Source organism: Pseudoalteromonas sp. SG43-8, assembly GCF_014164245.1.
Taxonomy (GTDB): domain Bacteria; phylum Pseudomonadota; class Gammaproteobacteria; order Enterobacterales; family Alteromonadaceae; genus Pseudoalteromonas; species Pseudoalteromonas distincta.
Genome location: NZ_JACJEX010000003.1, coordinates 352,625 through 410,295 on the forward strand (window position 1 = coordinate 352,625; position 57,671 = coordinate 410,295).

A 57,671-nucleotide genomic window follows, 5' to 3' on the forward strand; every position below is an offset into this window, starting at 1 on the left:
ACCGATGGTTGTGATTTTAACTACGACATAAGCTCAACAGGTGATGCGCGCACTAATGCGTTTTATGTCACCGGTGAATACAAATTTGCTGATGCGTTTACACTTGATGTTGGCGTACGTCAAGAAAACCACGAAGTAGAATACAGTGTAGATGAGGGCCTTGACGGTATTATTACTAAAACCGTTAGCTATGATGAAAGTAAAACATCGTGGACTACAGGGTTAAACTATTCAATTAATGATGATATGGGTGTGTTTGCCCGTGTTAACCGTGGTTATAAAATGCCTTACTTTGATGACTTTAGAGATAACTTTGATGCTTACGAAGGCGGCGAAAAGCTTATTAAAGAAATTACCCAAGGTGAACTAGGTTATAAATTAATTACTGAATCAACCGACTTTTATGCAACCGTATTTGTAAATGAAGTTAAAGGCGACACATTTGTAAGAAGACCTGGCGTACCAGCAGAAATTTTAACAAACGAAGCATACGGTATAGAGCTTGATTACAACTTTAATCATGATTCTGGTTTTTCTGTTAATTTAAATACGACATTACAAGATGCTGAAATTACAGAGAGCCCAACAAACGATGGTAACCAGTCGCAGCGCCAACCAAAATGGCAAGTACGTATAACGCCAAGTTACGATTTTGAGCTACAAGGTATGTATGCAACTTTATACGGTACGCTTTCAGCGGTTGATGATCGCTTTGGCAATAACGAAAACACTGTAACACTCGATGGCTACGAAAAAGTTGATTTAGGTTTAATATTAGAACCAATGGAAGGCATCAAGCTTCAAGTAGCAATAGATAACTTAACGGATGAGCAAGGCATTACAGAAGGTGATCCACGTAATGCTGATGCACCAAATGGTCGTTACATTATGCCTCGTACAACGCGCTTTAGTGTAAGTTACGCGTTTTAAATAAAATACAATATAAAGGGAGCATTCGCTCCCTTTCACTTTAATTAACCTAAACAAATGAATTTAAAGGCTAAAGTGAATTACTCAATACTCGCTTTTAATTTATTAAGTGCATCAACCGAAAAACCTCGATCATAAAAATATAAAACTTCGCCGCTGCTATTTATAAGTACCACACGAGAGTTATTTGGGCTTTGATTACCTGTAAACTTTTGAACTGTCTCGCCATCTTTATAAATAGTGATTACCCCACCCCATAATTCTTTAGGGATGCCTTTGCGCATACCGCTGTCTATAAATGTGCTAAACATACGTGGTGCCATGCCGGCAATGGTTGGTAGTTCGTAGGTAGGGAGCGTTACGCCCGCCATATCTAAACCAATTAACCAACGGTCTATATCAAACTGGCTGTCTTGCTTGTACCCAATGAGCAGTAGTGTTTTATCTGCTTTAAAATCACTAGGTATAGTCACCATACTTTGCTCTAAGCTTTCGCCACTAATGCTTGGGAACTGCTTACCTGTTAATTGCTGGTTTGGGTACTGTGTTGTACATGCGCTAAGTAGTAAAAGTGCAAAAGCACTTAATGTTAATTTGATCATAATAAACCTAATATTTATAAATTTCATACCGATACGTTTAGTATGGCAGCTGAGATCTAAAAATGCTGACTAGTTATATAATTTTTAAATTTAGACGCAGTCATGGGCTTACCGTACTTCCAGCCTTGTCCGTAATGCACACCCGCTGTTTTTAAAATAGCTTCTTGCTCAGTGGTTTCAATTCCTTCTGCTACACAGGTATAATTAAACTTATGCACAAGTTCCATAATATTCGGGATCATAGAGGCTTTTAAGCCCTCAGTTGTTATATCTTGAACAAACGTACGATCAATTTTAAGTTGATGAAAGCTCAAATTTTGTAAGTTTCTTAAATTTGAATAACCCGTACCAAAGTCATCTAATGATAAGTTAAACCCAGACTCAACCAAGGTTCTAAAATGAGCATGCGCGATGCTTGTATCAAGGTATTCGTCTTCAGTTATCTCTAAACAAATAATAAAGCGTGAATTGGTAAGCTCTGTAATTTGTGGCAGCAACGACACGTTACCCAGCTCTACATCACACGGAAATATATTAAGCGACACTTTGAAGCCTTCAGGCAATACCTCTATAGAGGTTAGCTCTTTGATTGTAGTGGCAATCATGGCCTCAGTAAAAGTCCAGGTTAAATTGTTTTTTCTAATAACCGGAATAAACTCATCTGGAAATAAAACACCGTACTTATCTTCAAAACGTGCAAGTACCTCGCAACCAATCAGCTTGCCACTTTGCAAACAAATAATAGGCTGGTAAGTCCAATAAAATGATCCCTTTTTGAGTCCTTTACGAATACGCTGATTAATAGAGCGACGTGCAGCAATTCTTGCATCAACTATTAACGCACTCGATATTCCCGCTAAACAGGTTAAAATTAACGAAATTATTAGTAATAAGTGGTTATTAGAAAAAAACAGACTCCAAGGTAAGTGCACTACCACACAATATTGGCTACTTGCAGAACTGCAAACTAAATTAGTTTCGTAAGGAAAGAAAACATTGTTTTTTACTTGAAGGTAGAGATCCTCTTTACCTGCTAAATGATGCAAAGTATTTGGTGTTTTATAAACAACTTCCCAATCAGGCGCAGTAACTCCAATATTAGTAAAGGGAGTACTCTGCATAATTAAATTATAGTCCCCTTGCCTGACTATAATTACCTCCATAGGGCGCTCACTAAATAATAATAAATAAAGCTTTGGCTCAAAACGAACCCTCACTTGTTCATCATCTCGAATAAAGTCAGGCTGTTTATCGTTAATTGGTTTACTTAATAAGCCTGCCCCCGTAGTACAAACTAACTGGTTACCTTTAAAAAAACCTATATCAATTACATATTTTGCGTCAAATAAAGCGCGGCGCATCTCAAGAAGAGTTGTGTTGTCACACTGTTTAAACGCAAGCTTATTTAATGGGGTAAGTATTCGACGCCTCTCTGCAATTGCACCTTCTACATGAGTGAGAATATACTCAGCATCTGACTTTGTTTGTGCTGTTAATTGCTGCGCTGCAAAATTGAGTAAAATCATACAGCCAGTTATAAAAACTAACACTCCGGTTAGAACGGCTATAATAGATTTTTGTTGGTACTTTTTCATAGCATCTCGAAGTTGTTAATTTATATCACTACTTTATTAGATGATTGCATAAGTCGCATTAAATTCACACAGATAGATTTAACAATTATTGAGTGAGTTTTGAACCAATTGCGCTATTTTAAAGCCTATTGCCAAATGTTGGATATCATCAAAATGAATCCCATCACCACCTGGCATGTTAATAAACGAGTTAAGATCAATAAAAGCGCACTTATTATTGGCTGCAACGCTTTTAAATGTACTAGAGAGCTCTATTGCTTTTGTATCAGCCTCTTCATAAATACGTGAATACTGCCCGGTAATTCTTATTTTAGGTGGGCTAGCAATAATAATCTTAGGGGATTTTAAAGTACTACCTTGCTGATAATAAAAGTGTATTGAGTTAATTAAATCATTCAAGCCATCTGCTATTAAACTAGGTGTTAAATTAAAACGTTTTTTAAGATCGTTTGTACCAAGAGCTATAATAATAAAGTCGAGATCATGCTTATCCAAATAAGGTTTTAAATAGCTAACACCATTGAGCACACCGTCAAACGGGGGATTATGCACTAACGTGCGATTAGGTTGCCCTGCCTCTATTACGTTAAAGCCACACCCTAAGTGTTTATTTAAAAGTGATGTCCAACGGGTATTTTCATCAAAACGTTTACCCGTTACAGGGTTTAAGCCCCATGTATTTGAATCCCCAAAGCAGAGAATGTTTTTTATTATTTGAGTCATTAAAATGGGTTGAGCGTATAGCCTTGCTGTTGAAGTTGTGCGTGAGCGGTCATAGCTGAAAGCGACATTTTTACACCCTCAATTAAAAGCGCTGGCGTTACTTTAAAGTGAGTAGCAGATTGCCCGCAAACATACACTTTAGTGTTATTTGCTAGTAGCTGCTCAATTAACGCTTGGTTTTTATTGTCAGCGTTAAAGCGTTTTTTATATTCGCTATTAGCTAACACATCAACACTTGCGCTACCGTGCACAACTAATGCAAGTTGTATGTTTTCAGGCTTTACGCCATGCGCCACATGCATGTTAATAAAACGCGCTAGCGAATTTATTGAATTATTTTGCGCGCCTTTTTCAGCGCCATCAGCAACATCAAAGGCTATTTTAAATACCGTAGCGTCATTAATTTCATCATGCTCGGGGACATTGTAATAATTACCATACCCCTTAATTGGTTGCTCTGTTGCATATATTAAAGGGCTAAAAAGCAGCACTAACAATAGTAAATATTTCATAAAACAATCCTGTGTTTTTTAAGATTATTACTAAACTACCAGAGACAACCAAAAAAGGCTGCAATTTAAGCAACCTTTTGGGTACTTTTATGGCTGTGGTTAATAAACTGCATACCTAAATAACTAAACGTATTTTTAAACTGCTCTACAAAACAGGCGGGGGCTTCACTTGATGACGCATTAGAAAGCACTGAAAAATGCTTACTGCGTAAACTACGAAGCTTAGGTTTTAATGCTTCATCGTCCATATAATCGGTTATTCTATCGATAAATAATTTCATTTGTACCGTGGTGCTGTACCAATAAACAGGCGACGCGAACACCCAATGTTCATATTTTAAAAGTGCTTCAAACACAGCGTAAAAGTCATCATTTTTATAGTTTTTGTTATAGCAGTACGGCGCAATTTTATAATCATCTAAGCATATTACACGCACAGTATTTTGCTCTGCGAATCCATTAACGTGCGCCTGTGTATTACCATTTTTGCGTGCACTTGAATAAATAATAACAGTGCTACGCTCAAGTTTTTGTTGCATTTAGTTAGCTCCTTTTTTAATGTTGGAAGAAGCTTAAAACCTCAAGTTATATTGAGGTCAAACGGAAATTAAAAATAATGCCAATAGATCAAAAAAAACTAACAGAGGCCAACCTAACCGTGGGTTATGTAGCAAAGCGTAGCGGCGTAAAAGTATCAACCCTACATTTTTACGAAACAAAAGGACTAATACGTAGCTGGCGAAATGGCGGCAATCAACGCCGCTATAAAAAAGATGTACTGCGCCGTATAGCGGTAATAAAAGCCGCACAAGCAATGGGAATAACCCTTGATAAAATTAAACAAACACTGGCCACATTACCTGATCAGCGCACACCCACGCAAAAAGACTGGGCAGCCCTTTCAAAGCAGTGGCAAGCACAGCTGGACGAGCGAATAGCGTATATGCAGCGTTTGCGCAATCGCGTTGATGGATGTATTGGCTGTGGGTGCTTATCTATGAGTAAATGCCCTATTTATAACAAAAATGACCACTTAGGCGAAAACCAAAGTGGTGCTATTTTGTTAGAGCGAGATTGAAGGCTAGATTAAAGTTAATCTAAGCCGCTTAGCCCCTCTCTCGCCGCTCGATATAGAGCGCCTAGGGTTGAGTCGAATACAGATTTTATAAAGCTATATGTAAGCTCCACCGCTTTACTAATTACTTTGCCAGCAAACACTAACATATGCCCTAATAAACCTAAGGTTTGTGTTGCAAACGAGGCTGACGCTTTAGCTATTTTATCTAAAGTACGCGCCAACATATCGTAAAAAGTGAGCCCAGTACCAATAGCAGCTTGGGCAGCAACTGCACTGTAATAGCCGGCATCTTTTAAAAGTGTGACTAACGCAGCCCCTAGTTTATCAGCCCAGTGGGAAGTAAAAGAGGCTTGATTTCTATCTTCAAACTTCAAACTTCAAACGTACAGGGGTACTCAAAAAATGATTAGCTTGAATGGTTAAGTTGTTCCAATTATTACTATTGGCTGTGTTTATATAGCCAGGCGTACCATTGAGGGTATGGGCAGCACCTTTTAAACCTTGCCCATTATCTAAGCGTATTTCTTGACCGCTATAAGGTGCATGCGAGAACGGCCACAAAGGTACCTTAGCAACAGGGTCTGCACCATGAGTACAGCGATAAATTTTATCAATTCTTGATGTCGCAGCCCGAGAGAAGTTTTCAAGCCCAACGCGCGGTGATCCAAACGTATAAAGCTTTACAGGTATTGAATATTCAGCTCTAATCCAATCGGCAGAAAGCGTCGCTAATGCACCACCTAAGCTGTGGCCAACTAAATGAATACAATCGGTTACTTTATCTTTAATATTAGCTTCAACAAACTCCTGTAACGCGGGCTTCATACTGTAAAAGGTCTTATTAAATCCAGCATGCACCATACTGCCATTTGAGCCTCCACTTAAACCAAAATGGCCATCAGTTAAGCCATCTCTTAGCGAGTTAGTACCACGAATTGTTATAACTGAATCCCCCTGATAATCGCCAAGCCCATGCCCTACTAAAGCAAAACCCGTACTTAAATTAAACAAATGGGAGAAAAAACCTCCCGTTACACCTTGTACTGCGCCAGGGTTAACTGAAAAGTTAAAATTGTCGCGCAAAGATGCATGAAGTGAACGATGAAGTAAGTTAGTGGTTTTAATGCTTTTTGCTTTATAAGCAAGGTTAGCTAACTGTACCGCTTGGGTTGGCGTCAAAGTATTCATATAAGTTCCCTTTAAATTAATAGTTAAAGTTTACATGATGTGTAAATCGCAAAAGCGTGGCTGGTATCTTCTTTAATTGGAATATCGTATGTTTGCGGCTCTTTAGAAATATCACACTTCAAGTGTGCAAGAAGCTCTTTAAGTGTGTCACTTTTTTCATGAATTGAAATAAGCGTGTACCATAAAACAATTCCTTCTGGCGTGCCGTTTTCTAAATAAATATGCTGAACCAACGAGTCGTTATCAAACATATTAGAGGGCTTACCTGTTTTTATTGTTTTTTCTGTAAAAGTAAAATAACCGTGTTCGTCTGTTGTGGTTTCGTCAACGTATTCATCGCCATAGGTGAGTGAGCGCATTACTTTAGTGTTTGCAACTGGCTGCCCATTATCTAATAACTGCCCCTTTACTGGAGCCGATAAATAAAATTCTTGTTTATTAAAAAAGCCAAACATATCCGCACAAGCCTGTGATGTAGTAAAAAAAACAACGGCAATAGAGGCTATTACCAACACAAAAATTTTTAAACGCGATAAAAACAAAGCAAACACTCTCCCAAGACCTAGCTATAAGCTACTTAATGTTTATGGCCAATTAATTACACCAACCATATTTATATTAAAAAAAGTAGGGGAACATACTAATTAGGTACAATTATACTGCATGTTTTTTAATCAAAAAACAATCCTAATTTAATTATAAAATAGCGTATATATTAATTTACCAATACTACTAAACGCGATACCGCCCACAAGCAAAAAACCATATATAAAACTAATAGCACCAGCTGAAGGATCGCTCCTTTTATCAATTTCTATACATGCCGTGCACATAACAAAAAATATAAAAAAGTTTGCGATAACGCCTAAAATAAAAGCATGCCCAAATAACGGTGATACACCTGCCAAAACTGCGCCCAATATTAAGAGCGAGCCTGAAAATGAATGTTTATTAAACCGGCTCTCAATTATTTTTATAACTAATGTTGCTAACATAAAGAGTAAAAAGTATAGCGTTGGCCAAAACTGATAATATAAATAGCCCCAGTTTAAAAGCTCACCTGTAGTTGATGAATAAGTTTGCTGGCCTATGTCGGCTGATGAAGCATTCGTGGCATTTTCGCTAAAAAGATACGCTACCCCACCAATAATTAATTTTATAATCCAAAAAAATAAAAAGCTGGCAATAGTAAACCCGATAGCGTCATCTCTTGTTAATCGTTTTTTAGCTTTGCTTTTTACAATAATGGCAAGCATTAAACCTAGTAGGCATACACTTCCTAAATAAAGTAACGCCTGCCAAAAGTTATCAGAATAAAATACGGCTAAACCAGGCGCTATAAATAGATACATAGCATCTTCGTTATCTAATGAACGGCTTGGAGTACTCCGATCTGACTCTTTAAAAAGAGCTAAATATACAAATAAAGGCTGTAAAAACAGCATTAAAATACTCGTGGTAATAAGGCTCATAGATCATCCTTGATGAGAAAAAATTAATGCAGCACTAGTGCTGCATTAATATTAAAAATTGAGTGTGTAATTATGATGGGGGTTATAGGTTTATTTTTTGAAAATACGTTTTAAGTTTTAAAAGCCCCGACTCAAGTTCAAATTTTTGTATTTTAGGATTTTTGAATTTAAACCCATTAGAAATATGAGTATTAATCATCGTCGCCATACCCTCAAACCCAGCTGGCGCAGTGGCAACTAAATCGCTCAACAAAGGGTTTATAAGCACTTGATGCTCTTCCATTAAAGTTGGGTCTTCATATATATCGTAAACAAGGTTAGTTAGTGTTTGTTGGCTTTGTTGTTCCATATCATTTCTATAGCGCCTTAGCTTAGGCGTTTATAGCTCCTTTAAAAGTGTAATAATCTTAATGATTTATACTAATTATAAATCATTTAAGTAAATACTCATTACTTAATTATCTAAAGAAATACCAGATTCCTTGAGTTGCTTTTCAAATATTTCTTTTCTGATTTCGTCATAATTACTTTCATTTAAAAAGCGTTTATGTTCAGCAGCCTTTTCTGAGTTGCCTAGTTCAGTGTAAATTAAATAAAGATCTTTATGAGTCCTTTGCACTCTCATTTTCTCTTTAACTTCATTACTATTATCAGTGAGGTAGCGATTATAAAGTTTTATAGACTGTGTTAGGTCTTTAGTAACAAAACGTCCAGTACTATATACATACGCTAAAGCTAAAATACCATCAGAATCGCCTTCTGCAGCATGCTTTTTTGCCTCAGCAATATAGCGGCTTCCATCACCTGTATGAAGACCTACCAATTCAAGAGCTTGCCAATTTCCCATTTTATAAGCTTTTTCACACCAAGCATCAAGCTCTTGAGGCGCATGCATTAAGCTTTTTTGACATTGGCGCATGACTTTATCTTGGGATAAGTTAGGATCATTAATATCAAGGTTAGGAAAAAGAGTTCCTGCCATCGCACCAAAACATATTACGGTAGTAAAAAGAAAAGTAGCTATTGTTTTCACCATTATAGCCCTTTCATATGAGCTGAATTTTCAGGTAAGTGAACCTGATAAGTTGTCACTGCTGATTTAAACGGGATGCCCTCTCGGTAAAAGTACTTTTGCTTAAGCGCTTCTTTTTCATCAGAGTAACCCTTGCAATCAGTTTGTGAGTAACAAACTGACCCACCAATAAAATCGATAAATTTAATTTTTAAAATACCTTGCGCTTTTATCAGTGTGTCTAGGCCTTCTTGATAATTAGTAGAACTCACAGCATGCCACCTATGCATAAAAGCAATAATTTTATTCTGCTTAGACGTATTTAAAATATTACTAATATTTTGTGTCCAAACCATATTTCTTATTGTATGGCTATTAAAACAATTTCCTGCGACTGAATTATTGTAACTACATGAAGCGTCAATCAAATCCATTTCATCTAAAGTTAAATCCAAAGCAATAATTTTTAATCCTAACTCTCTAGCCGCTTTAACTAGTTCACCATAACTATTTGGTACGCCGTAGCCCCAACGCCAGTTATCATTAAAATATTGCTGAATAACATTAAAGCCTTTACCAGTGCGTTGATAAAAAACTATTTTTTCCTGCATAGATCTTGGTAGCATTTCGATTGCAAAGTGTGTAAACCCAAAAGCTTTCAATTGTCTAAGTGCTTTAATAGCTTCAAATTTATAAATAGCTGGGTTATGGCTTGATTCACCAAGCATCACTAAGCGCGCATTACCGGCCATTGTTTTATAATTTACATCCGTGTTTATTTTACTCACTGTATTTCCTTATGTTAAGTATTCTTAGTGTTATTAAAACCCCAAGCTAGTCACACCAAGCTGCAGGCGTGCTTGCAAGTTTAAGCGAATCTCTATTTTCATTAATCCAAGCATCAATAATAGGTGCAGGTAAACCAATTAAACGCCGAGACAAAAAATCGCTAGTACTTTTATTGGAAGACTATAGTTTTACAGCTTTAACTGTGAGGGTCTAGGCGACATTCTATTATTAATAGCTCGTTTATTCTTAATGCTGGCAACGTAGGCCATTTATTATCTTTATAAAATTTAAAAAGTTAAATCTTAATGGTGGAGCCACCTGCTCAACTTTTTCAAAGTTTGATTACTTGCATACCATCAAAATAACCGTCAGGTGCTTCCTCAAGTTTCAATATTGGCATTACTGTACGGTATTCAAAACGCCCACCATAAGGTAATAACAAACTACAGTTAGTTGATTCAAGTAAAATTGCCTTCTCATTGCTATCTACAAAACTTTTCATACCTTCGGGAGTTTTGCGCGTAAACACTCTAATATTCTTAATCTGTTCGTTAATAAGTCCAGTCCAACGCTCACGATTTCCATATATAGGATGATCATAGGGTATTTTTTCCATGTCTTCATATGCGCCTTGCTGAATACCCTCCTTATAAGCAAACCAAACAAGAATTGAATCTTTAACATCGTTAGTTTTAAATCCAACAATGTCGCCATTCTCTAAATGAATATATAAACGATTCCCAATATACGTAAAAATATCTTTATCCTGAATATCGTTCTTTTCTTTGTATTTTCGGATCCTAAACTCTAAATAAGGTCTAGTTAGATTTATCACCTTATTATTTTTTAGGGAATTTACTATATCTGTTTCAAGAGTTAACCCATTTAAAAAATCACTCATTATAAACCTAATTTTAAGTATGTTATTTAATCAACCAAGATGGAATATAATTATTTCCAATAGTGAGCTGATAACCATATAGTTTTTTTGCTAGTACAGCCATCGCTGTGAGTGGAATTGAAATAGCGCCTCTTCTATCCCCCTTTCTTGCATATGAACTGTAATATTCTTTATGGAGTAATAATGCTTTTTGCATTTCCTCGTTGTACTCTTGCCCACCATTTTCACTAAATATAGCCATCAGTATTGAAGGAATTGGCCACTCTATACGGCTTGCATACAAATAATCCTCATCACTAGGGTAATCATCAGGGTTACTAGCTACTAATGCTTTTTCTAATGCCCCCGCTAAATCCGAACCTGAGGTAAATATTATTTTTAATAACTCCACTAGGGCAAAATTAAAGGGAGTCAAAGACGCTCCCGACTCTGCATTTTCAAAAATAGAGATATCGATAGATTTTAAATATTCGATTCCTTCCCATTCAAAGCTACGTGCCAAAATACTCAAATAAAAAGTTGTAAGCCAAGTTTGATAATTCGTATTAACATAGTCGCGCCGACCCACAACCATTACGTGGTCATCTATAATTCGAAATGGAAAGGCATTGCCAGAGCGTTCATTACTTTCAAATATACCCATGCCTAAAGATTGCGCCCGCAATAAACAGCCCCACGTCCTGTTTTCATTTGGCTCAATCAGTGCAGCTATAGGCAGTAGATCTTCGCAATTACGTTTAAACAGCCTTGGTACTTCTGTATATGGATTCCGTTGAATACTTGGCCAATGGTCTTCATGGCTGTCATTTTCTGCAAGCATGTCTGTATGGTCTAGGTGTTCATGAGTAAAGTGACTCTCAATCATTTTTATGCCTTCGTAATGCTATAAAATGTAAATTTAGCGTTTTCATTAATACAATAAAAATAATTAAAATACTGTATAAGTAATCAATATTAGCAGTTAATTGCTTATAAAAGTTATAACTGCACTTCATATATATTCAAACTGCTTTATTTATATTCAACAGGTTTGCCATCAATAATCCACTGCGGAATATAGCCATTTTCAATGGTTAAATCGTACCCTTTTACATCTTTAGCCAGTACAGCCATTGCTGTTAGAGGGATTGAAATGGCGCCCCGACGATCAGCACGTCTACTGTCTTTTCCTGTATTAAAATATTCTTTATGGAGTAATAGCGCTTTTTTCATTTCCTTATTATAAGCATGCTCACCCTCATCACTAAAAATAGCCATAATAATATCTACTAGGGGCCAATCTAAACGGCTAGCGTATAAATAAGCAAAGTCTTCGTAATCATCGGGGTTACTGGCAACTAATGCTTTTTCGATTGCTGAGGCTAAATTTGCACCTGACGAAAATACCGCTTTGAGTAAATCTACAAATGCATAGTCAAATGGCCGGTTTTGCTCACCTAAACTAGCCTCTGCAAAAACGCTATTATCAATCGTTATTAAAAAATCAATAGCTTGTTTATTACGCAATATAATAGCGCTATATAAAGCAGGCAACCACACTTCAACCTTAGTTGAGAAATCATCAGCCTCACCTATAACCTCTATAAAATCATTATCGTAAGCGACTGTAAATGGTTTACCCACACTTGCGTTACTCTGAAAGGCTGCTAACGCCATTTGCTGTCCGCGTGTTAAATAAAGCCATGCGTTTTTGCTATTTGGATTCTCTACCGCCTCTAAAGGAAAAGCCCTAATGAGGTTTCTCTCAAATTCTTCATGAAAAGACATACCACCGCCTGCTTTTATAAGAAACAGGCTATCCTCGTCATCTTCAATATACTCCTCAACCATATCATCATAAGAAATTTGGCCATAGCTATAGTGACTTTTTATCATTTTTGTACCCTTTAAACTTTTACTTTGAACTTTGTAACTTCAATACTTTTCTTCATTCCACTGTCATTGGCTTTTTGCTTGATCCCAATATACTTAATTACAGGAGCTTTAGGCGGACTTAACTTAGCATTTACTCTAGAATATTTTTGCGCTTTTTGAATCGCTCTCAAGTTCTTTTTACAATCTGTTATTTGCTTAGTTAACTCCTCTTTCCCGACTTGACCATAGGTAGGGTTAATATCAGGGTTTTGGAGGTCTTCTAGTTTTTTGGTGTAATTTTTAATAACAGATTTCATATACTCAGTACTTCCCTGTTGAGCTCTTTTTTTATCTGCCATACGGCTGCCCCAATCAGATGCGCCACCCTTAGCCTCTACAATAATAACCTCTGGTGGCTTTCCATCAATTAAATAAACTTGGTCAAACTGGCCTTGTTTACCATCACCGGGGAGGTTTGATTCTAAGGGAATTGCATTAGGATATTCATGCATTATATACGCTTTAGCCGCTGCTTCCCCTAGCTCCTCACTTGCATTTCGCATATTGCTTCGTGCATTTTTAAGCGCTTGTTCTCGCTCTGAGCCCTCTTCCATATCCAGCGCTTCGTTTCGAGCTTTTACAGCCTTATCACGCTTATCAGCACACTCTTTTAATTTCTCTTTATCTGCAGGAGTTAATTTCTCATGGTCTAAAGTAAGCTTTTCCTCTACATCATGAAAAATATCAATTTTATCATTGGCTTCCACTAATGCGCCATTTTCGTAGCGTAATTTCGCTGATTGTTTTTTATCTTTTCGCGAAACAATTACATTACCTTTGTGATTAGTGTAAACATTGTAATTATCTTTATCTGGAGACTTAAGCTGGCTTACTAGTAATAATGCATCCCGCTCACTATTTGATACAAACTTTTCGAGTAGTTTGTATTCATAAGCTATATCCTCTAGAGAACTATCTACTTTGTCATCAGATGCTCCCACTATGATCTCTTGTGGGTCAGCTATTTTTGGTAAACCGTCAGCCCCATACATAAATTGTAGATCTTTAATGAATATACTTTTCTCTTCGAAAACTTCATATATTCGGGCTAATTCATCTAAAGATTTTTGAGATAAAACAGCTGCAAGATTATCTTTTGTAAACCCTTGTGCTTCATTATCTTGTATAGTTTCTTTGGTAATATCACGCCCATTAAATAACATGCGCTCTTGAATACCACCTTGGATAATACTGCCATCTGGAGTAATCGTACTTCCAAATTCAGGTATTGTTACAACGGGCAACCCTAACGATTTAATCTCTTCTAAAATACTCGCTTCTTGTTTTATGTCCTCAATAGTCGCAGGATTCATATTTGTAGAGTTACGCTTTGGAATAAGCAATACTTCATCATCATCTATAGCTAAGGCCTCTTTATAACCACCCGCCCCTAACTTATTATCTAAAACACTAGGGGGTATCCATCTAATAGGTGTTGAGGGAGTTGTTAATGACCCTAGATGTTCTTTAATATCTTTTGGCGTTAAATTTCCATCGTAAGCGGATTGCAATAATTTATCAGATAATTCACCACTAATAGTTCCTGAAGCAACACTTATTTCAAGCGCTTCTTTTAAGCTCTTCTCACCCTCTTCACACATTAACCCAAACGGGTCCACCCAATTCACCGGATTCGGCGCATATTGATAATGGTTTATTCCACCCACTAATCCAATCGGATCTTGGTTTATAAATCGTTGTTGTTTAGGGCTATAGTAGCGATAACGGTTGTAATGCAGGCCGCTCTCTTCATCTAAATATTGACCTTGAAAACGGATTGGTTGAGTGAAGGTATTTTCTTTATTAAACTCAAACTCGACTTCTGGTTCTTCATAACCATATACATCGGCTTGATTTTCCCATACGACTTCTGCTTTGTTGTTGGTAACAAAACGTGGAATATTAAGTTGGTCTAGGTGATAGTAATACACCTCGCCTTGTTTAATCAGCGCTACTGGGTGAAATTGATTTGGCAGGTTGATATACCAGGTATATTCACCATGCTGGTATTCGCCAATTAACTGGTCGTTATCCCAAATGTAGTCAATTTTACCGTGCTCGGTGTGCTTGGCAATGCGACGCCCGAGTGGGTCGTAATCGTATTGAGTAAGCGTGCCGTTGTTGTTAAAGCAACTTAATTGATTAAATGCATTGTATTCGCGGCGGGTTTTTATGCCTTTGCCGGTTTCGCGTATTTGGTTACCAAACTCATCATAATGAAAGTCGCTGTCGCCGAAATGGGTTAAACGGTCAGCGTCTGTAGTGCCTTGAATAACCCCATCGTCTTTGCTTAGGTCACTGGCTGCGGTTGCTGCACTTAAATCATTATATTCACTATGACTTACATTAATTTTGCTTTCTGACTGGTTGCTTGCAACCTTATTGATGGCGTCACTAGCATCGCTATCATAGCTTGGCTGCGTCGTTTGCTGCTCAGCTAATTCGTCATTTTTAACCGTTGACTGGCTAACTGGGTTACCAAAGCTATCCCACTGGTATTGGGTAGCTTTTGTGTTCTCACCACTGGCTAGATTTTGCTGAATTAACTGGCCAAGGCTGTTGTATTCAAAATTAATGTTATGACTACTAACGCCTTCCTCTTTACGCGCAATCAACTGGTTTACGCTGTCGTAATTGTACGTACAGGTATCAAATAGTGCTTGCGCAGGATGAGTTAACTGCTGCTGTGTTAAGCGGTTAAATACATCAAATTGTTGGGTAAGGGTTACATCATTACCAAATTGTTGAGTTTGAATATTGCCTTGGCTGTCGTAGCTAAGCGCTGCAAGTTCAACAGCATTGCTATTGGCTTGCTGTAAGTGAATAGCACTTAGCTGACCAAATTTATTGTAGCTATATTTAAGCGTGGTTGAATCTGGCAGAGTAAGTGATTGCCGTCTGCCGTATTCGTCGTAACTGTATTTTAAAGTATGCGCTTGTTGCTGGTTATTAACTTGCTCGGCGCACAGTAGCCTGCCGCCTTTATCAAAGTGTTGTTTAAGTGTTGATTGCGCGTTATGCGCACGCGTAATTTTACCTTGCAGGTTATAGCTGTAGTAATTGGCGTTATTAACGATATGTGAGTCGCTTGCAAGGCTTGCATGCTGCGCAGTTACGCGGCCAAGGCTGTCGCGCTCTATTTTTACATGGCGTTTATTACTTTGCGTTACTGAGGCTAAGCGATTACAGGCATCGTATTTATATTGCTGTAGCGTGCCATCAAACCCGGTTATTTGTGTTGGGTTTTCGTTAGCGTCGTAACTTATGCGGTATACGTGGCCGTCGCTTCGCTCGATGGCTGTTAAGTTTCGCTCTTTGTCGTACGTTAAATGCAGTGCGCTGCCATCAGGCTGAATAACACAATGCGGTTGGCTTAGCCCTTCAAAGTGTTGCTCTGTGGTATCGCCTTTGCTGTTTTGTGAGCTAATTAATCGCCCTGCTTCGTCGTAGCTAAAATTTTGATGCTGTTTATTTTCAGGCTCTTTTTCATCAAAGGCAATTGTTTGTGTAAGCTGGCCGTGCTCATTGTATTTATATTGAGTGAGTAAGCCTGCGTTATTAAGTGTGGCATTTACGCGGCCTAAGCTGTCGTAGCTGTAACGTATTAGCTCATCGTTGTGGTGTTTTGCTAATAGCTCGCCTTGCTCGTTCCAAATAAACTTAGTGATTTGGCCGTTTTTATTTATATGCTGAGTTAACTGGCCAAGCTTATCGTAGCTGTATAACGTGGTACGGCCATCGCCAAAGGTTTCGCTTTGTAATAAGCCAGCCACACTGTATTTACGCGTAATGGTTTGGCCATCAGGTAGGGTAGTTAATACACGTTGCCCAAGTTGGTTGTAAGCAAAATGGGTTTGGCTACCATCTGGCTGCGTTATAGTTTCTAATTGGCCGAAAGGTGTGTAGCTATAGCGCGTTGTACTGCTATCGGGCTTAATTTCACTGAGCTTTTGGCCTTGCGCATTGTATGTATATTGCCAAACGTTGCCGTTAGGGTCGGTATGTTTTACCAATTTACCTTGTGCGTTATGTACAAAGTGCTCTTTGTGGCCGCGAGAGTCTATACAGGTTGTTTCACCAGCCTCTGAGTTATATTCAAACTGGTAAGTATAGGTATTATTATCGCCCCATTGTTTTATACATTTAGCGCTAGATGAGTAGCTATCCCACTCAAAATGATGGCTAAAGCCACTGGCTCGGGTACGCTTTGTTAATAAATTAGCGGCGTTGTAGGCGTAACGTTCAGTTTCGTTTTGCTGATTAGTAGACTCAACAAGATTTTTGTTTTCATCGTACTCATAGCTTGCAAGCAATGGCGATAGCAATTGCTGTTTATTGTTTTTATCGGTGCAATACGCTGCTATTTTGCTTAATAAACCTTGCGCGTTGTAGCTAATAATACAGCCACGTACTTTGTTTACTTCTATACGGTGTAGGCGCTCTTTTGCATCGTAATAAAACGCGATGCTTTGGCCTTTTTCGTTAATTATTTTTTCAAGCAACCACGCGCTTTCGCCTGGTTTAAAGGTAAGGTGTTGGTCATCTGGTGTTACAAGTACTTGCTTACCATTTGTTTGGTAATGCAGTGCAAGGTTACTACTCAACTGATAGCTCGATTGGCCAGGCTTTACCTTTTCAAATTTATGTTTAGCGCCATGCTCGTCTTGGTACTCTAACCAGTAAGTCCCTTTTTGCTTAGGGCCCACTTTTGGCGGCGGTAAGTAATGCTCTGTAAGGCTTGCCATAAAGTCATGGCGCCAACCATTACCCATTGTTGTGCACACATCAGCATGAGATGAGCGATACAAACGTCGCCACACTAATTGCCGACTCCCTGCTAGGGTAAAGTCGATGAGCGGGAGAATTTCTTCGCCCGAAAGCATTGATACCGGATCTGAACGGCACTCTTGATTTGTAATGGGCTCTTCGCTTGCGGTGTTATTACTTGCACCGCCAGTGTTTTTAGCGGGTGCTTGCGATGCGCTTTTACCTGATGCTGTTGAGCTTGATTTTTTGCTCGACTTTTTGCCAGCTGCTCCACTATTGGTGTTATCACTAACTTGAATAGATGACTTTGCTTTTTGGTGATAACACGTTATAGCGCCAGCTATTAAAGCTTGGGTAAGTGCACTTGCGGTTTCGCGGGCAGAGGCGCTGCGTGGGCAGCTAACGCCTGCGCTATTTAATAAGTTAATTACGTCGAGGCGTTTGGCAGCATCGCCAGTTAGCGCACCACCAATTTCAGCTATTTGCTGTTTAGCACTTTGTGCCGTGTTTGCTACTGCAGGTGCATAGCCAGAGGGCGTTTGGCCTTTACCAGCAACGAGGCAAATGGGGTAACTTGATCCTTGTAAAACAACTGTATTACTTTGCATTAGTTGTGTACTTCCTCACTTATCCATAAGTATGATGCTGCGGCCTGGTATTTTGATTGTTCTTGAGAAATCACTAACGCATGTTTATAGTGATTTACAATAGCCGGGCTTGAGGTCAATTGATATAAATTGACGAGTCCTTCAAGCGCACCAATTTTACCTAATTTGTAATTAGGTAATTCATAATGTGTATGCTCACTAATTAAATTACTGAGCAATTGTAAATTTGTTAACCACACATCGCTTTCGTGGTTTACGCCATTACCTGGCGCACATATAAAATCTATTTGTTTTTTACTATTAAGCGCAATGTTAGAAAAAATCCCACTTAATTGGTTATGTTTTATAAAATCTACAGATGGAGCCAGTTCGTGGCTTTGTTGCATCCAACCAGTTTTAACCGCTATAACAGTTGCAAGTGCACCACCAACACCTTGATAGGCATATTCACCGTTTATATTTGCTTTGTGTGTAGCGTCTACTGCAAGTACGTTAACCTTTTTCCACTGATTTTTTTGCACAAGTTCGATCATTGCATTAGCGCCTGTAGCACCATAAAACAAAATATGACTTACATGCTGTGGAAATAACTGTTTTAAACTATTTGCCAAAAGTTGCTTAAGCTCGCCTTGGTATTCAAGCGCAGGAAGCAACCAAACTAAAGGCGCTTGTAGGTCTTCAACTTTTGCAAATAATTCTTTTGCTTTTAATATACAATCGTAAATGCATGCATTCCACGATTGCCATTCTTTAAACTCATTTGATGCAGACTCTTCGCCGTATAAAAGCTCATCTATGTCTTGAGAAAATGGCGCTAAAAAACACTCCATATTAATATTAAAAGCACTCACAACACGGCCTCCGCAGCTAACTTTTTAGCAGTAGCGTGTTGGTAGTAGTTATATAAGTTAAATACAGCTTGGCTATAGCTATCCATAGCAGACATTTCTATAGCATTTAACTTAGTATTTAGCGCTTTACCAGCTATTAAGCGCGAAGATGAAAGCTCGCCCTCAAACTTTGGCCAGTTAGTGTGTAACTGACGCTTAAATTCACTACACGATAACTCATCACCTTGCCATGCTTGCAGTTGTGTTTCAAAGCTCACTAATAAATCAAGCTTATCGCCGAGCAAGCGCCTTATTAAAGCAATAATGGTACGTGGTTCTTCAACTTTATTTAAAAAAGTATTAGCTAATGGAATTAATTTTGCAAAGCTACTTTGCAGTAATACCTGCATGGTTTGGTCAACCGTTAAAGTATTGCTTGCATGGTTGCCAACTACATTCACCTGCTCCCAACTGAGTGATAATAAAAAAAGCGACATTAACGGAGAATTAATAAGCCCAGCATTGCATAAGTGTTTAAACGTATTTATTACATCGGTATTTTTGGCTTGGCTACTTATTAATAAATTCTGCTCCAACGCTGGCTGTAAATGCTCAAGTGACTCTTTGTCAGTGGTTAATGCAAAGCACAAAGTTTTTAAGTCAATATAAGCGATTAAATTCAAGCTATGCTGCTGTAACAGAACTTTATAAATAATTAATTTAGTTAGGCTATGTAAGGTAGGCTCGTTCATTAAAGCGTTAATAAACGCTAAGTTAATGTTTTGAGGCAAATTAGCCATTACCTCAACGCATGCTTGTGCAGTGGAATCAATATTGGGGTCACTTTGTAAAAAAGTGATTAATTGCACTAAATCTGGCTGGCTAAATTTTTGTGGGACGTTATTTTTCTTAGCCGTTAACCAACATGCTTCTAATAGCTTTGTTTTAAGCGTTTTAATAAAACCTACGCATGTAAAAGGGCAATATTGTGCTTCACTAATTGCTAGCAGTTGCGCTTTATGATTACTTAGGTATGTAGATAGCAAAGTTAGCCACCTATTAATACTGTAGGGTTGCCAACAACAATTTTACCGCCGTGGGAGCTGTCATCACCCATTCTAGCTGCAGGCTTACCGTTAATTTTAACCGAGCCAGAACCCGATTTAATACTATCTGGTGGGCCAATACACACCATCATGTCGCCTTTACGCGCAGCAGGCATTCCACCAATTAAGACATTAGTTGAACCAATAACTACAGGGCCGCCTACATGCGGCACTGTGCCGGTTGTTTTAGGACACACATGCATGTGACCAATTGTAGCTGCGGGCTTGCCCATAAAGACTCCTTGTCTGTTTATATTTTTAAATAAAACTAATCAAATAAAGGGATAATTAATAACTTGCTGTGCGCCACTAATAGAGATAAACACTCTATTAATTCACTTTGAGAATAATCTGAAAGTGCAACAGGGCTTTGCATAGCATATTGGTATAATCCCGACACAACATCTTCACTATTTAATACTGGGTGTAAATTATTTAAAAACTGGCCAGCGTAATAACCATTCATTGCTTTTAGATGACTTAATGCTGGATTTAGCAATGGATCGTCTGGTCTATTAATTGGCAAACATATTAAATGCGCAAGCCCATAACGGCAATATACAACATATCCGTTATTATTAATGCCGTTTCTAAGTCCTGAATGAAAGCTATTTATTATTTCCATATTTGCACTAATTTAATTTAATCATTCCAGCTGATAAAGTAATAGCACTGCCGTCAACTTTAACATTACTACCTTTAATATTTATATTAGTGCCTTCAATAGTTATATTACCATTACTGCTCATTTTAATTTGTGCAGAGCCTGTTTTAATAACTATTTCATCACCCGCTTCTATATTTAATGTTTTACCTACTTTTAAAGTATCGTTTTCACCCATTTCGGCAATACGATTTTTAGCAACATTAAGGGTGTCGTTGTTAGCAATATCTGTTTTTCTGTCGTTGCCAATTTCAATGTTGTGGTCGTGATCTGTCTTATCGTTTTGATCGTTTTTAACATAGAGCTGCTTGTCTTTTTCTGCTTGAAGATAAACCAGCTCACTGCCTTTTTTATCTTCAAACCTAAGCTCGTTAAAATTATCTGCCCCGCCTTCTTTTGTAGAACGCGTTTTTATGCCGCTTTGCGTTTTTTCTGCCGGTAATGCATACGGAGGCATTAAGTCTGCGTTATATACGGCCCCACTTATAATAGGTTGATCTGGGTCGCCATTTATAAAATCCACAAGTACTTCTTGGCCAACGCGAGGGAAGAAAAAAGCCCCCCACTTTTTACCAGCCCAGTTTTGGGCAACGCGGATCCAACACGAACTTTTAGAATCTTTTTTGCCTTCTCTGTCCCAATCAAATTGCACTTTTACACGACCATATTGGTCAATCATAATTTCATCAGCGCTGTCGCCAGTTACGATTGCCGTTTGGACCCCGTTTATTACAGGCTTTTTCTTATTTATTTGTGCTCTGTAAGGGATTTCTTTTGGGACACATTCAAAGTGATTTGAATAAACTTCTTCTACCGATGACTGCTGCGAACCTGATTGGTTGGGTACTGTAATTGAAGTCATCATAGAGGTAATAACAAATGTTTTACCTTCAAGACGTGGGTCTTCGTGCTTTTTAAAACTAAATAACTTACCTACAGTAAATGAGCGACAATCACTTCGCCCACTAGAAAGCTTCATATCTCTTTGTAATGACTCTAACTGTACAGATGCTAAATTAGCTGCGCGCGGGTGGCACTCTTGCTCGCCCGTGTATTCAAAAATTTCAGAGACCGATTGAGTAGGAAGCTCAGGGTTTGCTTGCTCGCCATCTGGGTATCGTGATGGCTGTTTAAAATCGTAACCAACACGTTTAAAACTACCAGGGGCAATGCTTAAGCCACCTTGCCAGCGCGATACGTGTGATTCGCTTAAATGGCCAGTTGAAAATACAACTTTGCCTTCATTACATACTTCGTAAGCCGTAATATCATCAGCTAATACAAGCGTATGGTTACTGTTTGAGTGTTCAAAAAAGTAAAATATACCTTCTTGTTGGAATAAGCGCTGAATAAAATCAAAATCAGATTCTTGATACTGAACACAATATTCATATTTAGGGTAGGTTTTACTGGTTTTATCGCTAAAGGCAACATTGTGTTGGCCAAATAAATCAGCAAATATTTCTTTAATTGTTTTCTTTTGAAAAATGCGGCTATTTTTACGATTGCGCATTGAAGCTGCGAATGGAACTATCGTCGCTTGATAATCTATATAATTTTTTTGCTCGTCAACATCAGCCGTACGGCTGCCATTTGAAACCAAATGACTAACAATGCCGTGGTAGTAACGCTCACCACCGCCATCTGCATTTTTTACTTTAATAGATACAGGTTTACCCACTAAGTCTTCGTGCGCGATCTGCTTTCCAATAGTGTACATATTGGCAGACATAACAAACAAATCAGACATTGCCTCTTGGGCAACAAAACGAGTTAAATAGAGGGCATCTTTACCAACAGGGGTGCTAATTTGAATTACGTTTTTATCTTGTGTTGCTTTTTGCATTCCTTGCTTTTCCCGTCCTAAAGATCAAAAAAAGCTCTGAGCAATGCCCAGAGCCATTATAAGGTAACAAATATTACATTTGTTGACCTTTAACACCGCTGTAACCGTATACAAGAGGAGCAGTAATGTTATTTTTGTCGTCTGTTGGAGTAACAGTCATCATCATTTCTGTGTAGCTGATAGTGATTGTTTCGATTGGACGATCATTTTGTACTGAAACTGAGTAGCTAGAAATCATTGCATCTGTAAGTTCGATTTTCATGATTTCTTCAACCTTATCACCTTGCTTAGTGATATGGAAAATAGCTGGTAAACCTTTACCGATTGTCGCTTCTTTGAAAAGATCCGGAGATGCTTTATCTTGAAGTTTAGTGATTGTTACGTCACCAAGGCGAGTAGAGCTTGACTCACGGTCCATCGCTGTACCAGTAGCTGAGCTAATTTCGCGACTTACATTCCAATCAAGAGATAAAACTGTAATTAAATCTTTGAAAGACTCAGCAGTAGTTTCGCCTTTGATTGAACCGTATTTTAAATATGTATTTGCTTGCATTTGATAATGCTCCTTTTTATTAAACAATGTTATCCATTAATACTGGATTCTTTACTTTGGTATATACCAAAATTCCTTTGAAACCATTATCTTTAATACAGCAATGAAAAGGCCTTCTGATTCCTTTCCTTAGATGAAGACAATGTCTCAAAAATTCCATGTAGTGATATCAGGCACCAAAATTATAATGCCCTCAAACTAAAGAAACAACCTTAATAACAAGTTATTTCAAATTAACTTTAATTAACCTTTAATTCAGCTCTAGTTCAAATTCATTATCTTTTACTAATAGCGATATACTATTAATTTCTTTGTCGTCAATCATGCTAGAAAGTAAAACCTCAGACAACAATGGCAGCACTCTATTTTGAAGTATAGTGTGAATATTACGTGCACCTGAGCCTGCATTTTGGCAATTAGCAATAATATATTCAATTACATCGTCATTATAAATTAACTCTGCATTGTAGTGTTTTTTAACACGTTTAATTATTTTATTTATTTGAATAGCGGCAATTTCAGTAAGAATATCGTCACTTAATGGAATGTAAGGAATTACATTAATACGACCTAAAAATGCCGGTTTAAATGAAGCAAGTAAATCATCTTGTAATGCCTTTAATAAACCTTTGATGCTTGGTTTACTTTCTTCGTCTTCAAATAAGCTCATTGTGGTATCTGTGCCCACGTTTGAGGTCATAATAATAATTGTGTTTTTAAAGTCGATATCGCGGCCTTCACCGTCTTTAATTGTACCTTTATCAAACACTTGATAAAAAATATCTTGTACGCCTGGGTGTGCTTTTTCCATCTCATCCAAAAGTACAACACTGTATGGCTTTCTTCTTACTGCCTCGGTTAATATTCCTCCTTCACCGTAACCTACATATCCTGGAGGAGAGCCAAGTAATAAAGAAACTTTATGTTCTTCTTTAAACTCTGACATGTTAATTACCGTGACGTTTTCTTCACTACCATACACTTCTTGGGCTAGCGAAAGTGCAGTTTCTGTTTTACCCACACCGCTTGGCCCTGCTAACATAAATATACCGTTAGGACGGCTTTCATCTGCTAGCTGAGCACGAGATGTTTGAACAACTTTAGCTATTAAATCAAGAGAGTGGTCTTGCCCTACAACTCGTTGCTTCATTTGCTGTGCTAAATTTAAAATGCCATGTATTTCATCTTCATGCATTTTGCCAACAGGTATCCCTGTCCAATCTGAAATAACTTGCGCTATAAGCTCTTCGTTAACCTGCCAATGAACCATATTATGTTCAAAAGAGGCTAGCTTCTCTTTACTAAGTCTTAGCTTATCGAGTATTTCTTGTGATGACTCTTCATCTTGAGAGTTAATAAGCTCTAAAGCTTGATTAAGCTCAGCTACAATTTCTTTTTCAGCACTAAATTGCTCATTTAACGGCGCTAATCGCTCTTCAATTGTAATTAGCTCTGCTTTTAATGTGTCTAGTTGCTGTGAATGATCTAAACCCGTTTTTTGCTCTCTGTTAAGCATTTTTACTTGTGTTTCTATTTCGCTTAAGCGATTTACAAGCTGCTCTATAGTATTTGGAGTAGATGCTTGGCTCATTGCAACACGTGCACAAGCTGTATCTAGTAATGCAACGGCTTTGTCTGGTAGCTGCCTTGCAGTAATGTAACGATGTGATAAATGCACCGCGCCTTCAAGTGCTTGCTCAGATATAAACACCTTGTGGTGTTTTTCCATTACAGGCACTAAGCCTCGTAACATTGCCACCGCTTTTTCAGGGGTTGGCTCTTCAACTTTTACAACTTGGAAGCGGCGTGTTAATGCGGCGTCTTTCTCAAAAAACTTTTTGTATTCAGCCCAAGTAGTTGCAGCTATTGTGCGTAATTCACCACGCGCTAAAGCAGGCTTTAATAGATTTGCCGCATCATTTTGACCCGCTGCACCACCGCTACCAATCATGGTATGTGCTTCATCAATAAACAAAATAACCGGATTTACCGCGTTTTTTACTTCATTGATAAGCGATTTAAGGCGATTTTCAAATTCCCCTTTCATACCTGCACCAGCTTGTAATAGTGCTAAATCTAAGCTGTGAATTTTTACATTTTGTAATACAGCAGGTACGTCTTTTTGAGCAATTCTTAATGCTAGCCCTTCAACGACTGCTGTTTTACCTACGCCCGCTTCACCAGTTAAAATTGGGTTGTTTTGGCGGCGTCTGGTTAAAATATCAACCATTTGACGAATTTCGAAATCACGACCAAGAATAGGATCTATTTTTCCAGCGAGTGCTTGGGCAGTTAAATCAACAGTAAATTGATCTAAACTTGGAGTTTTAGAACCAACATTTGCTTGAGTTGACGCATTTTGTACTGAATGGTTGCGCTCTTGAGATTGCGCAACTATTTCAGGCCATGCATGAAGCAATTGACCAGGCTCTATTTTATTAAATAACTTACTACAACGTGTTACTAAACTAGATAATGTATCGTCTTTAGTAAGAGTATAAATAACGTATGCACTACGAATTTGATTATCTGTAAACTCAATACTGGTACTTAACCAAGATTGCTTAAGAAGACTCGTAACATGCACTGACAAACTAGGAGATGACTCGCTACCCGTTTTAAGAGACTCTAATGATTGATTTAAATCCTGCTGAACTTTATCAATATCTATATCGAACGAGCCAAAAATTAGTCTAACATCATCTAATTGCTGCTCAATCATTGCAAGTAACCAATGCTCAAGTTCAACCGTGAAATGACTGCGACTATTACATATAGCAACAGCACCTTCTAAGCTTTTTCTGCAATCAGGACTCAGTTTTTCAACTAGTTTATTCAGTGTCATCGAAGACATACTTTTTTCCTTTTAATTTTAATTATCCCTTAAACGATAACTTAGTAGGGTTAGATTTTAATTTGTTATCTTGTACAGATAAGAAGCTATTGGCGCCTAACTGACACTCATTTTTTGAAAGTTTAGCGGCACCTAAATTTTGAAAATTTGACTCAATGACTAAGCGAAAGTTAATAGCATTTCCTACATAGTCTTTTGTTATTTGATTCGCTATTTCGAAAAGCGGACCTTTGGGCAAAAGTTGTTTTGCTTTATCTGGATCATCTGATTTTATGTGAATTTCGATATTAGAAGAGACGTCCCATACCTTATTTCCAATCATGGTATCAACACCTAAACGGGCGTGCTGGCCTTCATATAATGCCTGGCTTGCTAAACGGGTTTGTTCTTGCTCTTTTAACTCGTGCCATTGGCCAACCATTTGTTTGATTGATACATCACAACCTAGGTATGACGAAAGTACATTTTTTAAATCAAATGCATTTCTAATTTTACGGCTATATAAACCTGAAAAATGCAGTTGGTGCTCGTTATAGCCACCACTTAATAAACCGAGTATTTGTGTGTATGGGTCTTTATTTTTTTCTTTATTAACGTGATTAAGCGAAAGCTTATATTTTTTCCAAGCGCGGTAATACAGTGAGACTAAACGATGATTAAACATGTCGTAAAAGTCACGCATGGTTGTATCTTTATAGCGTAAACGCTGCATAACGAGCTCGCTATAAAACTGGGGTAAAGCGCCTGAACACCCCGTCAGTCCCATAAAAGAAACCTGGATAGTTACTTTATGCATACCGTCTTCAAAACCAGTTTCTTCTAATTTGGAAATTGCATTACCTGGATAACCAAACTTTTGGGTAGCTGTAAACTTAATCAACTCTTGCTTTGGATTACTGTCGTAACCGACATGTCGATAATCTAAGCCACGCTTTTTTAGCTGATTTTCAATTATGAAAACAGCTTTGTAAAAGTCAATTTGAGAAGCTTGTGAGATTATTTGCTTTATCATAATAACGGACAGTCACCCACTCTTGCAGGCCATTGATAATAAATTTGCTCTTGCTCTTTAAGCCTTAAACTTAAACGCGTGTAGCTATTTATTGCTGCAAATTGAGCAAAAAAGTGATCAAGTATTGATGCAAAGAAGAACATGCCGCTGCCAGAAAAATCATCGTTAGCAAATGTAATTTCAATTTCGCTGCCTGTTGCAAAGCTTACTTTACCTTTTTGAATCACACGGGCAGTTGAGGGCTCTATGATCACTCTATAAATATTATCTATCATGCCTTTAGTTTGTGGTGATGCTCTAAAATCGTATAAGCGCAAAACTTCTTTAAGCTTATTACATGCGTCTTCACCACTAAAGGTATCAAGCGTTAAATGATTAACTAACTGCCACCGTGTTGCATCAGCTAATATAGGTCTCACTGCATGAGTAAATGGCGTTAAACATCTAATTTTTTTAATTACATCGCCGCGCTCAGGCATTAATAAACCAAGTTCGTCATCACCAAATGGCATGCTTGCTGGTAGGTTGCGATTACTACAATTTGCGCGCACAGTAAGTACAGAGTTTCCGTCACCATATTCCATCGCACTATTTTCAAAAGTAGCATCAACTAACGATAAAAATGTTTCGGTTCCTGACTCTACATAACCGCCGGCCCAAGAAGCAGTTTCTCGACGAATATGCCAAAACAAATCATCATGTCCATGATATTTAGGATGTGTTTGACCATAAAAAGGCGAAACAATTTGTTTATTGCCTTTATGATCAAATGCAATAACTTCCGATATACCAATTACTTCTGATATTTCCGAGTCCATATAACGCGGTGTTAACTGATATTCATATTCACTGATCTCAGGTCGTATTGGCTCAAGCTCTTGTTCAAATAAGTTTATTATTGGTGTACAGCCTAATAAGAACATATCTTTATCTACTTGTTTTTCAAGCTCAGCAGATTCAGTATCTAGGTAAATATAAATACTACATTTATTAGATTGCTTAGGCAGTGATGAAAGAATGCCTTCAAGCTCAAAAAACCTAAACTTCTCAGGAAAAGTAAAATTTTCGACGAGCAAACGATATCCGGCAGATGAGCGCAGTGAATAAGGGACCACTGCTTCGTTAGAATCAAAGCCAACTGCTTTTAATTGGCTTTTTGACAGATATCTAATACCTTCATCGCCATTGTCTATAGCAATACCAATACTATGTTTGAACAGTAGTTCGTAAACTTTAAGTGTATGATGCCATTGGCCATTGATAAAAATCCGTAATTTTTCAAGGCCAGTTTCTGCAAGCGAAACCCCTTTATACTCTCCTGTTAATTCTATTTTGAAAATAGATTTTGCTTTTTCTTGCCAGCGAGGCTTAGGCGCTACAAATGGGCTATTATCAAATTGCACATTTGTTATTTCAACAGGCCAAAGGTAGGTTTCATAACACGTTTGAAATTTACATTGCTTCATTGAGTCAACGTTAGTTTCTACTTCACTTGCCTTTGGTATAACCACACCTGCCGTAGATAAGTTCTCAGCTTCGAGCTTAACAACTGACATTGATGGAATTGGCGCTTGGTAATCTGGTAGCATTTGCCCTAGCAAAGCATCCGTTAACTCCGGGAAACTATCGTCGAGCTTTTGCCTTATATTGGCAGTTAAAAATGCAAAAGATTCTATTAATCTTGAGACATGAGGGTCTTCAATATGATCTTCACTTAACTTTAAACGCCCTGCAACTTTTGGATATTTTTCAGCAAAGTCTTTACCTAAATGACGCACAAATGCTAATTCACGATTGTAATACTTCAATAACTCATCGTTCATAATGATGCCTCAATAATCTTCATACCCAAGTTCACGGGCTCTACTTCTGAATCAAAACTGATAAACTCTGGCTCAGGGTCGGCGTATAAAAGTGCATTTATTCTTAAATTTAATACTCTGTTTAAAGGCACTTCTTCATCTGTAAATACTTCTACTTCAAGAAACCGTGGCTCAAACTTTAAAATTGTATTTCTGACGGTTTCGCACAGTAATGCGCGTCCTTCGTGAGAGCTTACAGACATACTCGAAAAGTCAGGTAAACCATAAGACAAACATGAAGTAGCCAGCTCGGTGTATTGAGTTGGCCATGTATGCCATTGAATTCGAGCATTTAGCAAAGCTTCAATATCTCTGCGCACGTTTTTTCTAAGCTCACTAATAGTGATGCCTTCGGTACGTGATGGCGCATCCTGGAAGTCGGGCTCATCGTCAATGAGCCTATCTATAATGGATGCTTGAAGCTGTTGTTTATGCTCTATCATGGTTGCTTAAGCTTAAATTATGCTGTTTCAAGTGAGCTTATTTTTAAATTTGGGATGGTGATAGCCTCATCATCAACAAACAGCATTTTCATGCCCTTACCAATAATAAATTCATCTTTTAACTCAACCCAGTCAGACACTTGACCTAGCTTTTCAAGCTCCGATTCAGAGTTAATATAAACAAGTGGTAAATGAGCTGTACCTGATGGACCATCTTTAATTGTAATTTCAACACGTAACCAAATACTTTCTAATAAAGATTCTACTGGCTCCATTTTTAACGATTCAATTTCGTTAAAGTTTGCTAGATAAAACTCACCATTAGTACCTAAAACCTCTAGGTACGGGTTTAAGCAATCATCAAGATCTCTTGTTGATGCATCGTCTGTGCTAACTCTTAAAGACTCCATCTCTTGAGCTAACTGAGCTGCTTCGTCGGTTGAGCCTTCTAACAGAGCAACATGCATTTTCAAAAATAGTGTGTCTAACTCATTCGCATCATGAAATAACTTAGGAATGCCTTTACCTTGGTAAAAATCTACACGAGATTGCTGAGCACGAATTAAGTGCCTTAAATTTACTGCACCTACTGCAAACTCTGGATTTTTTTGTACCATGAAATCTAGCTGTTTATCGGCTTTTTCAAGTTCACCATTTATGCAAAGTAATTCGGCGTAAATACTTCTGATATCAAAGTTTAATGGCTCATCTTGAAGCTCTGTAGCACAACAAGATAATGCATCAGTAAGTTTCCCCTCGCGAATTAAGCTATGTATTTTTTTCATGACTATTCCTTTATTTTATGATGAGGACTGAGCTCTGTAATTAATTTAATACTGGAGATCATCTGATCTAATTGAAAATGTGGCTGTAATTGTAAAACAGAAAAGTAATGCCCTGGATTGGCTTTATTTTCACTGACTTTTATTCTGGCATTACTTAGCGGGTACTTACTTCTTATATGCTCGGAGGCAGAGTCTGAAGCCGTTGTATAATTATTTATCCACGCTTGTAGATCTCGCTCACAAGCTTGTGCCGTGTTGTAAGAGCCGACACGATCTCGAGCTAATAGCTTTAAATAGTGAGCAAAACGAGATACGCACAAAATATATTGCAGCATTGAAGATAAGCGCGCATTAATATTAGCAGCGCTTGATTCATAGTTTTTAGTTTTTTGAACCGATGCATTACTATAAAAAACAATGTGTTCTGTATTAGTCACTGACGATACTGGAATAAAGCCAAGTTCAGAAAATTGCTTTTCAAACTTACTTGTCACTAACAAGTTTAGTGGTGGCTTTGCTTCTTTTTGATAAGTGTCGTTTGCAAAACTGTCTCTCGCCAGGCCTGTAACCAGCCCCTTTGAAATTTTACCCGGCTCAATACCACGAATGTGACCAAACCAGCCACTATCGCAATATGCTCTTATTAAGGTAGATACAAATTGGTATGCTGCATTGCCCCAAAGCATATCGCTTTCAGGATCTTTAATTTTTTCTTTAAAATAAAAATCTTGATGACGCTTTCCATCATTGCTATATGGGGGTCTAACTAATACATGAGGAAGCGTAAGTCCAATAAAGCGAGATTCTTCCATCGCTCGAAAGCTTTGCCATTTAGCGTATTCGGGTTGTTCAAACTGGTTAAACAAGTCTGCGTAATAGCCTAAATCAGAAAAGTTATCTGCACCAAATAAGTTAGGAGAAGCCGAGCAAATAAATGGAGAAAAAGCAGCGGCAGCGGTTCTAGATATTTCTTTTATTGTGTCTATGTCATTATAAATTGTGCCTGCTGAGCACATGTTACTAATTTCATAATCACCTACTACTACACCAAATGGCTCGCCACCTGCGCTATCAAACTCACTTTGATAAAGTAGTTGAAAAAATAGGCTTTGGTCAAAATCAATAGCTTTGTTTACATCTTTAGAGAGTGTTGCCCAATCGCAGTTCAATACTTTTATTTTTACTTTATTTTCTTTGTCGTATTGTTCGCTTTGAAGTATCAGCCACCAAAGATTACGCCAACTGGCTTCTAGCTTTTGAAATCTATCATTATGAATTATGAGGTTTAATTGTTCTGAAATGAGTTGATCGAGTTCAACAATTACGCGCTGTAAATAAGGACCAAGTGATTCTTTAGTCCAAGATATAGGTGAATCGGAAGAGCCTTCAAGCCATAACAACAAGGCTTTATCTAGGTTTTTTTCGTTTAAAAACCTATCGAGTAAAGCCTCATTATCACTTATTCTAGACTGCGCTTTTTGTACAAAAGCGAAGTCTTGATTTATAAATGAAAACTCTTCGTGATTCATTCTACTGCATTATCCTTAACGCTCGAGATCAGTTTATTAACCGATCTCTGGAATTTTAGCTACAAGGCGTAAAGAAGAAGTAAGCTCTTCCATTTGTAGCCAAGGTCGTAACCATGCAACTGCATTGTATGCACCTGGTTGACCTGGAATTTCCTTAACTGATACTTTTGCATCAGCTAGAGGATAACGTGCTCTGATATCTTGACCGCCACCCTCAGTCGCATTTACATACGATAGGATCCAACGGTTTAACCAAGACTCAACGTCTTCAGCTTCCATAAAGCTACCAATTTTATCACGCGCCATTACTTTTAGGTAATGAGCAAATCGAGACGTTGCCATAAGGTAAGGTAGGCGTGCAGATATTGCCGCATTGGCTGTGGCATCTGGAGTTGAATAAATTTGTGGTTTTTGACAGCTTTGTCCACCAAAAAATACTGCATAATCTGTATTTTTGTAATGACAAAGAGGCAAGAAACCTAACTTGCTTAATTCAGCTTCACGACGATCTGTAATGCCAATTTCAGTTGGGCATTTAAGATCTGGATCGCCATCATCACTTGTGAAGATATGCGTAGGAAGACCTTCTACTTTACCGCCGCCTTCAGCACCACGTATTGCAGTACAGAAACCGTATTGAGCAAATGCTTTGGTCATATTTGTTGCCATAGCGTAGGCTGCATTACTCCAACAGTAATCACTATTATCAGTACTTACTGAACGGCCATCTTTTGGTTCAACTTCAAACTCTTCATAGTTAAATTCTTCAACTGGTTTAGAAGCCGCACCATAAGGTAGGCGAGATAAGAAACGAGGCATTGTTAATGAAACAAAACGCGAATCATCGCTGTCTCTGAATGAACGCCACTTAGTGTACTCTAGAGATTCAAATACTTTTTCTAAATCACGTGGTTTGGTTAGCTCTTCCCAGTTATCAAAACCAAATAATGATGGCGATGAAGCTGCAATAAATGGACAGAAACCAGCGGCTGCAACATTAGACATTAGACTTAATGTTTCAACATCTTCAGGGTGGTTTGTAAACTCAAAGTCACCAACGATAGTACCGTATGGTTCGCCACCTGGAGTACCAAACTCAGACTCATAGATTTTTTTGAATGTTTGGCTTTGGTCAAACTCAACAGCTTTGCTCAAATCTTTATGAAGTTCTTTTTTCTTCATATTTAGCATACGAATTTTAAGTGTTGAGCTTGTCTCAGAATTCATTACTAAATGGTGCAATCCACGCCAAGAACCTTCTAACTTTTGAAACTCTTCGCTGTGCATTACTACACTTAGCTGTTTTGAGATCTTTTGATCGATTAATTGAATTGCTTCATTAAACGTCACTGTCATGTTTTTGTTCCACTGAACAGTCCCTTTTAAGGCTTCTTCTGTCAGTGTTTTAAGTAACTCTTCTGCACGGCTTGCATCGGTTTGCTTAGTTGCGCCAATAGCTTGCTCTAATAGTGAAGACGTTGCTTCTGAGGTAGACTCTAATTCAGTACTTAGTTGCTCTGTACTCATTTTTCAGTCTCCTCTATTTTAAGCTCTTTTGCGATTGTATCTAAGCTTGCTGTGTTGCTTAGTACTTCTTCAAGCACGTTTTCTAATTCTTCTGAGCGGTCAATCTTAGTCATTAAATCGCGTAACTTGTTGCGTGTTTCCATTAATTTACGTAATGGCTCAACCTGATTTACAACAGCTGCTGGTTCAAAGTCATCAATCGATTTAAAGTTAAGTTTTACTTCAAATTCAGAACCATCATCATTAAGCGTATTATCAACTAATAATTTTAGTGAAGGGCTCATGCGCTTTAAAACATCATTAAAGTTTTCACGATCTATTTGCACAAATCGTCTATCTTTAAGTGGTTTTAATGCTTCTGTGTTATCACCAGAGAAGTCGCCCATAACACCAACAACAAATGGTAATTCTTTTTTTACTGCAGTGCCTTCAGTTTCCACATCATAAGTGATGTGTACGCGAGGCTTACGAACTCGTTTTAATTTATCATGGATACTCATAGAGAACTCCTTTTACTTATGTTTCAGTTTCGCTGATTTTAATGCCAGACAACTTAAAGTACCCAGTCCTAGCATCACTATCTGTAATTAATTCATTTAATAATTCAGGCAGCGACAATTCGCTCCATCGAATTACTTGTTCTATGGTGTACGACATAGGAGAGTGCGGCTCTGTTTTTCTAAAAAAAGTAGCGATTTCTTTGAGTTTATTAATCGCACTTTCTCTTGAGTTAATTTCGTGATTAACTTTTACAACTTGCTCTGTAACACTTTGACCGTCGTCGTCTTCACTTTGAACCACTTCTTGCACTTCGTTTAATGCAGCTTTTGCCTTATCAGCAGCTTCAAGCTTATCTGCAGCAACATGCTCAACAGCAGCAAGACTAACTTCTAATGCTTGTTTTATATTTGATGTTGGCTGTGGCTGTCCAGTTACTCTATCCAATACTTCGCTTAATAAAGCAAATTGCTCAATCGCGTTTTCAATGTCTTGTTTTAAAGTAACAAAGAATTCAGTACTTGTTTCTGCAGCACTTCTTTCAATGAGCTCATAGTCAACAGCACCTAAATTAAGCTTTTTCTCTCTTTTCTCATCTGTTAAACGAGAAATATCATAGCCTTGCTGATATTCCCAAAAAGAATATGACTCCATACTGGCGCTATCGGTCAGATAGATACTTTTTATCGGGATTATTAATGTACCTTCGCCTGCTGAACCATTAAGGCCAACCAATGCAGATACTTTGTCTGACACTTCATCATCGTCATCGAGTGACGGGTATAATTCATCAAAATAATTGTCGAGCAAGTTATGAGCAACTTTAAAACCAAAAGCTAAGCCTTTGAAGCCATGAATTCGACAAAGTGCTTCAATAAACCAAGCTAAATATTCGATATCTTTGCTTTGTGTTTTTATTGCTTTGCTACATTGCTCTAATAAAGGAAGCCAATCTCTTGCTAGTGAGGAAATACCTTCTTCATCCACTAATGCATTTCTTTCTGCTGCGCGAAGCTGGTTTCTTAAATCTTTTAAGGCGTAATAAGTCGACGTAGGCGAGACATCTGAGCGAGGATCAATACCTGCAACCTCGGTGTCTGAAATAGGGGAAATATACTCTTCAAATAAAAACATTCCGTCGTCCTAATAATTATCCATAAAACTCCAATAAAGCGGAGCGGATTTCATATTACATTCTTTATAATAAATTACAAGCCTAGTTACAATTGAGTTTAAACCTTAATTATTGCCTTTATATAAACAATTAAAATTTAATATACTTATTAATTAATAGATGTAATTAAAGTAAAAACTCAAATATAAAATACAAACCAAATTTTTTAACTTAAAATCGTTATTTAGAAAAAAGCGGGATAGTAGCTTCATCTTGAATGTTGAATGTTTCTGATTTATGACCAGCGTATCCTTCATCGTACTTAATTAAAATACAGGTCACATTATCTCTTGCACCTCTAACTAATGATGAATGCATAAGCGCCATACCAGAATCAATAATGCTACTAGGCTCTAGCGATAAACATATGTCCTCATCAGACAACTCACCGGTGAGCCCATCTGAACAAAGTAAAAATATATCGCCCGTTTTTACTTCATTTTGAATAACGTCTACTTTTACATCCGCAGTAACACCCACAGCTCTTGTGATTACATTTGATAATGGATGTGTCTTGGCTTCTTCTACTGAAATAATCCCTTCATCAATTAAATCGTTTACTTGGCTGTGATCTCTCGATATCTGCTTAAGTTGGCCATCTCGAAGCATATAAGCTCTGCTATCACCAACCCACAAAACATAGTACTTATTATTTTTAAGAAATAAGGCAGTAACTGTACTTCCTGCGGTTTTGCTACCTAAATATTGGGCGCTATATTCGTTTAATTGCCTATTCGCATCTTCAATGGCTTCAACTATGTGAGATACTTCAAGCTTCTCAAGTGGTAGCTCTTCAACTTTTGCTCTTATTACATCTACAACAAGCTGACTGGCAACTTCACCTGCTTCGTGACCTCCCATCCCATCTGCGACAACCCATAAGTTATGGTTATTTATCTCTACATGCGCATCTTCGTTAAGCTGCCTCACAGCGCCTCGGTGGGTAATTGCATAACTTGTACTAAACTTGCTAATCACTATTTTTTACCTGTGTAAAGTTCCATTCCCAGTGTTTCCACCTTCCATCTAACATTGCTGCAACTTGATTTACCGCAGGCAAGCCAGGCGTTATGAGTACCATAGGTTTTATATTATAAGAGCCATGTGTCCACCAAACGCTGTAATCACCGTGTTTTTTTAACAAAAGAGCATGCATTGCATCTTGGAGGACTTGACTTGATAACTCATCACCTGAGAACTCAAATGCTTCTGCACTTTTATTTTTATCTACAGAATTTAAAAAACTAACCTGCTTTTTAACTCCTGCTATAGAGCTTAGAGACTTAGCAACCTCTTTACGCCAAGAGAATAAATCAACCGAACTATCAAGCACTTTTAATACAGTGTCTTCATACTCTAAAGAAAACACACCTGAGTTTAAAACATCTATAGGTGCAAATTCTAATGTGCTAGCAACTGTGAAGGGATAGTGTCTACCTACTGCGTCCATACTCGGTAATAGAGTCCCCATAACGCCTTTGTCACCAACAATGTTTGGCGATAATGCAAAGTGCCATACTGGTCCAATTAAGTAATTATCTTGCCATACTTCACCTAGCTGTTCTTTACTCACTGCAATGGCTGCTTGCAGCCACTGCTCCCAATGCTCTGAAAATTCTTTCGAAACGCTATCTTGTACAAAATCACCTAAACTAGGTACCTTGCCAAGATAACCAATATTTATAATCGGGTCGGACATGAAAACTTCTCTACACTTTTATTCCAAAATGGATGCCTGATTGATTTAGGCAATAACTCGACTTTCGCATTGTTTCCCATGAGTGAAAAATGTAACTCTAAGTCTTCACGTGTTTTTGCTCTTTTAGCACTTAACTCGTCTAACATGCGATATAGCGACCATTCACCTTGGTAAGTTGTATTTATAGAACGACCACCATTTGGAGGAGTAAATACAACTCGTGTTTTACTCTGGCCACTTGCTCCAGGCCATACAAAATTTGTTACTCTAAGTGGACCATGCCTGTAAGTCATTGACTGACCGTCAATTTCGAGCATAAAGCTAGAGATGGTACGATCTAATTCTAATGGTTTTAAGCCAAACTCAATTCTTGGTGTTGCACTTCCGCCATCAAAAAAGACTGTTTGAATCTGATTCGCCAGTTCAAACATCGCTAATGTATCTCGGCTAATACCTATATCTTTTTCAAATTTCCATGGCGTTGAGCTCATATCTACACTTGGCGCAATATAATTGGTGAAAAAGCTATCAATTGTTCCACCTGGGCCGAAAAATCGAGTGAAATCTTTCATATTCACTTCTTTTTCTGCGTATGGAGAAAACGGATAACGGCCAACAATTGCAGCGTTATATTCGCGTAGCACCTTACTTTTCCACATCTCGTTTAAATGTCTGTTGGCACTATTTTTAGTTATGTTACTAGTATCTCTACTTATATCTAACAGCCAACTATTAAACGGGTAAGGTAAATCTCGACTTTGAAACTCAAGCTGACGAATAAAGCTAGGCTTACTTTTACCGCTAATTTGGTCTTTAATTGACGACTTTAATTGATCGCCTCTATCAAGTTTGGTTAAGTAAACGTTTAACTCTCTTAGGTTTTTCTGAATATTATCTAATTGTTGAGCATCAATTTTTATTACATCTTCAAAGGCTTCTTCAACTTGGTGACCCGGTAATTTAATATCAAATTTAGGGGCTTCGTCAGGTAAAAATCGCTTGATACGATTAGCTTTGGTTTGCATAGCTATTTCAGCAGCATTTGCTGCAACTTTACCTGCAGCCTTTTGGTTATCAGATACTGGTAATTTAGTTAGCTGCACATTTTTTTGTACTGCAGTGATAATATTTTTAATAGGCGCTTCAGAGCCTGCTAAGGCATCAGTAATATTAACCCCCTCAGCCGGAGAGCTATATTGATTCAGGCTCAGATCATCAATAAATGATTGCCAATAATAAATATAATCTTGAAAGTATCGCTGCTCTAGCTTCTTCTCAATCTCATCTTTAGAAATATCGTAAGTGCCCGTTGCCTCTTCACCATACACCCAGCTACTTGCCATTAAATTGCCAAGCATTTTACTTTTCTCAACATTAAAAATGCCGTGAAAACCATTAAATGTATATAAGCCAGGGATACTTCGCGTAAGCTCACCGTCATTTCTAAAAGTAAATTTTTGCGCACTTTCAAAACTAATAATGTCTGTAAGCCTAAATGGCGGAATACTGCTATCTAGGAAGTCGGCTTGTAATCGTTGATATGCTCGCTCAGCAATTGGTAGCTTAGTTAGCTCAGCTCGCGCAACACGTACTGCTTGATTATCAATTTCAATTTGGCTAACACCGTTTTCAAGTAATGTAGCTACATGCTCCATCAGCTCTACTCTGGTTTGCATATTTTTATCGCCTGGTAAGTTACGCTCTAAATAAGCGTTAAACCAAACCGTTATATCTTCACTTTCAAAGTATTCAGGCTGAAACAACATGAGGTAACACTTAAGTGTTTCGTATAAATAACTTAAGTGCTCAGGATGAGCTTCCATTTCTTTAATTAAGGTACTTGCAATAAACGGTTCTAAATACGTTTGTAATGAACGGTCGTAGGCTTGTGTAGAAGCCATTTTTATTTCATTTAGTTTATCAAACCCAATTGATTTAGACTCTTGTGTATTAACAAGTTCAGGGTTGCTTGCAGGTAAGTTTCTAAGAGCCTTTAATCTGTCGTTTAGTACTAGTAAGTTATTACGGTCAAATGAGGCTGTATCAAGCTCTTGGTACGTTGCAATCGCATCTTCAGTCTCTGAAATTAAGTTACTATTCCAAGCAAAACTAAAGTACCACGATGTTGAAAAACCAAATAAAGCTATGCATGCAAGCGTTATGCTACCAACACGAAGCCATTTATTTTGCTTGTCATGATGTTTGTTAGTGCTTGCTAAGTTTTGCTCTGGAAAAATTACACCTTCTAATACGTTCTTTATAAAAAAGCTTTTAGATTGGTTAATGTATCCAGATTCACCTGCGTTTGCTTCGTTTAAAAAGCTAGATGGGGTACCCTCTTGCGTTGCACTTGTGAGGTAAACACCACGAAACATTGGTAGTTCTTCGTATGCATTAGGAGTGAATATTTCTTTTAAAAAAGCATCTCCTACACCTTGTAAAACACGAAGCTGCCTAGGGAATTCAAATATCTTAGCGCGAATTTCTTCGTTTCTTTCATTAATTAATCTACGATTTAACATTTCAGTTAATTTAGAAATTAATGAGTGAAATTCTTTGTTGAAAGCATCTACTTGCGTGTCTTTATCTAAATCAAGTTCAAAGGTTACGCCCCAAACCTGCTCACACTCTTCTTCGGTTAATTCGCCAAAAAACTCTCTAAAACCTTCAATTAAATCAACTTTAGAAAAAATAACGTAAACAGGAAAGGTCATGCCTAATTGGCTTTGCAGCTCTTGTAAGCGCTGTTTAATAGCACGAGCATGTAGGTTTCTCTCAGTTTTGGTCTGGCTCATCAGCTCAGAAATACCCATACTGATCATTACACCATTAATAGGCCTAAGAGGACGGTACTTACGAAGTAATCCTAAAAAGCCTTCCCATGCACGTGAATCATGCTTTGCATGGCTGCTTTGCGTTGTGTAGCGCCCAGCTGTATCAATTAAAACTGCTTTATTGGTAAACCACCAATCACAATTACGAGTACCGCCAACACCATGAACCAAGTCAACACCTAGTTTGTCTTTTAGCGGGTAATCAAGTCCTGAGTTATGAATTACGGTAGTTTTACCAGCCCCTGGTGGGCCTATCATTATGTACCATGGCAACTGGTAAATATTTTTACCTTTGAACAGCTTTACGTCTTTTAAAAGATCGATAGCTTCGTTCATTCGCGTTTTAAGCGTAGTAATTTCTTCATTTACTTCAGAGCTATTTGTATCGTTATTACTATCAATTAACTCATCAGCCATTTTTTCGTCTCGTTTGCTTTGTTGCACAAGACGATAAATTTTAGACACAGAGAAAACCAATAAAACCAATATAATAGTAAACAGTCTTGCTGCAATACTTTGTAGTGGTACATAGTCAGCTATCGCGATTAATGGGCCGCCAAACCAAATTAATAATGATAAAGCTAAAAAGCCGATAATTAGCATTGCCGTACGAGATGTAAGTGCGTAGGTCACTTTTTTTATTTTTTGTGAAAAACTCATTTCAGCCTCTTAAAATAATAAATCGATTTCAATTCGTCGGTTTAATGACCGAGAAGCTGAATCTGAATTACTGGCAATAGGCTCTGCTGCGCCCTTACCTTCGGGCCATAAACGCCCACTGAGGTTTGTACTTTTAGCCATAGAGTTTGCAACTTGCGTTGCGCGCGCTAAAGAAAGGTGCCAATTAGAAGGGTACTTATCAGTTCTAATTGGTGTGTCATCTGTATGGCCGGTTATTAAAATACGTCCTTTGGTTCCTTCAAGGCTTAACGCTAGTTTTTCTAAAATAGGCTGAAATGAAGGTAATAATTTAGAGTCACCTTGATTAAAAAGGCTCTCACTATTAATAGAGATTCTGATCCTATCGATATTTTTCTTTATCGTCACAATCCCCATTTGAATCTCAGTTTGTAATAGCTGCTCTAGTACAAGTAACTGCTGATCTTTTTTATCTACTGCTTGGTCTTCAGCTACAGGATGAATGATAGCAAGCTTGTCACTAACAGCCATAACATCATCATTTAGCTTCATATTTATAAATAAATAAACGGTAAGTAAAAGTAAGCCTAAAACAGAAAAAATAACCCACAATGGCACCTGATTTCTTAATTCTACGCCAGCGGCTACTCTTTGTTTCCAGTTAGGAGAAAGCTTATTATTGATTGGCCCATCTAATTGATTTAATAAGTGATACATTTGTGAGCGGTATTCTTCTACTTTATTGTCACCCACAGTATCTAGTCTGTACTTACCTTTAAAACCTAAATTTAAACAGTGGTATTGCAGCTCTAAAAAGGCTTTGTGTTGCTCAGGCTGGGCCAATGCATTATCAAGTAAAGTATAAAAGTACTCACCGCCAAAAGTTTCTTTATGAAATGTCGAAAGCAAGCTTTCGTCAGCCCATTCCATAGAGCTCCATTTAGAGTTTAAAACTGATTCATCTAAAATTGCACATAAACAATAACGAGAGTTTTTGATTACATCTTTTGATAAATTTTGATTACGTAGTTCGACTTCAAAACGTTTGATAGCCTCTACACATCGATGCTTTAATGCAGCTAAGTTAGTCATCTCAACTGATTTTCTAATTGAAATAACCAAAGAGAAACAGTCTGTTGCGGCTTCCATTAATGGGTTTCTAAATATAGAAACCTTTGCATTACTAGGAATACTACTTGCAACAGGCTCAACAGACATGACTGTTTTGTCTGGATCATTATCTACTTGAGGATTATTTGAGGCATCACGCCCTAATCGACCAGGACGTGGTTTTATAATGGTTTCGTCCATTGAAACTCTTCCTTTTAAAAGTTAAGTTCTTATTGCCCACAGGCTTAGTTGTAACTCGGGGTAATTTCCTGACAAGTGGATAGCAATACCACCACTTGAATGAAGTTTAGCCCAATGCTCGCCATGTTTATTTAATTCAAAATAATGAAAACCTGCATGGTAAGGAATTTGACGCGGTGCCGTTGGTAAGTTACTGATTGTAATACCTGGGATTTGATTATTTACTAAATCTCGGATTGTCTCAACACTACCAATTTTAATTTGAGAAGGTAATATCTTACGAAGCTCCTCGTGAGGAACACTGGCTTTAATAGCCAATACAAATTGACCTGAGCTAAGTACTGATTTGTCTTTGAGCGCACCAAAAGAAATACCAAACTTGCTTTGCTCTAACTTTATTTCTGTAGCAGTTTGCTCAATTACATGACTTAAAGATTGGTATAAAAAGTTTACTACTTCACTAAATACTGGGCCTAAGTTTTTATGATCATACTTAGGTAATTTAGGCACTCTTTTGTTTACTGTACTAAAAGTAGATAACTCACCAGCAAGCTCTATTAGACGTGTATAAAGAACGCTTGGATGAAGATTATTAACTGATAATAAGTTTTCAAAAACAGCGTCATACTTGTTTAATGTTTGCAGCATAATAAAATCAGCTACAGAGGTACTTCCCGCATAACCTTGGCACAATCTAACAGCAATACTCTCTGAGCGCTGCTTGATCATTGAGCCAATCTCTCTCACTAAACCAAGTAATGGCTTACACTGACCGACTTTTAACGATGCTGGTATATACTTTGGATCGAGCTTAATTTGACCTTCACTGCTAACTTCAACAATGCGTGCAAGTGGCAATAATATATAGCCTGCATGGTCGTCTGATGACAATACTAGCTTACTAAATACCTTAGCTACTTGAATAATTTCTTGAGCTTGTGCACCTAAAGAGTCATCACTTACAGATAAGTCGCTTAGTTTATAACGCGTAACAATATCCTCATCTAAAGATGAAATATTAATACCACTGGCTTTTAGTGCAGGAACCGCTAAATAAATTATTTCATCATAAACATCTTTGCCTACCACTAAAGGCTCAGGCAAATAGGTAGATTGAGGCATATCGATAGGTAGCAAATCAGGAGTAATAGCTGACAATGACTCAATAGCAAATTGGCCTGAGCTTAATAGCTGAGTATCGATACTTATATCAAGTATGCCCCAAGGATCTGCTAAATTCCCATTACAAATTTGCTTAATTAAATGCGAAAAATGCTTATCTGACTGCTGAAAGTGTTGCGGCCTTAAGAACATTCCTTCGGTCCAGGCAACACGAGTGTTATCACTCATTGTACAAATCCTTTTTTACTGCTCTCTCATGTATGTAGCAATTGCTTCAACATTTACATCTATATCGTCATAGCCAGTTGGGTCAACTTCGATTACAGCTCTCCATCGTGCTTGATCGATATTTCTGTACGCGACAACAACACCAACATATCGTGTATTGCGGTTTAAGCTCATTTTATATTCTTGAACAGAGTTTGGCTGTAATTCTAATTCATCTTTTTTTAATAAGTCCGGGCCTAATAGTTTTTCAGGTGTTTCATACAGGCTAAAGAAATCCTGAGTATCAAAAATTGTTCTCGAGCTAAGCTCAAAAATTTTCATTACTACCGGTGAAGGTCTATCTGACGTGTCTGGATTTACATTTTTAGACACATTAATTTTTAGATCCGTAGAAGGAGGCACAAACTTATTAACAGTTGAACAACCCATGGCTAAAAACAGTAAACTGAAACTCATTAAAAAGAGCTTAAATTTGTTCATTATCTACTTTCCTTTCTAGAACGATTCTTTAATTCTATCGTTGTATGCTTTTAAGAAATCATCTGACAACGCCATAGCTCCCTTACTATTTACATCATGAGATAACTCATCATATAAATTTTTGTATAGCTTCCAGCACTTAGCCTCTGTTTGACCAGGGATGATTTTTAATACGTTAGAATTATCATTTATTTGTTGATTTATATGTTGGGGAGAAACTTGCTCTAACATCCCTTTTAATACGCCGTCAGCTCCTGCTAATAAAGCATGTTCATGTCTTCGTGTATCAACAAAGCTTTCTTTGATTGATTCTTGAGACGACAGGAAGCTTGCACTATTTCTGATGAATAAATTCTGAATAACGTCATCAATATCTGCCGAAAACTTAATTGGGTTATTTTGTTGAGTTTGAAACATCGTTTGGTTTAAACGCAATTGGTTTTTTACAAGCGCTCTTTGGCGAAGAGACTCCATCAACTCGGTCAGTAATAGATTTAACCCTTGGCCCATTTCAAACCAAAGTTCTTGTGAGTTTAATGAATTTTGCAACTCAGCTTTGACCCCCAGCCCGTTCAAAAAAGCATCAGTTAAAGCGGTATCTTCGCTAGGCGATGTTGGATTTTTTTGCACTACTGGTTTAGGAGCAGGCTTTACTGCTTGAGGTTTAGTTACAGGCGTATCTAGTACTGGTGTATTAACTGAAGTTTGCTGCTCTACAGCTGGTTTTTGTTGTGGTTTACTTACAACGGGTGCTTGTTGAGTTACAGCTTCTGGGTTCATTAAGTGAGCAAGCTCATCCCAGTTTTCCGGTATTTGGTTAGCTGAATTAAGGTCACTGGCCTGAGTCATAGAAACTGCAGGCATAGACTCATCCATTATTGATTCATTAAAATACTGTTCTGGCTCAGAAAAATGCTCCGTAGGATGCTGATAAGATCTTTCTGGCTCTTTGCTAATACTAGCTGCAGCGCTTAAATTACCATAATCGGTGTCAGGTGTTTTTTCATTAGTAGCTAATTTTACCTCTATCTGAAAATCACCCACAGTGATCGTATCACTATTTGACAAGCGTTGTTTATTGCCTTGACCTAATGGAGCTACACCAAAATTTACAAAAGTACCATTTGTAGATGTATCGTAAACATAAAAAGAGTCGCCCTCTTTAACTATGCGTCCGTGCTTACTAGAAATGATTTTTTCAGGATCAGGAAAATGCCAATCACATGCTTCTGAACGGCCAAATATTAGAGAGTCTTTTACTGTTTTAGTTGCTTCAATTTCTGGAGAGAGTCTATGATAACTAGTGATGTTTAGTATCAGTTCCATTTGATAAGTTAGTCCCATAAATCTACATTCTCATTAGGATAAAGTAGAAGAGAAACTATTGTCAACATTGAAATTAATATATAAAAATATACTCAACCATACAAAAGCTCAAATTTAAATAAATTAAATTAAACAAAACCTATATAAAAAAGCCCTTTCAAAGCTTACAAAAGATATTTTGTATGTTCCCATTTAAAAAATTGCTATTTAATAATTAGCATTACATTTTATTCATTTTAAGCCCCTAGAAGTGTTACAAAACAATGCCTGTAGGCTTACGCTGTTTATAAAAATAAACTGTAAATAAACGATATTTCAATAATTAATATAAAAGCCCTTAATTTTTTAAAGTTTTGTACGAAAGTTCTGCTTTAGAAACATTGCTAAGTTGGCTAATTTTTGTAAAAATACAGCGCTTATCAAAGGGAGAATTGATAAAAATAAAAAACTCACCTTTGCGATTATTTTAATATACACAATAAAAGGATTTATAATGAGCGGTGTCAACAGTTCTAATGATAAAACGCAGATAGCTTCGCTTGACTCAAATCTTCGCACGTCAAAAGCAATAAATAAATTAAACCTTATTGGTAAAAAAGTTTCGGATCGCTACTTAGTTGAAGAACTTATTGGCCAAGGTGGTATGTGTTACATTTACCGAGCCAGAGATTTATTTTTAGAAAGTGCGAGTCGTCCTGAAGTTTTCGTAGCGATTAAAGTATTATTAGAAGAGTTTTCTCATTCTGAAGAAGCTATTTCACTTCTTAAGGATGAAACAACTAAAACACAACAGCTCTCCCATCCAAATATTGTAAAAGTATATTCTGCAGGTTCTGATAACGGTTTACATTACGTAACCATGGAATTAGTAGAAGGCGAAACGCTAGAGCAAATAATTAAACGCAACAAACCCTCTGGAATGGTTTTCAAAAAAGCGAGCGTGATTCTTGATCAACTTGCCGATGCTTTAATTTATGCTCATTCTCGTGGCGTCATTCATAACGATTTAAAGCCATCGAATATAATCTTCGATTCAAATGGTAGCCTCAAGGTACTTGACTTTGGTATTGCTAAACACAAAACCATTGAAGATGCCTATGCAGTTAATAGTGAATCAAGCCTAGGCACTGTAGGAGGTTATACGCCAACCTATGCAAGTCCTGAACAATTAAAAGGTGCTGCAGCATCCGTTAAAGATGATGTTTTTTCTTATGCGTGTATTGCCCTAGAGTTATTAAGTAGCAAACATCCATATAATCGTGTTGCAGCAGACACACTCCCTAAAGATACATCGGCAAAACGTCCTAGTAACTGCCCTTTATGGTTATGGGGCACACTTAATAAAGCAATTTCTTTAGATGCAGCAAAAAGAACTGATTCGTTAAAGCCTGTTTTAGATAAGCTTCAAAGTAACTTTAAACCGGCAATAGCACTTGCAGCCAGTACTGTTGTGTTAGCCCTTTTGGCTGGTCAGTACTATCTATCAAATACAAATAATATAAAGCAGCTTGAAGCAAAATTAGATAATGCAAAAGCAATTAACCAACAAGTAGAAACATGGATGTCTTGGGATGGACCGGAGATTCTAAACAAGCTTGCAGAAATCCCACCTCAATACGAGGTATTAAAACAGGGATTATTAAGATCTAATCAAGCTAATATTCTACAAAGTTTTGATTACAGAGCGAATCAAATCAATACAAGCGCTAACAAGTTTAAAGACTTTGATGAAACAATTAATGTTTATAGTAAAGCCTTGGAGTATTACCCAGATTCAGAAAAGCTATCGGTACAACTCGAAAGCATTTTAAGAGAGCGTCAATCAATAATCTCAGATATTACTTCTCGTATTGATTTGTTACTTGAGCAATCTCGCTATAGTGAACTGGACAATAATAGTATTCCACAATTAATCAATGATTTAAGTGTAGTCGATAGCACCTACGTTTATCGCCCGTCTGAAGTGCATTTTGATAACTATAAACTTGCCTTAGATAAAGCGATTGAAGAAGATGATGTTATCACGCAAAAATCTTTACTTAATGTTGGTAAAGCTATTTTCACCAATAATCAAAAAAATGAACTTGGCTTTGCAGACCTTCTAAAAAGAGAGTCGGCGATAGATGCTTTAACGCTTTACCAAAAGAAAGTAAACCTAGGTGAACCAGCTGATTTTCCTACTGAAGATGCCGTCGTATTTTACGGTCCTAGATTTGATAGATACACACAAAAACTAGAGACGATTGAAGAGTACAGAGATTTATTAGATTTTGAAGAATTAATCAATACCGAGTCTGCAACATTACCTAAAGACTTTTCATTACTCGTTTCTTTAAAACAAGAATTATCTAGACGATATATCACTATGGCAAATACGTTAATGAAAAGAAAGATGTACCGTACAGCAGAGCAACTAGTTGAAAGAAGCGAAGCTATTACTCAGTCTCTTGATAATGTAATGCTTTAAAAAACTATTTATTGCGAGAGCATCACCAAATAACTAAAAATATATTAAACTAACAAACGTTTTGTTTTAACAAACGAAGGTCAAGGACGACGGGTTGAGCGATCATTTTGCATAAACTCCTCCAAGATTTTTCGTAATTATCACTATTTAAATGAGTTTATGGAGTACCTATGAAAAAGATAAGCGCACTAGCGGCATTACTAATACTAAGTGGTTGTTCAACTACATCGTCTGTAGATGAAACGCAGCAACTTGCAAAAGAAGAAGCAGTTCAAGTACAAGAAGAAATTGTCGAAGCTGTAGCACCTATTTCATTAACTGTAATCACTAACCCTAGTGATGCACGCGTACGCATTATGAACATTGCGCCTGTGTACCAAGATGCCATTGAACTTAAAGAAGGTAAGTACGACGTTGAAGTAAGCAAGCCAGGTTACTTAACTTACCGCAAGTGGGTTGTAGTCGATAAAAAGACAATTTTAACAGTAAATTTAGATGAAGTAGCAGCAACTGAAGCGGCTAACTAGTCCAATATCTAAACTTTAATTATGCCTTTAAACATTTCACATGTATTAAAGGCATAATTTTAAACTACACCAAATAATATAATAAACTCCCCACAGCCCCTACATTTATTAAAATATATAACCACAACATCACTATAAAACGTCGCTTTTGCGATTTATGGCGAAGTAATTGTTGAGCAAGTAATGCCCCCGGCCATCCTCCAAATAATGCAAGTAGTTGCAGTGTGCGCTCTGGCGTACGATTTACTTTTTTATGTGAAGAGCGCTTAGCTTGTCGCTTATCCCACGCGTACATTAAAAAAGTGATAGCACTTAATACACTTATATAACCAGGTACATATATTGGTATATAAACAGGTAAGTATTGCAGTAGGTAAGCCAGCCAAATGGCGGCTAAATAAAGTAATGAGAATGTGATTAATATTTTCTTTATCAATTAATTATCGCCTATACTTGGCATTGGTATTACAAAAACAAGAGCCAAATTATGACATATTTTAAAGCGATATTCTTAGTCTTATGCTTATCAACATTTAATAGCTATGCATCCGATACATTCACCAACCTTGATAAAGAACTTGCCGTATTTAAGCCCTATTTAGGAACTTGGCAGGCTGACTTTAAAGTACCTGAAGGTGCTAAAAAAATACAAGATGTTGGCCGTTGGGAGCGTGCTTTAAACGGTAAAGCGATACATACCAAGCACTCTATTAATGAAGGTGAGTATGGCGGCGAGTCGATGATTTTTTACGACAGTAAAAAAGAGTCTTTGGTATTTTACTATTTCACAACCGCAGGATTTTATACAAAAGGCACTATGAAAGTCCTCAGCCCCACTCAATTTGTAGCCTATGAAGATGTAACTGGTAGCCAAGATGGTATTACAAAGGTTAAATCGATGAGTGAACTAAAAGACGATAAATTTGTAGTCTCAACTTCTTATTTAAAAAAGGGTGATTGGACTAAGCCCGAACAACGTATTTATACTCGCAGTACAAAAACGGTTAAGTTTAAATAGCTGTGATTTAAAATACAAAAAAGGCAGCCTAGGCTGCCTTTTGTCATTTATGAAACCGTATTTATTTTGCGAATTTTTTAAATGGCGCGTCTACTGGTGTATCAGCAAGGTGATTAGTGTAGTTGCTCATTACTTTTTGAGACAAGCCTACAATAATTTCAAGTAGTTGCTGCTTAGCGTAACCTGCGGCAAAGAATTTTTCGATTTGCTCATCGCTGATCACGCCACGTTCACGTGTCATTGCAAGCGTTGTTTCACGTAGTGTTTCAAGTTTTGCATCTGCAAGTGGTGTTTTGTTTACTAGTGCATCAACAATACCTTGGTCAACTTTCATTGAAGCGGCAATTGCGCTGTGCGCTGGTACACAGTAATGACACTCGTGCTCAACGTTAATTGTTTGCCATACAACTGTAAGCTCTTCTGCGTTGAATGATGTTTTTTGGAATAAGTCGTGCAGTACTTGGTAACCTTTAAGTAATGTTGGTGCTTCAGCCATTACTGCATGTAAGTTAGGAAGCATACCAAATGCTGCTACTGAATCAGCTAGTAACGGTTTTGCTTCTTCTGGTGCGTTTTCTTGAGTGTATAAAGTAAATTCGGCCATGGTTAGCTCCTAATAATTAATAGTTTTAAGTAACTTCGAGACACATAGTATTTGATTTTGAGCGACTGTTCAAGTTAAAATTGAGCAAATGTTCAAATTGATTGAGAATGATATGGCTAATAAGGTTAAATTTGAACGCGAGAATGTAGTTCGCGTTGCTAGTCAGCTATTTTGGCAAAAAGGTTTTCATGCAACCTCAACGCGTGACTTACAAGAAGCCGTTAATATGCGCCCGGGTAGTATTTACTCTGCGTTTGGCTCTAAAGAAGGTCTATACTGCGAATCGCTGAAAGATTACACCGTACAAATGAAAACCCAAATAGAAGGGTTTTTATCAAGTGCCGATACAGTACTTGGTGGATTACGTGCGTTTGTTGAAAACGTGGTAATTAAAACAAAAGATTGCAGCCCAAGCGCTATTTGTATGCTAGTTAAAGCAAACAGCGAGTTTGCAGAAAAAGACTCAAACCTATACGAGCTAAGCTTAGATTTAACAGCTCAATTTGAAGCTTATTTAACGCAATTATTTAACCAAGCAATAAACAAAGGTGAGTTAAGTAACACGTTGACCGCTGTTGAATATGCGCGCTTTTTTCAAGTGCAATTTACAGGTTTACGCGGTTATTTTAATCGTCCTAATGTAGAGCAATTTGCTGAGCCAATGATCAACCAAATGTTTATGTTGATTAAAAAGTTATAAATAGCAGTTATCGAGCGTTCTCAACAAGTTATACTTATTTTACTAAATAAAAATGGCCAGTATTAACTGGCCATTTTTTGTGCTTAAAGCTTAATTTGTAAGTTACGTTTTAAGCTTGTTAAGTTCATTATCTTGCTGGGCAACTAGTGCATTAAGCGCTTCGCTGCTATCCCCTGCTTGTGTAGATAAGTCAGCAAGTTGCGATGCGGCATCAGATATAAGCGTTAAATTACGGTTTATTTCTTCAGTTACTAAACTTTGCTCTTCAGCAGCGGTGGCAATATGTGTAATTTGATTGGTTATTTCATCAACTTTAACAACAACACTGTGCAGAGCATCAAAAGCTACTGATGTTTCATCAACGGCATTTTGTGCACGTACTACGCCTTTTTCAATAACGGTCGATGCGTTACCTACTTCAGATAATAAACTATCAATTAGCTGGCTTATGTCATCTGTTGATGAACGCGTTTTAGAAGCGAGTGCACGTACTTCATCGGCAACAACGGCAAAGCCGCGCCCATGTTCACCAGCGCGCGCAGCTTCAATTGCAGCGTTAAGTGCAAGTAGATTTGTTTGTTCTGAAATAGTACGAATTACATCTAATATTTGCGTAATGTCTTTACTACGCGAAGCTACTTTTTCAACGGCTTGGTTAGCTTCTTTAATTTCTTCAGACATCGTTTTAACTTGCGTCATCGCAGATGATAAGCTCGACTCACTGCTTACTACCAAGCTATTTATTTCATCCGCTTGCTGCGCTGACTGCTCTGATGCTCTGGCTACTTCGAGTGCTGTTGCGCTCATTTCGTTCATAGCCGTTACCACACTTTCAATTTCTTGAAATTGAGATTGCACATTATGCTTAGTATCAATAGCTATGTGTTGTGCTATTTCGCCTTGCTGCTTGGTTTGATCTGACACCGTTTTAAGCTCAGAAATTAAATCACGTAGCTTTGCTAAAAATCTATTAAACCCACCAGCTAATGCAATAAGCTCTGCGTGACTATCAACATGCAATGTATGTGTTAAATCACCTTCAGAACTTGCGAGGTTATCAACCCGCTGTTGAATTTGTTGTAGCGGCGCTATTACACCTGCTATTACTAATTTCATAATAACAAAAGCAACCACAGCAATTACTAAGCCTGTTATTAAAATAATAAATCTGAGTGATGTTGCTGTCTCTTGCATGTTTTTTTCTAGCGCTTCAGGCCCTGCAAGTGCTAGATCTGTAGGTACTTCTATGATTAATGACCACTGAGTGTTAGCTAGTTTTATATTAATTGGGTAGTTAACTAAATACTCGCTAGGCGTTTTAAAGAGGCCATGTTGGCCTTTAAATTTAACCAGCTCACTGTAAGTGTTGCTACTAACCGCTTCTTTAAATGGGCGGCCTAATTTAGATTTATAGTGACTGCTGCCTACAATTAAACCTATATCACTTAAAAGTGTTACTTTTGCTTGGCCGTTGTAAAGCTCGCTCGACAGCTTTTCGGTTAAGCCCTGAAAAGTTGGGAGCGTTAAATCAACGCCAGCTAAACCAATAAACTGACCTGACTTTAAAATAGGCACAGTTAACGAAGTTAGTATTACTGAGTCGCCCGATGGGATTTCGTATAAATACGGTTCCATAATACAAGGCTTAAGCGTGTCTTTTGCACACAAATACCAATGCGCTTCACGAATACCAAATTCATTTAAAGAGGTAATATATTTATCGGCAGCATTAGCTACTTTTTGCTGTTCAATTACGCCGTTTTGGTCGCGAGTTATATACACCTCTAAGGTGCCATTACCATTAACTGAATGTTTGTAACCTTGTTTAAAGCTCGAATCTTGCCCATCAAAAGCATTAGGCTCAAATTGCGAATATATAGAAGAAAGCAGAGTATTTTGCTCTAGCATCGAGCGGTTTATACTTACTACCGTATCGCGGCTCAGGGTTTCGCTTTTTGCTGCGTCACCTAATAAAGCAGCCAATGAATAAGGAATGCGGTAAGCTTCATTAATAAAGCCGGCAATTTTTTCTCCGTATCCAGCTGCATGAGCATTAAGCTTTTCTTCTACTTCTACAGTAATGTACTCTTCAGATTTAGTCGCTAACTGCTTATTACTTGATGATAACTGCCACCACAAAATGCCTGATAACACTAGTACAGTTATAAATATACTACCGACACTAAGCCAGAGTAACTTTATTGCTAACGATATTTCTCGCATTCATTACACCCTTTAAATTAAAACTACTGATACAGTTTAGTAGATCTAACCAACGAAGCTATGAATATCGTTAAACAAATTGAATTTAATACAATACGTTGGGTTTTTTAAAGTTTAGCTAACCGTGCTGTTGTAATTGCGGCTAAAACTAATAAACACACACTTACCCATAAACACGCACTAAGCCCATATACTTGAAAAACCCAACCAGAAAGCACCGTACCAAGCAAACGCCCTATCGCATTGGCCATATAATAAAAGCCAACGTCTAGTGACACTCCATCGTTTTTAGCAAAACTTACTATTAAGTAACTATGCAGCGATGAATTTACAGCAAATACTCCACCAAAAATAAGTAAGCCTATTACAAGCGTAAAATGTACCGCTATATCCAATTGCATCAACAACGCTAAAATGCCAGTTACGCCACTTAATAAAGCAACCCACCAATATGCTTTTTTGACCGAATGTGAAGTTGAATCACCTTGCCCAGTTATTCGCGGTGCTTGCGATTGCACCAATCCATAAGCAATTACCCACGAAGCCATAAAACCGCTGACCCACCAATGATCCCAGTTAAACTGAGCGGCTAAGTAAACAGGTAGTGCAACTACAAACCATACATCGCGCGCTGCAAACAAGCATAAACGCGCTGCGCTAAGTAAGTTAATTGCCCGCGATTTAGAAAATAATTCTTTAAACTTAGGTTTGTTTTTAGCTTTACCAATATCGCCTTTTAAAAAAATTAAACTAATAACCCACGCAACACTAAGTAAAATAATTAGACTTATTAATGCCCCCACAAAACCAAATACAGTTAGTAATAAGCCGCCTAAAAAAAAGCCCACCCCTTTTAAAGCATTTTTAGAGCCCGTAAGTATGGCAATCCATTTATATAATTGGCTTTGCCCTGCATCGTCTTGTGGTACTAAATACTTAATGGCGCTCTTTGCACTCATTTTATTTAAGTCTTTTGCTATGCCACTCAGTGCTTGCGCTGCCATAACATAGGCAACGGTTAGCCAATCCCCTGGCACGCAAAGCACGGCTAAAGCGACAAGTTGTAGCCCAAGCCCTACATTCATGGTTTTGTTCAACCCTAAATGTGCGCCAAGCCAACCACCTACTAAATTGGTGATCACCCCAAATATTTCATAAAACAAAAACAACATGGCTATCGCAAATGCGCCATAACCTAACTGATGAAAATACAGCACCACCAACATGCGTAGCGCGCCATCAGTTAAAGTAAATGCCCAATAGTTACTAGTAATTATTAAATATTGTTTTATAGAGCTCGGTAAGTTAGCCAACTGCGCAAACATAGCGTTAAACCTTTTTAAACGAGATTAAACCAAATCACTTTGTGCAACTTTAAGCATCAACTCAGCGGTGCGGTTTGCATAACCCCACTCGTTATCATACCAAGCGTATAATTTAAGCTGAGTGTTGTTAATTACCATGGTTGAAAGGGCGTCTATGGTGCAACTGCGCGGATCTGTTTTGTAATCTATAGATACAAGCGGCTTTTCTTCGTAGCCTAAAATATTTTTTAGCTCGTTATTTGCAGCATTTTTAAACCACGTGTTTACTTCATCTTGTGTAACACCTCGTTCAAGCTCAAAAACACAATCGGTAATAGATGCGTTAGTAAGAGGTACGCGCACGGCATGGCCGTTTAATTTACCTTTTAGCTCAGGGAAAATATGCGTAATAGCCGTTGCACTACCGGTTGTAGTAGGTATTAAACTTGTGCCGCACGAACGTGCCCGGCGTAAATCTTTATGAGGGGCATCAATAATTGTTTGAGTATTAGTAATGTCGTGAATCGTGGTCATTGAGCCGTGCTTAATGCCCACTTTTTCTTGCAGCACTTTTACAATGGGCGCTAAACAGTTAGTAGTACAAGACGCAGCAGTAACAATTTTATGCTCACTTGGGTTATAAAGATCATCGTTTACACCCATTACTACATTTAAAATACCGTCTTCTTTTACAGGTGCGGTTACCACAACACGCTTAACACCTTGCGCTAAATATTGATTTAACAGCTCGGTGGTTTTCATTTTACCGCTGGCTTCTATTACTACATCGCAATCTGACCAATCAGTTTCGTTTATGGTTTTGTTGTTAGTAACTGCAATCTTGTGTTTACCCACACTAAAGCTATTATCATCACTAGAAACCTGTTGTGCTAAGCGCCCATGTACTGAGTCAAACTCAATTAAATGTGCGTGGGTTTTAGCATCACCCGCTACATCATTTACTTTAATAAACTCTATTTCTGGCCAATCAACTGCTGCACGCAGAGTTAAACGTCCCATACGGCCAAAACCGTTAATACCTACTTTAATAGTCATAATTAAATACCTTTAATAAGTTAGTTACAGCAGCTAGTAATACGTTCAGGGCGATTACCCATAACATTTAAGCGCGTTAAATCGTTTTCATAAAATGAAGAGTTAGCAGTAAGCGTTTGCGTTAATACATTTTTAGCCCACTCTGGTAGGGCTTTATTAATACTGTAATAAACCCATTGATTTTGTTTACGGTCGCTCAACAGTCCGCATTGTCTTAACTGTGCTAAATGGCGAGACACTTTAGGCTGGCTTAGCTCAAGTGCAGCAACCAGTTCGCATACACATAGCTCTTCTTGGTCGCTAATGAGCAGCATTGCTTTTAAACGCGTATCGTCCGCTAGGCATTTATAAAATTGAAGTGGGTTGAATTGTTCCATATTGTCCTCGCAGTTTTATTGCACATACAATAAAACAAAAACAGAATATATGGAATAGTGAATATATGATTTTTTGTATGTTTATTTAACGGCTTTTTTTATTAAACTCCACGCACAAAAAAGCCCAGTGGCAAAACCACTGGGCTATTACAGTATTAGTTAACTTAGCAATTAATTAAATAACTGAAAGCTCTACTTCAATATTGCCACGTGTTGCGTTTGAATATGGACATACTTGGTGCGCTTTATCTACAAGCTCCTGCGCTGCAGCTTTATCCATATCACCTAGTGACACAGCAAGTTTTACTGCAATACCAAAACCGCCTTCAATAGCACCAATAGACACTTGTGAATTAATATGTGTGTCGCTTGGTAAATCTATTTTTTCGCTACCTGCTACAAATTTTAGTGCGCCAATAAAACAAGCAGCATAACCTGCGGCAAATAATTGCTCAGGGTTAGTGCCTTGACCGTCGTCTCCGCCTAAACCTTTAGGTGTTGATAGCTTTACATCTAAACGACCATCATCAGATTTAGCTACGCCTTCGCGGCCGCCAGTTGCAGTTGCTTTTGCTGTGTAAGCTACGTTTTGTAATACATTCATAATGAACTCCAAAGTTTAGTAATTAATTTAGTTTGTGTGCAAAATAATAGAACAAGTAATTAGAGATTGCAAATACTTTGCATGCAAATTAAAATGCCATGTATCGAAATAAAGGATAACGTTATGTCGTTTGAGCAATTAAAGTTAAAAAATCAGTTATGTCATCGGTTATATATGGCATCTAACAGCATTGCGCGTGCGTATCGCGAGCCTTTAAACGAGCTAAATTTAACTTACCCGCAATACGTAGTAATGATGGCGCTGTGGGAGCAAGACGAAATAACAATTGCAGAGCTAATAGATAAAACCGCGATAGATGGCGGCGCTATGACCCAAATACTTAAAAAAATGAGCGACAAATCATTACTGGCTGTTATTAAAGATGAGCACGACAAACGCAAACGCCTAGTGCAGCTAACTCAGCATGGCCAATCGCTTAAGTTAAAAGCAGCCGATATTCCTAAAAATATTTTATGTAAATTTGATAGTGTAAATGCAACACAAGCGAAGCAGTTGATGCAGTTGCTCGATTTAGTAGTAAACGACTTAGCCGATTAGGCTCTTAATTTTTAAACAATAAACGTGTTTTAAAAGGTTTTAAAAATGACTCATATTAAAAAATTACTATTAGCAGCGGCGTGTAGCACGGCACTTTTAGGTAGCAGCACCGTAACTGCTAACACCGCTGGCCAAAATGCTGATTTAAAAACAGTAGCCACATTTGATGCGCAGCACCCACCGGGCAACATTGCTATTACCCCATCGGGCAGAAAGTTTTTATCTGTGCATGGCTTTTTTGGCCAAAAGCAAAAAATTATGGAGCTTTTAAGCGATGGTACAACTAAGCCCTACCCTAATGAAGAGTGGGCATACGCGTACAACAACGGTAAAGGTTTTTACGACGTGCTTGGCATAAACGTATCAAGCGATGGTGTATTATGGATGCTTGACACTTCAGGGCCCGATCACGCTGGGCGCTTAGTAGGTTGGGATACAAACAAAGAGCAACTGCACAAAATTATTTATCTGGCTAAACCGACCATTACCGACACCTCGTTTTTAAACGATTTAGTCATCGATAATAAACATGGCGTTGTATACATTGCCGACACAGCACAAGGCAGCCAAGCCGCTATTATTACGGTAAACCTTAAAACAGGTGTAACACGCAGAGTGTTGCAAAATAGCCATTACACCACCGCCGAAAATATCGATATGGTTATTGATGGGCGCACAATGAGCCTTGGCGGACAACCTGCCCGCTTAGGTGTTAACCCTATTACGCTTGACCCTAACGAAGACTGGCTTTACTTTGGCTCTATGTCGGGCACGTCGGTTTACCGCATTGCCACCAGCGATATAAATAACGAGAGCCTTTCGGGTAAAGCACTTGAAGACAAAGTTACGCGTTACGGCACTAAGCCAATTTCAGATGGTATTATTGTTGATGGCGGCGGTAACGTATATGTAACCGACATAACTAATGGCGCAATTGGCGTAGTTAAACCCACTGGCAACTACGAAGTATTATTTAAAGACGAACGTTTGAGTTGGCCTGATGGTTTTAGTTACGGAGCCGATCATAAAATATACTTTACCGTTGGCGATTTACATAATTCGCCTGTACTTAATAATGGCAAAAATCAAAGCCACGGTAAGTTTAAAGTAATGTCGTTCGAGCCTTTAGTAAAAGGAAAAGTAGGCCGCTAATTTACTTTTTAAGTGACTACATTTTTTAAAAAGCCTTGCACATTTAAGTGACCCAATAGTTGCAGGGCTTTTTGTTAAAAACACACCACACTGGTGCATATTTTAAAAATACTTCACCTCTTTGGTGCTAATGCTTTAGTACGTATTTACACTTAAATACTAAACACCTGATTTCTATTCATAAAATATTCAAGTTAATGTTGGCATACTTCTTCCATAAACTGATGTGTTCAGTGAAAATACCAAGGAAAAACCATGTTCAACTTATACCATACCCTTTACCTTTTATGGCGTTTAGACATTAGCGTTTGGCAAGTTAATGATCCAACAAATACCCGCACTACCGCTGATAAAGAACGCGCCTATGTTAAGTAACATCGTATTGTGTAAAGGCTTGGCATAAAGCTTAAATGTAAAAACCTACTTTAGGCTAAGCTTTTGCACACTATGAAATTTATGTGTACATTTTAATTAAACTTCAAATTAATCGTTCAATATTAAAACAACCCCCTTGTAATAAACTCCACATTTAAAAACATCGAAAAATTAGTAAAAACACTGCGTTTATAACTTTGCAAGCAGCCCTATTGCGTTGTATTGTTGCACACTATTGAAAATTTTTAGTTGGAACGTGTATGCACGCTTTGGAAGTTAATTTTGATGGCTTA

The 57,671-nt window shown here is 37.7% G+C and carries 54 protein-coding genes (2 of these 54 running past the window's edge); 9 read left to right on the forward strand and 45 right to left on the reverse strand.

Annotated elements, in window-relative coordinates:
* Nucleotides 1-930, forward strand: partial view of a TonB-dependent receptor gene (locus H5122_RS09155; RefSeq protein ID WP_182681476.1) — the final stretch only. It extends 1,323 nt beyond the left edge of the window; the window shows 930 of its 2,253 coding nt (coding positions 1,324-2,253); its start codon lies off the left edge, out of view; the stop codon is at nt 928-930.
* Nucleotides 931-1,010: 80 nt separating this feature from the next.
* On the opposite strand, the gene H5122_RS09160 is transcribed toward H5122_RS09155, so the two are convergent.
* From H5122_RS09160 to H5122_RS09180, 5 genes are all read right to left on the reverse strand, one after another.
* Nucleotides 1,011-1,532 carry a hypothetical protein gene (locus H5122_RS09160; RefSeq protein ID WP_182681475.1) on the reverse strand — a complete coding sequence of 174 codons (522 nt, stop codon included), beginning with the start codon at nt 1,530-1,532 and terminating at the stop codon, nt 1,011-1,013.
* 56 nt (nt 1,533-1,588) lie between these two features.
* Nucleotides 1,589-3,127, reverse strand: coding sequence for an EAL domain-containing protein (locus tag H5122_RS09165; protein WP_182681474.1), 1,539 nt, complete (start codon nt 3,125-3,127; stop codon nt 1,589-1,591).
* A 78-nt stretch (nt 3,128-3,205) separates the two neighbouring features.
* Nucleotides 3,206-3,841: an SGNH/GDSL hydrolase family protein gene (locus H5122_RS09170; RefSeq protein WP_182681658.1), complete on the reverse strand. Its 636-nt coding sequence runs from the start codon at nt 3,839-3,841 to the stop codon at nt 3,206-3,208.
* 8 nt (nt 3,842-3,849) lie between these two features.
* Complete coding sequence (locus H5122_RS09175; RefSeq protein ID WP_024595603.1) at nt 3,850-4,362, reverse strand: DsrE family protein; 513 nt, start codon at nt 4,360-4,362, stop codon at nt 3,850-3,852.
* 65 nt (nt 4,363-4,427) lie between these two features.
* Nucleotides 4,428-4,901 carry a flavodoxin family protein gene (locus tag H5122_RS09180; RefSeq protein WP_039486593.1) on the reverse strand — a complete coding sequence of 158 codons (474 nt, stop codon included), beginning with the start codon at nt 4,899-4,901 and terminating at the stop codon, nt 4,428-4,430.
* A gap of 77 nt (nt 4,902-4,978) precedes the next feature.
* Between H5122_RS09180 and soxR the strand changes: the two genes are divergently transcribed.
* Nucleotides 4,979-5,440 carry a redox-sensitive transcriptional activator SoxR gene (soxR, locus tag H5122_RS09185; protein WP_182681473.1) on the forward strand — a complete coding sequence of 154 codons (462 nt, stop codon included), beginning with the start codon at nt 4,979-4,981 and terminating at the stop codon, nt 5,438-5,440.
* A gap of 14 nt (nt 5,441-5,454) precedes the next feature.
* Here the strand turns inward: soxR and H5122_RS20210 are convergent, their stop codons facing one another.
* The 33 genes from H5122_RS20210 to tagH form a co-directional block, all read right to left on the reverse strand.
* A complete protein-coding gene (locus tag H5122_RS20210) occupies nt 5,455-5,814 on the reverse strand; it encodes a hypothetical protein (protein WP_259395760.1) in 360 nt (119 codons plus the stop codon).
* Nucleotides 5,804-6,628, reverse strand: coding sequence for a lipase family protein (locus H5122_RS09190; RefSeq protein ID WP_259395759.1), 825 nt, complete (start codon nt 6,626-6,628; stop codon nt 5,804-5,806). The genes H5122_RS20210 and H5122_RS09190 overlap by 11 nt, the downstream gene beginning before the upstream one ends.
* A 23-nt stretch (nt 6,629-6,651) precedes the next feature.
* The gene (locus H5122_RS09195; protein WP_223231575.1) at nt 6,652-7,083 is read right to left on the reverse strand and encodes a DUF4198 domain-containing protein; all 432 of its coding nucleotides are present in this window, start codon (nt 7,081-7,083) and stop codon (nt 6,652-6,654) included.
* A gap of 237 nt (nt 7,084-7,320) precedes the next feature.
* Nucleotides 7,321-8,100: a hypothetical protein gene (locus tag H5122_RS09200; protein WP_182681472.1), complete on the reverse strand. Its 780-nt coding sequence runs from the start codon at nt 8,098-8,100 to the stop codon at nt 7,321-7,323.
* 82 nt (nt 8,101-8,182) lie between these two features.
* Complete coding sequence (locus tag H5122_RS09205; RefSeq protein WP_149613840.1) at nt 8,183-8,449, reverse strand: hypothetical protein; 267 nt, start codon at nt 8,447-8,449, stop codon at nt 8,183-8,185.
* A 105-nt stretch (nt 8,450-8,554) separates the two neighbouring features.
* Entirely contained in the window at nt 8,555-9,136 is a 582-nt protein-coding gene (locus tag H5122_RS09210; protein WP_182681471.1) for a hypothetical protein, read from the reverse strand.
* Nucleotides 9,136-9,900, reverse strand: a complete 765-nt coding sequence (locus H5122_RS09215) for a ChaN family lipoprotein (RefSeq protein WP_182681470.1) — start codon at nt 9,898-9,900, stop codon at nt 9,136-9,138. Before H5122_RS09215 ends, H5122_RS09210 begins: the two co-directional genes overlap by 1 nt.
* A 332-nt stretch (nt 9,901-10,232) precedes the next feature.
* Nucleotides 10,233-10,802, reverse strand: coding sequence for a hypothetical protein (locus H5122_RS09220; RefSeq protein ID WP_182681469.1), 570 nt, complete (start codon nt 10,800-10,802; stop codon nt 10,233-10,235).
* A 22-nt stretch (nt 10,803-10,824) separates the two neighbouring features.
* Nucleotides 10,825-11,667, reverse strand: coding sequence for an immunity 49 family protein (locus tag H5122_RS09225; protein WP_182681468.1), 843 nt, complete (start codon nt 11,665-11,667; stop codon nt 10,825-10,827).
* Nucleotides 11,668-11,813: 146 nt separating this feature from the next.
* The gene (locus H5122_RS09230) at nt 11,814-12,677 is read right to left on the reverse strand and encodes an immunity 49 family protein (RefSeq protein WP_182681467.1); all 864 of its coding nucleotides are present in this window, start codon (nt 12,675-12,677) and stop codon (nt 11,814-11,816) included.
* A gap of 11 nt (nt 12,678-12,688) precedes the next feature.
* Nucleotides 12,689-18,091 carry an RHS repeat-associated core domain-containing protein gene (locus tag H5122_RS09235; protein WP_310736068.1) on the reverse strand — a complete coding sequence of 1,801 codons (5,403 nt, stop codon included), beginning with the start codon at nt 18,089-18,091 and terminating at the stop codon, nt 12,689-12,691.
* Complete coding sequence (locus H5122_RS09240) at nt 18,091-18,942, reverse strand: hypothetical protein (protein ID WP_182681466.1); 852 nt, start codon at nt 18,940-18,942, stop codon at nt 18,091-18,093. Before H5122_RS09240 ends, H5122_RS09235 begins: the two co-directional genes overlap by 1 nt.
* Nucleotides 18,939-19,967, reverse strand: coding sequence for a hypothetical protein (locus tag H5122_RS09245; RefSeq protein ID WP_182681465.1), 1,029 nt, complete (start codon nt 19,965-19,967; stop codon nt 18,939-18,941). Before H5122_RS09245 ends, H5122_RS09240 begins: the two co-directional genes overlap by 4 nt.
* A gap of 2 nt (nt 19,968-19,969) precedes the next feature.
* A complete protein-coding gene (locus H5122_RS09250; RefSeq protein WP_024595244.1) occupies nt 19,970-20,260 on the reverse strand; it encodes a PAAR domain-containing protein in 291 nt (96 codons plus the stop codon).
* A 35-nt stretch (nt 20,261-20,295) separates the two neighbouring features.
* Entirely contained in the window at nt 20,296-20,652 is a 357-nt protein-coding gene (locus H5122_RS09255) for a hypothetical protein (protein ID WP_182671935.1), read from the reverse strand.
* A gap of 7 nt (nt 20,653-20,659) precedes the next feature.
* Nucleotides 20,660-22,537, reverse strand: a complete 1,878-nt coding sequence (locus H5122_RS09260; RefSeq protein ID WP_182681464.1) for a type VI secretion system Vgr family protein — start codon at nt 22,535-22,537, stop codon at nt 20,660-20,662.
* 73 nt (nt 22,538-22,610) lie between these two features.
* On the reverse strand, nt 22,611-23,090 hold the full coding sequence (locus H5122_RS09265; RefSeq protein ID WP_007377086.1) for a type VI secretion system tube protein Hcp: 480 nt from the start codon (nt 23,088-23,090) through the stop codon (nt 22,611-22,613).
* Between the two features lie 250 nt (nt 23,091-23,340).
* A complete protein-coding gene (gene tssH / locus H5122_RS09270; RefSeq protein WP_182681463.1) occupies nt 23,341-25,944 on the reverse strand; it encodes a type VI secretion system ATPase TssH in 2,604 nt (867 codons plus the stop codon).
* 22 nt (nt 25,945-25,966) lie between these two features.
* Nucleotides 25,967-26,956, reverse strand: a complete 990-nt coding sequence (tssG, locus tag H5122_RS09275; RefSeq protein WP_182681462.1) for a type VI secretion system baseplate subunit TssG — start codon at nt 26,954-26,956, stop codon at nt 25,967-25,969.
* Complete coding sequence (gene tssF / locus H5122_RS09280; RefSeq protein WP_182681461.1) at nt 26,953-28,779, reverse strand: type VI secretion system baseplate subunit TssF; 1,827 nt, start codon at nt 28,777-28,779, stop codon at nt 26,953-26,955. The genes tssG and tssF overlap by 4 nt, the downstream gene beginning before the upstream one ends.
* A complete protein-coding gene (gene tssE / locus H5122_RS09285; protein WP_024594570.1) occupies nt 28,776-29,261 on the reverse strand; it encodes a type VI secretion system baseplate subunit TssE in 486 nt (161 codons plus the stop codon). The genes tssF and tssE overlap by 4 nt, the downstream gene beginning before the upstream one ends.
* Before the next feature lie 17 nt (nt 29,262-29,278).
* The gene (locus H5122_RS09290) at nt 29,279-30,046 is read right to left on the reverse strand and encodes a type VI secretion system accessory protein TagJ (protein WP_182671931.1); all 768 of its coding nucleotides are present in this window, start codon (nt 30,044-30,046) and stop codon (nt 29,279-29,281) included.
* Between the two features lie 2 nt (nt 30,047-30,048).
* Nucleotides 30,049-31,575: a type VI secretion system contractile sheath large subunit gene (gene tssC / locus H5122_RS09295; protein WP_182681460.1), complete on the reverse strand. Its 1,527-nt coding sequence runs from the start codon at nt 31,573-31,575 to the stop codon at nt 30,049-30,051.
* Between the two features lie 36 nt (nt 31,576-31,611).
* Nucleotides 31,612-33,102, reverse strand: coding sequence for a type VI secretion system contractile sheath large subunit (gene tssC, locus H5122_RS09300; RefSeq protein ID WP_058547845.1), 1,491 nt, complete (start codon nt 33,100-33,102; stop codon nt 31,612-31,614).
* Complete coding sequence (gene tssB / locus H5122_RS09305) at nt 33,099-33,602, reverse strand: type VI secretion system contractile sheath small subunit (RefSeq protein ID WP_024594566.1); 504 nt, start codon at nt 33,600-33,602, stop codon at nt 33,099-33,101. The genes tssC (H5122_RS09300) and tssB overlap by 4 nt, the downstream gene beginning before the upstream one ends.
* 16 nt (nt 33,603-33,618) lie before the next feature.
* The gene (tssA, locus tag H5122_RS09310; protein WP_182671929.1) at nt 33,619-34,734 is read right to left on the reverse strand and encodes a type VI secretion system protein TssA; all 1,116 of its coding nucleotides are present in this window, start codon (nt 34,732-34,734) and stop codon (nt 33,619-33,621) included.
* A gap of 220 nt (nt 34,735-34,954) precedes the next feature.
* Nucleotides 34,955-35,752, reverse strand: coding sequence for a PP2C family serine/threonine-protein phosphatase (locus H5122_RS09315; RefSeq protein WP_024595081.1), 798 nt, complete (start codon nt 35,750-35,752; stop codon nt 34,955-34,957).
* Nucleotides 35,745-36,473, reverse strand: a complete 729-nt coding sequence (gene tagF, locus H5122_RS09320) for a type VI secretion system-associated protein TagF (protein ID WP_182671928.1) — start codon at nt 36,471-36,473, stop codon at nt 35,745-35,747. The genes H5122_RS09315 and tagF overlap by 8 nt, the downstream gene beginning before the upstream one ends.
* Nucleotides 36,455-39,967 (reverse strand): type VI secretion system membrane subunit TssM, encoded by a 3,513-nt coding sequence (gene tssM / locus H5122_RS09325; RefSeq protein ID WP_182681459.1) that lies wholly within the window; start codon nt 39,965-39,967, stop codon nt 36,455-36,457. The genes tagF and tssM overlap by 19 nt, the downstream gene beginning before the upstream one ends.
* Before the next feature lie 9 nt (nt 39,968-39,976).
* Nucleotides 39,977-41,257 (reverse strand): type VI secretion system protein TssL, long form, encoded by a 1,281-nt coding sequence (gene tssL / locus H5122_RS09330; protein ID WP_024603626.1) that lies wholly within the window; start codon nt 41,255-41,257, stop codon nt 39,977-39,979.
* Between the two features lie 21 nt (nt 41,258-41,278).
* A complete protein-coding gene (gene tssK / locus H5122_RS09335) occupies nt 41,279-42,607 on the reverse strand; it encodes a type VI secretion system baseplate subunit TssK (protein WP_182671925.1) in 1,329 nt (442 codons plus the stop codon).
* A 15-nt stretch (nt 42,608-42,622) separates the two neighbouring features.
* Nucleotides 42,623-43,087: a type VI secretion system lipoprotein TssJ gene (gene tssJ / locus H5122_RS09340; protein WP_182671924.1), complete on the reverse strand. Its 465-nt coding sequence runs from the start codon at nt 43,085-43,087 to the stop codon at nt 42,623-42,625.
* A gap of 15 nt (nt 43,088-43,102) precedes the next feature.
* Entirely contained in the window at nt 43,103-44,413 is a 1,311-nt protein-coding gene (tagH, locus tag H5122_RS09345; RefSeq protein ID WP_182671923.1) for a type VI secretion system-associated FHA domain protein TagH, read from the reverse strand.
* A gap of 493 nt (nt 44,414-44,906) precedes the next feature.
* Between tagH and H5122_RS09350 the strand changes: the two genes are divergently transcribed.
* Together H5122_RS09350 and H5122_RS09355 are read left to right on the forward strand one after the other, a co-directional pair.
* Nucleotides 44,907-46,880, forward strand: coding sequence for a serine/threonine-protein kinase (locus H5122_RS09350; RefSeq protein WP_182674924.1), 1,974 nt, complete (start codon nt 44,907-44,909; stop codon nt 46,878-46,880).
* A 170-nt stretch (nt 46,881-47,050) separates the two neighbouring features.
* Nucleotides 47,051-47,407 carry a PEGA domain-containing protein gene (locus H5122_RS09355; RefSeq protein WP_024595403.1) on the forward strand — a complete coding sequence of 119 codons (357 nt, stop codon included), beginning with the start codon at nt 47,051-47,053 and terminating at the stop codon, nt 47,405-47,407.
* Nucleotides 47,408-47,471: 64 nt separating this feature from the next.
* Here H5122_RS09355 and H5122_RS09360 read toward each other — a convergent pair whose 3' ends face one another.
* Nucleotides 47,472-47,843, reverse strand: coding sequence for a DUF1294 domain-containing protein (locus H5122_RS09360; protein ID WP_182681458.1), 372 nt, complete (start codon nt 47,841-47,843; stop codon nt 47,472-47,474).
* Between the two features lie 51 nt (nt 47,844-47,894).
* Between H5122_RS09360 and H5122_RS09365 the strand changes: the two genes are divergently transcribed.
* A complete protein-coding gene (locus H5122_RS09365; RefSeq protein ID WP_182681457.1) occupies nt 47,895-48,425 on the forward strand; it encodes a hypothetical protein in 531 nt (176 codons plus the stop codon).
* 61 nt (nt 48,426-48,486) lie between these two features.
* Here the strand turns inward: H5122_RS09365 and H5122_RS09370 are convergent, their stop codons facing one another.
* Nucleotides 48,487-49,029, reverse strand: a complete 543-nt coding sequence (locus H5122_RS09370) for a carboxymuconolactone decarboxylase family protein (protein WP_182681456.1) — start codon at nt 49,027-49,029, stop codon at nt 48,487-48,489.
* A gap of 112 nt (nt 49,030-49,141) precedes the next feature.
* Here H5122_RS09370 and H5122_RS09375 point away from each other — a divergent pair, with 112 nt between their 5' ends.
* A complete protein-coding gene (locus H5122_RS09375; RefSeq protein WP_004334521.1) occupies nt 49,142-49,729 on the forward strand; it encodes a TetR/AcrR family transcriptional regulator in 588 nt (195 codons plus the stop codon).
* Nucleotides 49,730-49,831: 102 nt separating this feature from the next.
* Here the strand turns inward: H5122_RS09375 and H5122_RS09380 are convergent, their stop codons facing one another.
* The 5 genes from H5122_RS09380 to H5122_RS09400 all read right to left on the reverse strand — a co-directional run bounded on the left by H5122_RS09380 (nt 49,832) and on the right by H5122_RS09400 (nt 55,293).
* Nucleotides 49,832-51,952, reverse strand: a complete 2,121-nt coding sequence (locus tag H5122_RS09380) for a methyl-accepting chemotaxis protein (RefSeq protein WP_182681455.1) — start codon at nt 51,950-51,952, stop codon at nt 49,832-49,834.
* A gap of 107 nt (nt 51,953-52,059) precedes the next feature.
* Nucleotides 52,060-53,277, reverse strand: coding sequence for an organoarsenical effux MFS transporter ArsJ (gene arsJ / locus H5122_RS09385; protein ID WP_182681454.1), 1,218 nt, complete (start codon nt 53,275-53,277; stop codon nt 52,060-52,062).
* Between the two features lie 24 nt (nt 53,278-53,301).
* Nucleotides 53,302-54,312, reverse strand: coding sequence for an ArsJ-associated glyceraldehyde-3-phosphate dehydrogenase (locus H5122_RS09390; protein ID WP_182681453.1), 1,011 nt, complete (start codon nt 54,310-54,312; stop codon nt 53,302-53,304).
* A 20-nt stretch (nt 54,313-54,332) separates the two neighbouring features.
* Nucleotides 54,333-54,689, reverse strand: coding sequence for a metalloregulator ArsR/SmtB family transcription factor (locus tag H5122_RS09395; protein ID WP_182681452.1), 357 nt, complete (start codon nt 54,687-54,689; stop codon nt 54,333-54,335).
* 175 nt (nt 54,690-54,864) lie between these two features.
* The gene (locus tag H5122_RS09400) at nt 54,865-55,293 is read right to left on the reverse strand and encodes an organic hydroperoxide resistance protein (protein ID WP_039486563.1); all 429 of its coding nucleotides are present in this window, start codon (nt 55,291-55,293) and stop codon (nt 54,865-54,867) included.
* Nucleotides 55,294-55,416: 123 nt separating this feature from the next.
* Here H5122_RS09400 and H5122_RS09405 point away from each other — a divergent pair, with 123 nt between their 5' ends.
* The 3 genes from H5122_RS09405 to astB form a co-directional block, all read left to right on the forward strand.
* Nucleotides 55,417-55,851, forward strand: a complete 435-nt coding sequence (locus H5122_RS09405) for a MarR family winged helix-turn-helix transcriptional regulator (protein ID WP_182681451.1) — start codon at nt 55,417-55,419, stop codon at nt 55,849-55,851.
* A gap of 45 nt (nt 55,852-55,896) precedes the next feature.
* Complete coding sequence (locus H5122_RS09410; RefSeq protein WP_182681450.1) at nt 55,897-57,003, forward strand: L-dopachrome tautomerase-related protein; 1,107 nt, start codon at nt 55,897-55,899, stop codon at nt 57,001-57,003.
* A gap of 635 nt (nt 57,004-57,638) precedes the next feature.
* Nucleotides 57,639-57,671, forward strand: partial view of an N-succinylarginine dihydrolase gene (gene astB / locus H5122_RS09415; RefSeq protein WP_004334492.1) — the beginning only. 1,314 nt of this gene lie beyond the right edge of the window; 33 of the gene's 1,347 nt are visible here — the first part of the coding sequence; its start codon is at nt 57,639-57,641; the stop codon falls past the right edge of the window.

Bases quoted from the DNA above. Each gene is read 5' to 3' on its own strand.
- H5122_RS09370 (WP_182681456.1), bottom strand. From the start codon at position 49,029: ATGGCCGAATTTACTTTATACACTCAAGAAAACGCACCAGAAGAAGCA.
- tagH (WP_182671923.1), bottom strand. From the start codon at position 44,413: ATGGAACTGATACTAAACATCACTAGTTATCATAGACTCTCTCCAGAA.
- tssK (WP_182671925.1), bottom strand. From the start codon at position 42,607: ATGAGTGATAACACTCGTGTTGCCTGGACCGAAGGAATGTTCTTAAGG.
- tssB (WP_024594566.1), bottom strand. From the start codon at position 33,602: ATGAGTATCCATGATAAATTAAAACGAGTTCGTAAGCCTCGCGTACAC.
- tssC (WP_182681460.1), bottom strand. From the start codon at position 31,575: ATGAATCACGAAGAGTTTTCATTTATAAATCAAGACTTCGCTTTTGTA.
- H5122_RS09220 (WP_182681469.1), bottom strand. From the start codon at position 10,802: ATGAGTGATTTTTTAAATGGGTTAACTCTTGAAACAGATATAGTAAAT.
- tssG (WP_182681462.1), bottom strand. From the start codon at position 26,956: ATGATAAAGCAAATAATCTCACAAGCTTCTCAAATTGACTTTTACAAA.
- H5122_RS09200 (WP_182681472.1), bottom strand. From the start codon at position 8,100: ATGAGCCTTATTACCACGAGTATTTTAATGCTGTTTTTACAGCCTTTA.
- H5122_RS09265 (WP_007377086.1), bottom strand. From the start codon at position 23,090: ATGCAAGCAAATACATATTTAAAATACGGTTCAATCAAAGGCGAAACT.
- H5122_RS09405 (WP_182681451.1), top strand. From the start codon at position 55,417: ATGTCGTTTGAGCAATTAAAGTTAAAAAATCAGTTATGTCATCGGTTA.
- H5122_RS09375 (WP_004334521.1), top strand. From the start codon at position 49,142: ATGGCTAATAAGGTTAAATTTGAACGCGAGAATGTAGTTCGCGTTGCT.
- tssJ (WP_182671924.1), bottom strand. From the start codon at position 43,087: ATGAACAAATTTAAGCTCTTTTTAATGAGTTTCAGTTTACTGTTTTTA.
- H5122_RS09225 (WP_182681468.1), bottom strand. From the start codon at position 11,667: ATGATTGAGAGTCACTTTACTCATGAACACCTAGACCATACAGACATG.
- H5122_RS09380 (WP_182681455.1), bottom strand. From the start codon at position 51,952: ATGCGAGAAATATCGTTAGCAATAAAGTTACTCTGGCTTAGTGTCGGT.
- H5122_RS09255 (WP_182671935.1), bottom strand. From the start codon at position 20,652: ATGGAAATAATAAATAGCTTTCATTCAGGACTTAGAAACGGCATTAAT.
- H5122_RS09165 (WP_182681474.1), bottom strand. From the start codon at position 3,127: ATGAAAAAGTACCAACAAAAATCTATTATAGCCGTTCTAACCGGAGTG.
- tssM (WP_182681459.1), bottom strand. From the start codon at position 39,967: ATGAGTTTTTCACAAAAAATAAAAAAAGTGACCTACGCACTTACATCT.
- soxR (WP_182681473.1), top strand. From the start codon at position 4,979: ATGCCAATAGATCAAAAAAAACTAACAGAGGCCAACCTAACCGTGGGT.
- H5122_RS09390 (WP_182681453.1), bottom strand. From the start codon at position 54,312: ATGACTATTAAAGTAGGTATTAACGGTTTTGGCCGTATGGGACGTTTA.
- H5122_RS09175 (WP_024595603.1), bottom strand. From the start codon at position 4,362: ATGAAATATTTACTATTGTTAGTGCTGCTTTTTAGCCCTTTAATATAT.
- H5122_RS09290 (WP_182671931.1), bottom strand. From the start codon at position 30,046: ATGAAAAAAATACATAGCTTAATTCGCGAGGGGAAACTTACTGATGCA.
- H5122_RS09410 (WP_182681450.1), top strand. From the start codon at position 55,897: ATGACTCATATTAAAAAATTACTATTAGCAGCGGCGTGTAGCACGGCA.
- H5122_RS09395 (WP_182681452.1), bottom strand. From the start codon at position 54,689: ATGGAACAATTCAACCCACTTCAATTTTATAAATGCCTAGCGGACGAT.
- H5122_RS09180 (WP_039486593.1), bottom strand. From the start codon at position 4,901: ATGCAACAAAAACTTGAGCGTAGCACTGTTATTATTTATTCAAGTGCA.
- H5122_RS09260 (WP_182681464.1), bottom strand. From the start codon at position 22,537: ATGCAAAAAGCAACACAAGATAAAAACGTAATTCAAATTAGCACCCCT.
- H5122_RS09210 (WP_182681471.1), bottom strand. From the start codon at position 9,136: ATGGTGAAAACAATAGCTACTTTTCTTTTTACTACCGTAATATGTTTT.
- H5122_RS09350 (WP_182674924.1), top strand. From the start codon at position 44,907: ATGAGCGGTGTCAACAGTTCTAATGATAAAACGCAGATAGCTTCGCTT.
- tagF (WP_182671928.1), bottom strand. From the start codon at position 36,473: ATGTCCGACCCGATTATAAATATTGGTTATCTTGGCAAGGTACCTAGT.
- H5122_RS09400 (WP_039486563.1), bottom strand. From the start codon at position 55,293: ATGAATGTATTACAAAACGTAGCTTACACAGCAAAAGCAACTGCAACT.
- H5122_RS09230 (WP_182681467.1), bottom strand. From the start codon at position 12,677: ATGATAAAAAGTCACTATAGCTATGGCCAAATTTCTTATGATGATATG.
- tssF (WP_182681461.1), bottom strand. From the start codon at position 28,779: ATGAACGATGAGTTATTGAAGTATTACAATCGTGAATTAGCATTTGTG.
- arsJ (WP_182681454.1), bottom strand. From the start codon at position 53,277: ATGTTTGCGCAGTTGGCTAACTTACCGAGCTCTATAAAACAATATTTA.
- H5122_RS09190 (WP_259395759.1), bottom strand. From the start codon at position 6,628: ATGAATACTTTGACGCCAACCCAAGCGGTACAGTTAGCTAACCTTGCT.
- H5122_RS09365 (WP_182681457.1), top strand. From the start codon at position 47,895: ATGACATATTTTAAAGCGATATTCTTAGTCTTATGCTTATCAACATTT.
- tssL (WP_024603626.1), bottom strand. From the start codon at position 41,257: ATGGACGAAACCATTATAAAACCACGTCCTGGTCGATTAGGGCGTGAT.
- H5122_RS09205 (WP_149613840.1), bottom strand. From the start codon at position 8,449: ATGGAACAACAAAGCCAACAAACACTAACTAACCTTGTTTACGATATA.
- H5122_RS09355 (WP_024595403.1), top strand. From the start codon at position 47,051: ATGAAAAAGATAAGCGCACTAGCGGCATTACTAATACTAAGTGGTTGT.
- tssA (WP_182671929.1), bottom strand. From the start codon at position 34,734: ATGTTTTTATTTGAAGAGTATATTTCCCCTATTTCAGACACCGAGGTT.
- H5122_RS09235 (WP_310736068.1), bottom strand. From the start codon at position 18,091: ATGCAAAGTAATACAGTTGTTTTACAAGGATCAAGTTACCCCATTTGC.
- tssH (WP_182681463.1), bottom strand. From the start codon at position 25,944: ATGTCTTCGATGACACTGAATAAACTAGTTGAAAAACTGAGTCCTGAT.
- H5122_RS09250 (WP_024595244.1), bottom strand. From the start codon at position 20,260: ATGGGCAAGCCCGCAGCTACAATTGGTCACATGCATGTGTGTCCTAAA.
- H5122_RS09160 (WP_182681475.1), bottom strand. From the start codon at position 1,532: ATGATCAAATTAACATTAAGTGCTTTTGCACTTTTACTACTTAGCGCA.
- H5122_RS09195 (WP_223231575.1), bottom strand. From the start codon at position 7,083: ATGTTTGGCTTTTTTAATAAACAAGAATTTTATTTATCGGCTCCAGTA.
- tssE (WP_024594570.1), bottom strand. From the start codon at position 29,261: ATGATAGAGCATAAACAACAGCTTCAAGCATCCATTATAGATAGGCTC.
- tssC (WP_058547845.1), bottom strand. From the start codon at position 33,102: ATGAGTACAGAGCAACTAAGTACTGAATTAGAGTCTACCTCAGAAGCA.